48 protein-coding genes (1 of these 48 running past the window's edge) are annotated in these 57,671 nt (G+C 60.1%); 30 read left to right on the top strand and 18 right to left on the bottom strand.

The window, feature by feature from the left end; all coding sequences use genetic code 11:
• On the top strand, positions 1-272 hold the 3' end of the coding sequence (locus KGB21_RS25535; protein WP_034146849.1) for an MFS transporter. Its footprint begins 1,054 nt before the window's first position; 272 of the gene's 1,326 nt are visible here — the last part of the coding sequence; the start codon falls outside the window, past its left edge; it ends in the stop codon at positions 270-272.
• A 70-nt stretch (positions 273-342) separates the two neighbouring features.
• On the top strand, positions 343-1,734 hold the full coding sequence (locus tag KGB21_RS25530; protein WP_223507083.1) for an FAD-dependent oxidoreductase: 1,392 nt from the start codon (positions 343-345) through the stop codon (positions 1,732-1,734).
• On the opposite strand, the gene KGB21_RS25525 is transcribed toward KGB21_RS25530, so the two are convergent.
• Positions 1,731-3,146 (bottom strand): type VI secretion system Vgr family protein, encoded by a 1,416-nt coding sequence (locus tag KGB21_RS25525; protein WP_223507082.1) that lies wholly within the window; start codon positions 3,144-3,146, stop codon positions 1,731-1,733. The two genes, KGB21_RS25530 and KGB21_RS25525, sit on opposite strands and share 4 nt — an antisense overlap.
• Before the next feature lie 218 nt (positions 3,147-3,364).
• Between KGB21_RS25525 and KGB21_RS25520 the strand changes: the two genes are divergently transcribed.
• A complete protein-coding gene (locus tag KGB21_RS25520) occupies positions 3,365-4,069 on the top strand; it encodes a YebC/PmpR family DNA-binding transcriptional regulator (RefSeq protein ID WP_034146852.1) in 705 nt (234 codons plus the stop codon).
• Between the two features lie 122 nt (positions 4,070-4,191).
• Here the strand turns inward: KGB21_RS25520 and KGB21_RS25515 are convergent, their stop codons facing one another.
• Positions 4,192-5,508 carry a leucine-rich repeat-containing protein kinase family protein gene (locus tag KGB21_RS25515; RefSeq protein ID WP_223507081.1) on the bottom strand — a complete coding sequence of 439 codons (1,317 nt, stop codon included), beginning with the start codon at positions 5,506-5,508 and terminating at the stop codon, positions 4,192-4,194.
• 104 nt (positions 5,509-5,612) lie between these two features.
• Positions 5,613-6,734 carry a cell division protein ZapE gene (gene zapE, locus KGB21_RS25510; protein WP_223507080.1) on the bottom strand — a complete coding sequence of 374 codons (1,122 nt, stop codon included), beginning with the start codon at positions 6,732-6,734 and terminating at the stop codon, positions 5,613-5,615.
• A gap of 309 nt (positions 6,735-7,043) precedes the next feature.
• On the opposite strand from zapE, the gene KGB21_RS25505 reads away from it, so the two are divergent.
• The 7 genes from KGB21_RS25505 (at position 7,044) to KGB21_RS25475 (ending at position 13,594) form a co-directional block, all read left to right on the top strand.
• Entirely contained in the window at positions 7,044-7,544 is a 501-nt protein-coding gene (locus KGB21_RS25505; protein WP_263386330.1) for a spore coat U domain-containing protein, read from the top strand.
• Positions 7,545-7,650: 106 nt separating this feature from the next.
• A complete protein-coding gene (locus KGB21_RS25500) occupies positions 7,651-8,184 on the top strand; it encodes a spore coat U domain-containing protein (protein ID WP_223507078.1) in 534 nt (177 codons plus the stop codon).
• 20 nt (positions 8,185-8,204) lie between these two features.
• Positions 8,205-8,741 (top strand): spore coat U domain-containing protein, encoded by a 537-nt coding sequence (locus tag KGB21_RS25495; RefSeq protein ID WP_034146856.1) that lies wholly within the window; start codon positions 8,205-8,207, stop codon positions 8,739-8,741.
• 4 nt (positions 8,742-8,745) lie between these two features.
• Entirely contained in the window at positions 8,746-9,246 is a 501-nt protein-coding gene (locus KGB21_RS25490) for a spore coat U domain-containing protein (protein ID WP_223507077.1), read from the top strand.
• 30 nt (positions 9,247-9,276) lie between these two features.
• The gene (locus tag KGB21_RS25485; protein ID WP_223507076.1) at positions 9,277-10,059 is read left to right on the top strand and encodes a molecular chaperone; all 783 of its coding nucleotides are present in this window, start codon (positions 9,277-9,279) and stop codon (positions 10,057-10,059) included.
• Between the two features lie 209 nt (positions 10,060-10,268).
• Positions 10,269-12,626: a fimbria/pilus outer membrane usher protein gene (locus tag KGB21_RS25480; protein ID WP_223507075.1), complete on the top strand. Its 2,358-nt coding sequence runs from the start codon at positions 10,269-10,271 to the stop codon at positions 12,624-12,626.
• Positions 12,623-13,594 carry a spore coat protein U domain-containing protein gene (locus KGB21_RS25475; RefSeq protein ID WP_223507074.1) on the top strand — a complete coding sequence of 324 codons (972 nt, stop codon included), beginning with the start codon at positions 12,623-12,625 and terminating at the stop codon, positions 13,592-13,594. Before KGB21_RS25480 ends, KGB21_RS25475 begins: the two co-directional genes overlap by 4 nt.
• 138 nt (positions 13,595-13,732) lie before the next feature.
• Here the strand turns inward: KGB21_RS25475 and KGB21_RS25470 are convergent, their stop codons facing one another.
• Both KGB21_RS25470 and KGB21_RS25465 read right to left on the bottom strand, forming a co-directional pair.
• Complete coding sequence (locus KGB21_RS25470; RefSeq protein ID WP_223507073.1) at positions 13,733-14,485, bottom strand: anti-sigma factor family protein; 753 nt, start codon at positions 14,483-14,485, stop codon at positions 13,733-13,735.
• Positions 14,482-14,988 carry a sigma-70 family RNA polymerase sigma factor gene (locus KGB21_RS25465; protein ID WP_034146862.1) on the bottom strand — a complete coding sequence of 169 codons (507 nt, stop codon included), beginning with the start codon at positions 14,986-14,988 and terminating at the stop codon, positions 14,482-14,484. The genes KGB21_RS25470 and KGB21_RS25465 overlap by 4 nt, the downstream gene beginning before the upstream one ends.
• A gap of 158 nt (positions 14,989-15,146) precedes the next feature.
• On the opposite strand from KGB21_RS25465, the gene KGB21_RS25460 reads away from it, so the two are divergent.
• The 3 genes from KGB21_RS25460 to KGB21_RS25450 all read left to right on the top strand — a co-directional run bounded on the left by KGB21_RS25460 (position 15,147) and on the right by KGB21_RS25450 (position 18,522).
• Positions 15,147-16,232, top strand: a complete 1,086-nt coding sequence (locus KGB21_RS25460) for a catalase family peroxidase (RefSeq protein WP_223507072.1) — start codon at positions 15,147-15,149, stop codon at positions 16,230-16,232.
• Entirely contained in the window at positions 16,229-16,774 is a 546-nt protein-coding gene (locus tag KGB21_RS25455) for a cytochrome b (protein ID WP_223507071.1), read from the top strand. Before KGB21_RS25460 ends, KGB21_RS25455 begins: the two co-directional genes overlap by 4 nt.
• A gap of 242 nt (positions 16,775-17,016) precedes the next feature.
• Entirely contained in the window at positions 17,017-18,522 is a 1,506-nt protein-coding gene (locus KGB21_RS25450) for a hypothetical protein (RefSeq protein WP_223507070.1), read from the top strand.
• Between the two features lie 71 nt (positions 18,523-18,593).
• Here KGB21_RS25450 and KGB21_RS25445 read toward each other — a convergent pair whose 3' ends face one another.
• Positions 18,594-19,733 (bottom strand): M14-type cytosolic carboxypeptidase, encoded by a 1,140-nt coding sequence (locus tag KGB21_RS25445; protein WP_223507069.1) that lies wholly within the window; start codon positions 19,731-19,733, stop codon positions 18,594-18,596.
• A gap of 334 nt (positions 19,734-20,067) precedes the next feature.
• On the opposite strand from KGB21_RS25445, the gene KGB21_RS25440 reads away from it, so the two are divergent.
• The 5 genes from KGB21_RS25440 to KGB21_RS25420 all read left to right on the top strand — a co-directional run bounded on the left by KGB21_RS25440 (position 20,068) and on the right by KGB21_RS25420 (position 24,874).
• Positions 20,068-20,736, top strand: a complete 669-nt coding sequence (locus KGB21_RS25440; protein WP_223507068.1) for a GntR family transcriptional regulator — start codon at positions 20,068-20,070, stop codon at positions 20,734-20,736.
• A gap of 129 nt (positions 20,737-20,865) precedes the next feature.
• A complete protein-coding gene (locus KGB21_RS25435; RefSeq protein ID WP_223507067.1) occupies positions 20,866-21,672 on the top strand; it encodes an ABC transporter substrate-binding protein in 807 nt (268 codons plus the stop codon).
• An 11-nt stretch (positions 21,673-21,683) separates the two neighbouring features.
• Positions 21,684-22,451: an amino acid ABC transporter permease gene (locus tag KGB21_RS25430; protein ID WP_223507066.1), complete on the top strand. Its 768-nt coding sequence runs from the start codon at positions 21,684-21,686 to the stop codon at positions 22,449-22,451.
• A 1-nt stretch (position 22,452) separates the two neighbouring features.
• Entirely contained in the window at positions 22,453-23,232 is a 780-nt protein-coding gene (locus KGB21_RS25425; protein WP_223507065.1) for an amino acid ABC transporter ATP-binding protein, read from the top strand.
• A 31-nt stretch (positions 23,233-23,263) separates the two neighbouring features.
• On the top strand, positions 23,264-24,874 hold the full coding sequence (locus KGB21_RS25420) for a gamma-glutamyltransferase family protein (RefSeq protein ID WP_223507064.1): 1,611 nt from the start codon (positions 23,264-23,266) through the stop codon (positions 24,872-24,874).
• A 399-nt stretch (positions 24,875-25,273) separates the two neighbouring features.
• Here KGB21_RS25420 and KGB21_RS25415 read toward each other — a convergent pair whose 3' ends face one another.
• Positions 25,274-25,615, bottom strand: a complete 342-nt coding sequence (locus KGB21_RS25415; RefSeq protein ID WP_223507063.1) for a DUF6124 family protein — start codon at positions 25,613-25,615, stop codon at positions 25,274-25,276.
• A gap of 130 nt (positions 25,616-25,745) precedes the next feature.
• Here KGB21_RS25415 and KGB21_RS25410 point away from each other — a divergent pair, with 130 nt between their 5' ends.
• A complete protein-coding gene (locus KGB21_RS25410; protein ID WP_223507062.1) occupies positions 25,746-26,384 on the top strand; it encodes a LexA family protein in 639 nt (212 codons plus the stop codon).
• Between the two features lie 39 nt (positions 26,385-26,423).
• Here the strand turns inward: KGB21_RS25410 and KGB21_RS25405 are convergent, their stop codons facing one another.
• Genes KGB21_RS25405 through KGB21_RS25390 form a run of 4 tightly spaced genes read right to left on the bottom strand, consistent with a single transcriptional unit; the run spans position 26,424 to position 31,992 of the window.
• Positions 26,424-28,379 (bottom strand): acetyl/propionyl/methylcrotonyl-CoA carboxylase subunit alpha, encoded by a 1,956-nt coding sequence (locus KGB21_RS25405; protein ID WP_223507061.1) that lies wholly within the window; start codon positions 28,377-28,379, stop codon positions 26,424-26,426.
• Positions 28,379-29,194, bottom strand: coding sequence for a gamma-carboxygeranoyl-CoA hydratase (locus tag KGB21_RS25400; protein WP_034146874.1), 816 nt, complete (start codon positions 29,192-29,194; stop codon positions 28,379-28,381). Before KGB21_RS25400 ends, KGB21_RS25405 begins: the two co-directional genes overlap by 1 nt.
• Before the next feature lie 13 nt (positions 29,195-29,207).
• Complete coding sequence (locus KGB21_RS25395) at positions 29,208-30,815, bottom strand: carboxyl transferase domain-containing protein (protein ID WP_223507060.1); 1,608 nt, start codon at positions 30,813-30,815, stop codon at positions 29,208-29,210.
• A gap of 13 nt (positions 30,816-30,828) precedes the next feature.
• Positions 30,829-31,992, bottom strand: a complete 1,164-nt coding sequence (locus KGB21_RS25390) for an isovaleryl-CoA dehydrogenase (RefSeq protein WP_034146876.1) — start codon at positions 31,990-31,992, stop codon at positions 30,829-30,831.
• 330 nt (positions 31,993-32,322) lie between these two features.
• Between KGB21_RS25390 and KGB21_RS25385 the strand changes: the two genes are divergently transcribed.
• Positions 32,323-34,017 (top strand): AMP-binding protein, encoded by a 1,695-nt coding sequence (locus KGB21_RS25385; RefSeq protein ID WP_223507059.1) that lies wholly within the window; start codon positions 32,323-32,325, stop codon positions 34,015-34,017.
• A gap of 661 nt (positions 34,018-34,678) precedes the next feature.
• Here the strand turns inward: KGB21_RS25385 and KGB21_RS25380 are convergent.
• The 3 genes from KGB21_RS25380 to KGB21_RS25370 all read right to left on the bottom strand — a co-directional run bounded on the left by KGB21_RS25380 (position 34,679) and on the right by KGB21_RS25370 (position 37,240).
• Positions 34,679-35,578 (bottom strand): hydroxymethylglutaryl-CoA lyase, encoded by a 900-nt coding sequence (locus KGB21_RS25380; RefSeq protein WP_223507058.1) that lies wholly within the window; start codon positions 35,576-35,578, stop codon positions 34,679-34,681.
• Positions 35,579-35,724: 146 nt separating this feature from the next.
• Positions 35,725-36,126: a MerR family transcriptional regulator gene (locus KGB21_RS25375; protein WP_007980992.1), complete on the bottom strand. Its 402-nt coding sequence runs from the start codon at positions 36,124-36,126 to the stop codon at positions 35,725-35,727.
• A 184-nt stretch (positions 36,127-36,310) separates the two neighbouring features.
• Complete coding sequence (locus KGB21_RS25370) at positions 36,311-37,240, bottom strand: LysR family transcriptional regulator (RefSeq protein ID WP_223507057.1); 930 nt, start codon at positions 37,238-37,240, stop codon at positions 36,311-36,313.
• 165 nt (positions 37,241-37,405) lie between these two features.
• Here KGB21_RS25370 and KGB21_RS25365 point away from each other — a divergent pair, with 165 nt between their 5' ends.
• On the top strand, positions 37,406-38,635 hold the full coding sequence (locus KGB21_RS25365) for an acyl-CoA dehydrogenase (RefSeq protein WP_034146880.1): 1,230 nt from the start codon (positions 37,406-37,408) through the stop codon (positions 38,633-38,635).
• Between the two features lie 180 nt (positions 38,636-38,815).
• Here KGB21_RS25365 and KGB21_RS25360 read toward each other — a convergent pair whose 3' ends face one another.
• Both KGB21_RS25360 and xthA read right to left on the bottom strand, forming a co-directional pair.
• A complete protein-coding gene (locus KGB21_RS25360; protein WP_223507056.1) occupies positions 38,816-40,156 on the bottom strand; it encodes a substrate-binding domain-containing protein in 1,341 nt (446 codons plus the stop codon).
• Positions 40,157-40,309: 153 nt separating this feature from the next.
• The gene (xthA, locus tag KGB21_RS25355) at positions 40,310-41,122 is read right to left on the bottom strand and encodes an exodeoxyribonuclease III (RefSeq protein WP_223507055.1); all 813 of its coding nucleotides are present in this window, start codon (positions 41,120-41,122) and stop codon (positions 40,310-40,312) included.
• 316 nt (positions 41,123-41,438) lie between these two features.
• On the opposite strand from xthA, the gene KGB21_RS25350 reads away from it, so the two are divergent.
• From KGB21_RS25350 to KGB21_RS25320, 7 genes are all read left to right on the top strand, one after another.
• A complete protein-coding gene (locus KGB21_RS25350) occupies positions 41,439-42,089 on the top strand; it encodes a GNAT family N-acetyltransferase (RefSeq protein WP_034146983.1) in 651 nt (216 codons plus the stop codon).
• A 64-nt stretch (positions 42,090-42,153) separates the two neighbouring features.
• The gene (locus KGB21_RS25345; RefSeq protein WP_223507054.1) at positions 42,154-43,881 is read left to right on the top strand and encodes an autotransporter assembly complex protein TamA; all 1,728 of its coding nucleotides are present in this window, start codon (positions 42,154-42,156) and stop codon (positions 43,879-43,881) included.
• Positions 43,878-47,552: a translocation/assembly module TamB domain-containing protein gene (locus KGB21_RS25340; RefSeq protein ID WP_223507053.1), complete on the top strand. Its 3,675-nt coding sequence runs from the start codon at positions 43,878-43,880 to the stop codon at positions 47,550-47,552. The genes KGB21_RS25345 and KGB21_RS25340 overlap by 4 nt, the downstream gene beginning before the upstream one ends.
• 263 nt (positions 47,553-47,815) lie before the next feature.
• Positions 47,816-48,298, top strand: a complete 483-nt coding sequence (locus KGB21_RS25335) for a MarR family winged helix-turn-helix transcriptional regulator (RefSeq protein WP_034146885.1) — start codon at positions 47,816-47,818, stop codon at positions 48,296-48,298.
• A complete protein-coding gene (locus KGB21_RS25330) occupies positions 48,288-49,757 on the top strand; it encodes an efflux transporter outer membrane subunit (protein ID WP_223507052.1) in 1,470 nt (489 codons plus the stop codon). Before KGB21_RS25335 ends, KGB21_RS25330 begins: the two co-directional genes overlap by 11 nt.
• Before the next feature lie 15 nt (positions 49,758-49,772).
• Positions 49,773-50,975 carry an efflux RND transporter periplasmic adaptor subunit gene (locus KGB21_RS25325; protein WP_223507051.1) on the top strand — a complete coding sequence of 401 codons (1,203 nt, stop codon included), beginning with the start codon at positions 49,773-49,775 and terminating at the stop codon, positions 50,973-50,975.
• A 186-nt stretch (positions 50,976-51,161) separates the two neighbouring features.
• A complete protein-coding gene (locus tag KGB21_RS25320; protein WP_223507050.1) occupies positions 51,162-52,694 on the top strand; it encodes a DHA2 family efflux MFS transporter permease subunit in 1,533 nt (510 codons plus the stop codon).
• A 53-nt stretch (positions 52,695-52,747) separates the two neighbouring features.
• On the opposite strand, the gene lpxH is transcribed toward KGB21_RS25320, so the two are convergent.
• The gene (gene lpxH / locus KGB21_RS25315) at positions 52,748-53,500 is read right to left on the bottom strand and encodes a UDP-2,3-diacylglucosamine diphosphatase (protein WP_223507049.1); all 753 of its coding nucleotides are present in this window, start codon (positions 53,498-53,500) and stop codon (positions 52,748-52,750) included.
• On the bottom strand, positions 53,497-54,000 hold the full coding sequence (locus tag KGB21_RS25310) for a peptidylprolyl isomerase (RefSeq protein WP_034146890.1): 504 nt from the start codon (positions 53,998-54,000) through the stop codon (positions 53,497-53,499). The genes lpxH and KGB21_RS25310 overlap by 4 nt, the downstream gene beginning before the upstream one ends.
• A 266-nt stretch (positions 54,001-54,266) precedes the next feature.
• Here KGB21_RS25310 and KGB21_RS25305 point away from each other — a divergent pair, with 266 nt between their 5' ends.
• Both KGB21_RS25305 and cysS read left to right on the top strand, forming a co-directional pair.
• Entirely contained in the window at positions 54,267-55,964 is a 1,698-nt protein-coding gene (locus KGB21_RS25305) for a glutamine--tRNA ligase/YqeY domain fusion protein (protein ID WP_223507048.1), read from the top strand.
• Between the two features lie 14 nt (positions 55,965-55,978).
• Positions 55,979-57,361, top strand: a complete 1,383-nt coding sequence (cysS, locus tag KGB21_RS25300; protein ID WP_223507047.1) for a cysteine--tRNA ligase — start codon at positions 55,979-55,981, stop codon at positions 57,359-57,361.
• Positions 57,362-57,671 lie beyond the last annotated feature (310 nt).

The following is a 57,671-nucleotide window of genomic DNA, read 5'->3' as shown; positions in this document are numbered from 1 at the left end:
TCAGCGGCGCGGCGGCCATCGATTTCGGCACCGCCAAGGCCGGCGCAACGGCGGCCGGGTTCGTCAACGGTTGCGGTTCGGTCGGGGCGATTCTTGGCGGATTGCTGCCCGGTTATTTCGACACAGTGACGGTGTTCATCGTCTTCGCTGGCTGCGCGATGTTCTCCGCGCTGGTGTTGATCCCGTACTGGAACAGCCGCCCGGGAGGCCTGCGCGTCAACTATCCCTTTGTGCCTAACCGGCCGATGAGCATCAAACCCCTGCGTACCTGAACCCTGTCCCGCGCCGCCTGCTGCGCCCGCGGCAGGCGAGCGTGAGGATATCTGACCGGAGAAATGCCCCATGAGACCCTTTTGGCTGGACCAGGCCCTGAAGGCCGATACGTCCGAAACCTGCCCGCCACTGGAGGGCGACACCCGCGCCGACGTCTGCATCGTCGGCGGTGGTTACACCGGGTTGTGGACGGCGATCATGCTCAAGGAGCAGAACCCCGAACTGGATGTGCTGTTGATCGAGGCGGACATCTGCGGCGCCGGTGCCAGCGGTCGCAACGGAGGTTGTGCGTTGTCGTGGTCGGCCAAGTATTTCACCCTGGAGCGGCTGTTCGGCGTAGAAGAAGCCGTGCGCCTGGTCAAGGAATCCGAGAGCAGCATCCACGCCATCGGCGCCTTCTGCGACAAGTATGCGGTGGACGCCGATTACCGCCTCGACGGCACCCTCTACACCGCCACCAACCGCGCCCAGGTCGGCTCGACCGATGCAGTGATTGCGGCGCTGGAGCGCAACGGCATCAACTCGTTCACTCAACGGCCAGTGGCGGATGTGCAGCGCATGGCCGGTTCCAGCAAACACCTCGAAGGCTGGTTCTCCCCGGCCGCCGCCAGCGTGCAGCCGGGCAAACTGGTGCGTGGATTGCGCCGGGTCGCTTTGCAACTCGGCGTGCGGATTCATGAAAACACCGCCATGACCGGACTGGAGGAGGGCAAGCCTGCGGGTATTCAAACCGCGAACGGCACCGTGCGCGCCGATCGAGTGGTGTTGGCGATGAACGCCTGGATGGCTCGCGCGTTTCCGCAGTTCGAACGCAGCGTGGCGATCGTCTCCAGCGACATGCTGATCACCGAACCCCGTCCCGACCTGCTCAACGAAATCGGTTTGACCAGCGGCGTCACGGTGCTCGATTCGCGGATCTTCGTGCACTATTACCACAACACCCCCGACGGCCGGATCATGCTCGGCAAGGGGGGTAACACCTTTGCCTACGGCGGACGCATGCTGCCAGTATTCGATCAGCCTTCGCCCTATGCCGGCCTGTTGCAGAACAGGCTGGCGGATTTCTTCCCGGCTTTTGCCAACGTCAAGGTCGAAGCGACCTGGAATGGTCCGTCGGATCGCTCGGTGACAGGGTTGCCGTTCTTCGGGCAGATGAGTGCCAGCGGTAACGTGTTCTACGGTTTCGGCTATTCCGGCAGCGGCGTCGGGCCGTGCCACATGGGCGGGCAGATTCTCGCTTCGATGGTCCAGGGTCTCGACAACGCCTGGACCCGTTCGCCGCTGGTAAACGGGCCGCTGGGGTTCTTTCCGCCGGAGCCGATTCGTTACCTCGGCTCGTTGATGGTGCGCAATGCCATCCGCCGCAAAGAGCGCGCCGAGGATCACGGGCGGCGGCCACGGCACTTGGACGTGCGTCTGGCGAAATTCGCCGCGGCGGCCGGCAAGGCTGACAAGGGCTAATGATCCGCGGGATTGATCAGCCAGTCCAACAGCAGGCGGCTATCGCTGCGGGGCTCAGACTGGCGGGTCGGGCGGGGAGTATGGCGTTGCACGCTGCTGGCACAAAACACCGGGCGGTCGGGGTCGCTGTCGAGGAAACTGACCAACCCTTCGCTGCCCGCCAGAGGTAGCGCGGACGGATCGATCCGGGCGTCGGACGCAGCGACCGCGACCGGCATCCACAGACCCTCGGGATCAACATCCGCTGTGGGCCACACGTTCACCTGTATTCGACCTCGATCATCCAGCACGGCCGGTTGCCCGACGGGGCCAGACACGCGGGCCGGCTGGTAACCGGGGATGCTCGGCTTCGTCTGCTTCAGCGCCGGCCTGAATACGGTTGACCACGCAATGGCAGTGAACTGATTGTGGTAACGCTGGCGCCTGTCGGGGTTGTGCCCCGCCAGAAGCGACCCCTGTTTGCCCTGATGCACGACCTGGGTGACCAGCCATTGATCGTTGAACCCAGGCAATGGATGTTCCTCGACCTGGACGATGCCGGCGCTGCGCAATTGCCGTTGATTGCTTTGTCCATGGTTCTGCACCTGCTGGCAACGCAGTCGCTCCAGCTGCCGACGAGCCAATTGATCGTGATGGCGTTGCTCGTGGGCGGGACGGGGCATGGGCGTCGCGGGTCGGTTGAAAGAGTGGTTGGCCGCGCCGTTGTCGGTGTCCGGTGCGCCGCGATTTCTGGCGGCCAGTCTCGGCATCGACGACAGCGAATCATGGCGCTGGAATAACTCACTGATGACCGGTTCGCGCTTGGTGTCGGGTAGATCATTGCGAAAGGGCATCAACAGCGGCTCCTGCGGAAAACTCAGGCTGTCATCGGCGAACACCAGCACATGCCCGTCGCTGCGATGTTCGAAGTGGTAGTGAATGCCTTCTTCCTCACACAGCCGTTGCAGCAGGTCCAGGTCGGTTTCTTCGTACTGAATGCAAAACGGCCGCAGCGGGTAGTGCCCGTTCGCCAGTTCAAAGCGATAGCTGTCCTCGGGCAGCTCATGTTCCTCCAGTAACTGACGGAGAATCATCGGTACGCTGATGTGCTGAAAGATGCGTCGGTTTTTGCCTTGATCCAGCGTTTGCAGTGCAGGCATCAACACCAGTTTGTAGCCGACCCGGTTCGGTCCGCGATGTTCGTAACTGGCGCTGTGCAGCACACCGTGAAATCCCGGGCCGTCACCGAAGCAGAGCAGCGCCGGTTGCTGCAGCAAGTGATCAAGGTGCATGGCGGGCGTCAGGCCGATCACCTCGATATCGAATCGATAGAGTTGGTTGAGCGCCTCATGGCCGTTGAACTGGACCACCTGAAAACTCAAGTCATCGTCCAACAGGGTCAGGGTGAAGGGACTTTCCTTGTCGTTGTGCATCGAACGCGCTTCTGCCATGGAGTACGGGCACAGAGGGTACGAAACCACGGCCCTTGATGGACACGCCAAATCGTAGTTTCAGAATCGCCCTACAACCGTTGGTGAAGATGTCGATCAGCTGCGAGAATTTTTGGTCGATTGCCAACTTTAGGCCGTATAAACTTGGCGCCATGCGTCGGCCAATAGATGTCTCGGCGCCATAGACAAGAGAGTGAGTAATGGGCGCACAGTGGAAGGTTAAACACAAAGAAGCGGCAGCCAACGCCAAGGGCAAGATCTTCGGCAAACTGGTGAAAGAAATCACCATCGCTGCGCGCAACGGTGCCGATACCGCCACCAACGCACACCTGCGTCTGGTGGTTGAACAGGCCAAGAAAGCTTCGATGCCCAAGGAAACCCTGGATCGCGCCATCAAGAAGGGTGCGGGCCTGTTGGGCGAAACCGTGCAATACCATCGCGTGACCTACGAAGGCTTCGCGCCGCATCAGGTGCCGCTGATCGTTGAATGCGTGACCGACAACATCAACCGTACCGTGGCTGAAATCCGCGTTGCGTTCCGCAAGGGCCAACTGGGCGCTTCCGGTTCGGTGGCCTGGGACTTCAACCATGTGGGCATGATCGAAGCCTCGCCGGACAGCCCGGACGCCGATCCGGAGATGGCTGCAATCGAAGCGGGCGCTCAGGATTTTGAGCCAGGTGAAGACGGCGCAACCCTGTTCCTCACCGAACCGACAGACCTCGACGCGGTACAGAAAGCCCTGCCAGAGCAAGGTTTCACCGTGTTGTCGGCCAAGCTGGGCTACCAGCCGAAAAACCCGGTCAGCGGCCTGAGCGATGAGCAGATGGCTGAAGTCGAAGCCTTCCTCGAAGGCCTCGATAACCACGACGACGTGCAGGACATGTTTGTCGGCTTGGCGGGTTAAGCCGAACCGGTTTTGATCTGACCTGTGGCGAGGGAGCTTGCTCCCGCTGGACGGCGAAGCCGTCCCCAAAAGCGGCGGCTGCTTCGCAACCGATCGGGAGCAAGCTCCCTCGCCACAGAGTTCTAGCGGTTGGAGTCAAGCACTTCTAACGCCTGAACAACCTCACCAAACCCCGGTCGATTCAACACATCCGCCTGACAGCAGCGCTGCTGCAAATCTTCCAGTCGCATGCGCGCCTCATCACTCAACCCCGAATCGATCCGCTCCAGCAATTCCCCCAACAAAACCCCGAACGCCCGCACCTCAATGCGTTGCAAGGCACGGCTCTCCAGGTTGTCCGCCGTGGCATGGAAAGACGCCGCGCCAAAGTCGCCCAGCAGGCAATCGCCATGTTCGTGGAACAGAATATTGTGACCGTAGAGGTCACCGTGGGTGATGCCCTGGTTGTGCAGGTGCTCGGCCACCGAAGCGATGCCACGGGCGATGCGCAGGGCGGCTGCGGCACTGAACCGGGTGTCGTCGGCGTAGACGTCCCGGCTGCAGGACGCCAGGCTCGGCAGCCCGGCGAGGTTGCGATAGCTCGGCTCGATCAACTGCATCACCAGCCCGGCCGTTTGTTGCGGATGGTCGACAATCTGCCCTTCAACCCGGATCAGGTTAGGGTGAATGCCAGCGGTGATGCAGGCGTTCATTTCGTGCAGCGGCGAGCCATCGCTGGTCATTTCACCCTTGTAGAGCTTCACCGCGACCGGGGTGGTGGATTGGTCCGGTTTTGTCCATGTAGCCCGATGGATCACGCCCGAGGCGCCTTCACCCAGTTGCTGCTCCAGGTGCAGATCCGACCAGGGAATACTCGCCGTCGCTTGCAGGGCGGCTTCGGTTTCCAGCGGATTGCCGGCGTAGGCCAGCCAGGTCAGGCTCGGCAGGGTCAGCAGCCATTCCGGCAATTCGGTCAGTTGGTTGGCGGCGACGCGGATCAGCTCGAGTCGATGGCAGTCACGCAGACTCTCTGGCAAACGCTGCAACTGATTACCGGCGAGCATGAGTTTTTGCAGGTGCGGGCGTTCGCCCAGTTCGCTCGGCAGCTCACGCACGCAGTTGTCGGTCAGGATCAGCCAACGCAGCAACGGCGGCAGCGCCTCGCCCGGCACCTGTTCGATGCGGTTGGCCTTGAAGCCGACCATGGTCAATGTCGCGCATTGACCCAGGCAGACGGGCAGCTCGGTAAACCGATTGTCCGAGCAGAACAGCACGCGCAAACGGGTCAGACGGTGCAAGTCGTCGGGCAGGCTGCTCAAGGCGTTGCCACTGAGGTTGAGCACTTCCAGGGAATCGGCGAGGTCGAAGATTTCCTGGGGGAACTCTGTCAGGCCGTCGCTGAGGTCCAGGCGAGTGATGCCTGCCAGCGTGCCGGCGCGCAGTTGGGCTAGGGTGTGCATGAACGGGGTTCGCTATTGATCGAATGAATGGGCGGCATGATAGCCGAGTAAGGCCAAATCGCACCTGTAGGAGCTGCCGCAGGCTGCGATCTTTTGATCTATACCTATTCCTCCCGCACTTCCACCAACTGCCCCAACCGACTACGCGTACGCGCCAGGTCGATGGCATCGCCGCCCAGGCTTTCGCATAACGAGCGTTCCCCAAGCAGAATCAGATGCGTGTCCTGATCGTACAAAACATCGATCAGGTTGATGAAGCGCTGCTGGGCGGCAATCGTGCAGTCGGCCAGGTTCGGCAACTGGTCGATGATCCAATGATCGAAGCGCCGGCACAGTTCCAGATAATCCATGACCGCGGTCGGGTGGTCGCACAGATCGGCGAAGGTAAAGCCGATGGTGCGTCCTTCGCAGTAGCGGGCGGGTAAATGGCGAGTGCCGACGGGCAGCGCAATGGCCGGCGCATCGGCGGCTGGCAGGTTCGACGCCCGACGCTGCGACAGCGAACCAGGCCAGACGTATTGGCCCTGGGTAAACACTTGCTGCGCGTGGGTCCTGGCCTGACTGCGGTAATCGTGCGGTCCGCCGACTTCCATGACCTGCATGCGCGCGTTGATCAGGTCGATCACCGGTTTGAAGCGCGCGTGGTAGAGCGGGTTGGGCAGCAGGCCTTCCGGCGGGTAGTTGGAGGTGACCAGTAGCAATATGCCCCGGCGGAACAACGCTTTGAACAACCGCGTGATGAGCATCGCGTCGCCGATGTCATGGACGTGAAACTCGTCGAAACACAACACCCGACAATCGCGCAGCAGCTCATCCAGCGTGGTCGACAGTGCGTCCGGCTGGTCGCGATGGCTGAACATGCCCTGATGCAACCGGGCAAAAAACTCATGGAAGTGCAGGCGCTGTTTTTCCGCGAGGGGAATGGCCTGGAAAAAACCGTCGAGCAGCCAGCTTTTGCCACGACCGACGGCACCATGCAGGTAGAGTCCGGGCAGGGTTTTCGCGCCGGCACCCAGCAGCGTTGTTGCGTGTTGCGCCATGCAGTCGATCACGCGTTGTTGGCTGTGGCTGAGGGTGTAGCCCTGGGAATGGGCCTTGTGGTGAAAGTAGTCGTGGATGACCCGACCCGTCGCGACACCACTGGCGGGCGCAGCCTTGCCGAAGAGGCGGCGCAGTGACGGCCAGCGTGGTGTGAGACGCGAGCGGTTGGGCGGTCGAACGGTCACTGTAATGTCATCCCCATCTTCAGGCAGGCTCCCGACCTGCGGCGGCATAGTGTAACCAGAGGGGGGAATTCGCTTCCAGTTGTGTACGCGGGACTAAAGGCGTTTCTTGGACAAGATATTGCGGTGTGTACAGTTAATTTCGCGCTACTTCGCGGTGGATTTCAGTCGTGATCAGACAAAATCACTTCTCTTTAAAGCAACCGATTTCGCGACCCGACTGGCGAATTTCCGACGCATTGCTAACCTGTTTTTTACAGGACACCCCACAAAAGGAACGGGGCCGTGAATGGACGTTTGCTGTTGGCAGTCATGGGCGCAGTGCTCAGTGCGACGGTGTTGGCCGCCGATCTCCAGGTGCAGGTGCGGGTCGATGTGCAGCGCGGCTGCCAGTTGGTCGGGCAGCAACGCAACGCGGGCGTCGAGCAACTGGGTGTGCTCGATTTCGGCAGTACCGCGCGGTTGGATGATCCCGCCGGGCCGCTCGGCGCGGCACTAATGAACGAGCGCCTGCCACGGCTCGAATGCAACCCTGATACCCCTTATCAATTACGCGTCGATGGCGGCCTGCATGGCGGCGTTGGCGACGTGCGTTACATGGCGGGCAACGCCGAACACAGCAAACCCATTCCTTATCGGCTCTATCAGGACCCGGCGCGGCGCATTCCGCTGGCGGTGGATGTGCCGATCAGCGGCCGTGTGCCGGACACCGGCTCGGTGGATTTGCCCTTGTATGCCCGCATCGAACCCTTGGCGGAGATTCCCAGGGTCAGCCGTTATTCGGACCTGGTGAAGGTCACTGTCAGCTGGTAAGCGCATTCGCAGCAATCAGTCCGGCGCAGTCCGGGTTGTGCAGGGAAGGGGGCGTTCGCGGACGAACGACCGTTTTTTCAATCCTGGAGGCATTGGGATCGGCGTGATGACAAGCATGTTCTTGAGGGTTATCACCGCGAGCGCACTGGTCTTTCCGGCCGGTGTCGCGCAAGCGGCCGTCAGTGGGCAGATCCACGCGCGACTGACCATCACCGCCGGTTGCGAAGTGACCAATGGCGCCAGTTCCGATAGCCCGGTCAGCGACTTCGGCACCCTCGATTTCGGCGCGCAAGGACCGACCTGGGATAACCCGATCAAGGCCAGTCTCAGTGAAAGCGGCAGCGGCAAGCTGAACGTGGCCTGCAATCCGTCGGTCACCGGTTTCACCGTCACCATCGATGGCGGCACCCATGGCGACGGCACCATCCGGCGCTTGAGCAACGGTGCACGAACCATTCCCTATCAGTTGTTCCTCGATGCCTCCGGCAACCGGAGCTACAGCATCGGCCAACAACACAATTTCGCTGTCACCAGCGGGGCGCAGGTACCGATTCCGGTATTCGGCTCGGTGGTGGCGAATACCCGCGCGCTACCGGCCGGTGTCTATACCGACACCCTGACGGTGACGCTCGACTGGTAAACCTGTAGAGGACGGACACCATGCACACGTTTGTATCAAGGATAGGTTTGTCATTGCTTGGCCTGACGCTGGCGTCCGGCGTTCAGGCGGCCACTACGGTCACCGGCCAGATCACCTCCAGCCTGGTCCTGACCAGCAGTTGTCAGGTCAACGGTGCCAGCGGTTCCAGCAACCTGAATTTCGGTACGTTGAACTTCGGCAGCACCAACAGCCTGTTCACCACCAGCAACGCGCAAGTCCTGGGCGGTGGTGGCGGGGCACTGTCGATTCTCTGCTCCAGCGGCACCACGCCAACGGTCAAGGTGCGCGCCGGTGCCAACGACGGAAAATCTCCCGGCGGCACTCGCGCGTTGTTCGACGGCGTTGCCAATTACGTGCCTTACGACCTGTACACCGACGCCGGGCACTCGCAGCTGTTGGCGATTGACGGGGTGATCAACCTGGCTGCCAGCACCGGCGTGGCGCAGACCGTGAACATCTACGGTCAGGCGGTGGGCAAGGCCGGACTGCCGGCTGGCACTTACTCCGACACCATTTCCGTTGAACTGACGTTCTAGGGCGATGAATCGCCATGGCGGTGCCGCGCTGCTCTTGCTCTGCGCTGGCGCTGTGCCGTTGCCGCTGGCGGCGGTGACCAGTCAGAGCTTCCAGGTCAGCGCCACGGTGACGCCGGGTTGTCTGATCGTCGGCGGGGTTTCCAACTACGGCAGCCTGAATTTCGGCAACCAGTCCGCGCTGGCCACGGGCACGGTGCAGGTAGCGTTGACCGGCGCAGTGCAGTTGCAGTGCACGCCGGGCGTGACCCTGAACATGACGGTCGATGGCGGTCAGTACAACAGTGGCGGGCGGCACATGCAGCTTTCCACCGGCAATAACCGCGTGACCTATGCGTTGTTTCGCGACGCGGCGTACAGCCAGAGCCTGGGAATCGGCCAAAGCGTGGCGGTGGCTTACAGCGATGCCAACAACATCCGCCTGCCGATTTATGGTCAGGTGCAGTTACCGGGCAATCAGCCTGGGGGGACGTACAGCGATGTGCTGCAGGTGCAGCTGTCGTGGTAACGGGACGGTTTGATCATAAGGAGTTGACCTATGTATCCACCTTCGCAGCGACTGTCGGTCGTGTTTTTTACGGTGTTGGCGCTGCAGGGGGCGGCCAGGGTGCAGGCGGCCAGTTCGGTACTGATCTGGCCGATCGATCCGGTGCTGGAGGCTGATCAACAGGCCAGCGCCTTATGGCTGGAGAATCGCGGTAACGAGACGGCCAACCTGCAAATTCGCGTGTTTGCCTGGAGCCAGAGCGGCTTCAGCGATCAATACCAGAACCAGCGCGACGTCATCGGCAGCCCGCCGGTGGCGAAGATCGAGCCGGGCCAGAAGCAGTTGGTACGCCTGACTCGCACCCGGGAAATCCCGCCGGGGCAGGAACTGGCCTACCGCATCATCATCGACGAAATCCCATCGGCGAAACCGCTTGCCGCTGAAGACGGAAAAACCGCCGCAGCGATCCGTTTTCAGATGCGCTACTCGGTGCCGCTGTTTGCCTACGGCGCCGGCCTGTGGAGCAAGGAAGACACCACCCGCCAGCGTGATCCCAAAGGTGTGGGCCTGCCGGATTTGAGCTGGCGCACGGTCGCGGTGGACGGGCGCTCCTATGTGGAAGTGCGCAACCAGGGCGCGGTACATGCGCGCCTGACCGACGTGGCGCTCAAGCAGGGCGGCCAGTCCAGGCCTTTGGTGGACGGATTGCTCGGCTATGTGTTGCCCGGCGCGATCATGCGTTGGCCCGCGCCCGGCCCGATTGCCGGCGACCCGGCATTGCAGGTGCGGGTCAATGGCGCGCCGCAGGTTCAGAGTATTGCGCCGGCGCGGTGAAGCACCTGTTTGTTGTGGCGAGGGAGCTTGCTCCCGCTGGGCTGCGAAGCGGCCCTACTTACGAGCCGCAAGCGCTGCCTGATACACCGCGTTGAATGGATTGACGGCTGCTGCGCAACCGAGCGGGAGCAAGCTCCCTCGCCACAGGTGTAAGTGCAGTCAGGTGAGGTAGAAGGAGGACAAGGTCCAATGACGGACAGGCAGCGCTAATGGCCCACGCTTTGGCTCGCAGTCTACGGTGTCCGTTATGGGCCATGTGCTGTGGATGTTGCCTGGTGGTCAATCATCACGCAGAGGCCGGTGACCTGCCGCCTCCGCCCAGTGGCATGGAGGCTGTTGCCGATGCGCAGTTGTTTCTGGAACTGGTGGTCAACCAGATGAATACCGGCCGGGTTGTGGCGGTCGAGCAGCGCCACGGGCAGTTCTTCGTGCCGTCCAGCGCGTTGCAGGAGACAGGCATGAAATTGCCCGCCGACATCGGCGCCGAAGTCGGCCTCGACAGCCTGCCTGGCCTGCACAGCGAGTACGACAGCAATGGTCAGCGCCTGCTGATAGACGTACCGCCAGACTGGCTGCCGGAGCAGTTTATCGGCCGCCGCGAAGCCTACCCGCGCACCCCGGTCCTGAGCAGTTTTGGCGCCTTATCCAACTACGATCTGTACCTCAACGACACCGATGATGCCGGCACCTACCTGGCGGCGTGGAACGAAGTGCGGCTGTTCGACAGTTGGGGCACGTTGTCCAACACAGGGCAATACCGCCGCACAATGGCGGGTGATTCGCTCAACGCCCTGGACAATCGCTACCTGCGCTACGACACCACCTGGCGCTATTCCGATGACGAGCGCTTGTTGACCTACGAAGCCGGCGATCTGGTCAGCGGTGCATTGCCCTGGACCAGTTCGGTGCGCCTGGGCGGGGTGCAGTGGTCGAGGGATTTCGCGGTGCGTCCGGATCTGGTGACCTATCCCTTGCCGCAGTTCGCCGGGGAGGCCGCGGTGCCGTCGTCGGTGGATCTGTTCATCAATGGCTACAAATCCAGCAGCGCCGACCTGCAACCGGGCCCCTACACGCTGACCAATATTCCGTTCATCAACGGTGCCGGTGAAGCGGTGGTGGTCACCACCGATGCCTTGGGCCGACAGGTCTCCACCACCGTGCCGTTCTACGTCACCAGCACGTTGCTGCAAAAAGGCTTGAGCGATTTTTCCGTGGCCGCCGGCACCTTGCGTCAGGACTACGGTCTGCGCGATTTCAGTTACGGCCCCGGTGCCACATCCGGCAGCATGCGTTATGGCCTGAGCGACAACTTCACCGTGGAAAGCCACGCCGAAGCCTCGGACAGCCTGGCCCTTGGCGGCGTCGGCGGCAACGTACGCCTGGGCAATTTCGGCGTGCTCAACACCGCCATCAGCCAAAGCCGCTTCGAGGGTGACAGTGGCCAGCAACTGAGCCTCGGCTATCAGTACAGCAGTCAGCGCTACAGCTTTTCCTGGCAGCGCCTGCAACGTCGCGATCGATACGCCGACCTCACTCTGGTCGACAGCGCCTACACGACACTGAGCAAACGCAGTGAACAGGCGACCCTGAGCCTGAACCTGGACGATTGGGGCAGCCTGGGCGCCGGTTACTTCGACGTGCGCGCGGCGGATGATTCGCGCACTCGTTTGCTCAACCTGACCTGGAGCAAACCGTTGTGGCGCAGTACCAGTTTTTACCTTTCAGCCAACCGCGAAATCGGCGACAGCAATTGGGCGGTGCAGGCGCAACTGGTGATCCCGTTCGACCTGCGGGGCAGCCTGGCCATCAGCAGCGAACGCAGCAACACCGGACAAACCCAGCAGCGGGTCAATTACAGCCGCGCCGTGCCCACGGAAGGTGGGGTCGGTTTCAACCTGGGTTACGCCCAAGGTGATGGGCCAGCCTATCGTCAGGCCGACGTCACCTGGCGCCTGCAATCGGTGCAATTGCAGGCCGGCGTCTACGGCAACAGCGACGCCGAAACCCGTTGGGCCGATGCCAGTGGGGCGCTGGTCTGGATGGACCGCCAAGTGTTCGCCGCCAATCGTATCGACGACGCCTTTGTGGTGGTCAGCACTGATGGCTACGCGGACATCCCCGTGCGCTACGAAAACCAGCAGGTCGGCCAGACCGATCGCAACGGCCATTTGCTGGTGCCGTGGAGCAGCGCCTATTACCGCGGCAAATACGAAATCGATCCGCTGAACCTGCCGGCCAACGTGCGCAGTCCGAACGTCGAGCAACGCATCGCGGTGCGCCGTGGCAGCGGTTATCTGCTGGAGTTTCCACTGACCCGGGTGATTGCCGCGAGCATCGTGCTGGTGGACGCGCAGCAGCAGAACCTGCCCTTGGGCAGCGGCGTGGTGCACCTGCAAAGCGGCACGCAAACCGTGGTGGGTTGGGACGGTCTGGTGTACCTGGAAAACCTGCAGTCGCAGAACAGTTTGCAGGTGAGTCTGGCGGATGGGAAAACCTGTCAGGTGCAGTTCGCCGTCGACCCCAAACAGGATCAGATCCCTCTGATCGGGCCATTGGTGTGTCAATGAAAATCCTGAAATGGCTGATGCTGCTGACACTGTGGCTGCCGGGTTCGGCATGGGCCTTGTGCTCGGTGGTCGGTACCACACCGGCATCGTTTGGCTCGGTGAGTTCGATTGCTGTGCGCAACACTTCGCAGCCCAGTTCGACATTGAACGGTGGCTTGAGTTGCACGGGTTCACTGCTGTCATTGCTGACCAGCAGCGACCACTTCTGGGCCACCGTCACCTCGACCCAGAGCGGTTTGCGCGGGCCCACTGGCGATGTCATTGGCTACTCGATCTACGCCAACAACAGCACCGCTTTCCCAATAACGCGCGGCACGGCCTATGACTTTGCCCGCAACGGTATTATCGATGCCCTGGGATTGCTCGGCAGCGTGGTGCCGAAAACCGTCCCGCTTTACTTCGGTACGATCACTGGCAGCAACATTGCGGCTGGGGTTTATACGGAAACCCTGAGCATTTTCTGGAACTGGAATTACTGCTCGGGCATTGGCATTGGCAGCGTGTGCCTGGGCCGCGATGTCAATAACGGCACCACCACGCTGACAGTCAATTTGACGGTGACCAACGACTGCCTCATCACCGCGCCGAACATCAGTTTTGGCAGCGCGCCGGTGGTCAGCGCTTTCACGGCGGTCACCGGGCAGACCATCAACCTGAACTGCACCAAGGGCAGTGCCTACACCGTGGGCTTGAATGACGGGCAGAACGCAGCGAGTGTAGGCGGGCGCCGACGGATGATTTCGGGGAGCAATTACCTGGCGTATGACATCTTCAAAAGCGCCGGTTCGACCCGCTGGGGGAATGTGGCCGGGGCGCGTCGGGCCAGCTCGGATGCGGAGGTCAATCCGGGTAACGGGTTGGGTAATGGCAGCCAGATCTTCAATTACAACGCGAAGATTTATACCGATCAGAGCACGCCGCCGGCGGGGACTTATGTGGACAATGTGATTCTTGATGTGGGGTTTTAGGAAAAAGATCGCAGCCTACGGGGGGACGCGTACCTGTAGGAGCCGGCTTGCTGGCGATGGCGTTAGTTCAGGCGCTGCGATGTCCACTGAACGACCGCAATCGCCAGCAAGCCGGCTCCTGCAGGGAAACGGTGAAGATCAGAAATTCACCGTCTGCCTGAGCATCTGCGCCGCCGGCGTATCCGCCGGGCTGACCATCGCATAGTTATAACCACCCCCCGACCAGTACTCCGCCTGCAACCCGTCATCACGCCGACTCCCCCGCGGCAGCAGGAAGTTTTTCGGTCCCGGCGGGCGCACGTAGAAGCTGATCTTGTGCCCGCCTTGATCCTCGTAAACCACCATCGCCGCCGGTCCTTGCTCGGTGCTGAGCAAGCGCCCGCTGACCGGTTTGAACCCGGCACCGGCCAGGTCGGGCAAGCGATTGGCCTGGGTGAAATAGCGGTCAAGCCAACCCTGCATATCACCGTCGTCGCTAGCCTTGTAGTCCGCCGGAAGGAGGCCTTGCTGGGCAATCAATCGATAAGCCTGCAAGGCATCGGCCATCGGCAGCGGGGCACTGGCGAGCGTCATTTCCCGCGCCTGCCAGCCACTGAAACCGCCGACGCTGACGGCGATCAGCAACATCGCAGCACTCGCGAGGTGGCGACGGGATTGGCGTTTCAGGCGCTGGCGAATCAGCCCAGGGTCGAAGTCCGGGTTGGCAGGCTGCTTCAAGGCACCGCTCAGGGCTGCGCGCAGTTGCTGGGCATCCTGCTGCCAGGCGCGCACTTGTGCGGCAACGTGCGCGTTGTTCGCCAGAAAAGTTTCCACCAGCGCGCGGTCAGCGTCGTTGAGTTGGTGGTCGACGTAAGCGTGCAGGTCGCGCTCGCTCGGGGGCATGCTGATCATTTGAGTCTCCGCAGGGAAGGGCGGGTGATTTCGCCATCGCTGAGTTGGCGCAGAGCCTGACGGGCCCGGGACAGGCGGGACATCACGGTACCGGTGGGTACGTCGAGAATCTCCGCGACCTCTTTGTAACTCAGGCCTTCGACCGACACCCAAAGCAGCAGCGCGCGCTGTTCGGTGGGCAGTTGATCGAAGGCGTTGAGGGTCGATTGCGCAATAACGGTGCGCTCCACGGAAGGCTGCGCATCGTCGCGCCCGGTAAAGAATTCGAGCATCCGCGCATAACGCCGGGAGCGTCGGTGAGCGTCGAGAAACTGCCGATAGAGAATCGAAAACAGCCAGGCGCGCAGGTCGCCGTCAGGTCTTTTGTCGCCCCAACGCGACAACGCCCGCTCCAGGCACGACTGCACCAGATCGTCAGCGCTGCTGGGGTTGCGCGTCAGTGACACGGCAAACCGGCGCAGCCTGGGAATGATTTCTCTCAGTTGTTCGTCGATGTCATTCATGAAGTTCTGACTAGTCACTACGCTCTGGACTAGGAAGACGCCCGATAACGGAGGTTATTCCACGCCTGAAAAAATAAATACCGCACGATGGAATAAACCCTCGTGGGGTTCGTCTGCTTGGTTCTTCTCACTTGTGGCCGATGGCCCTGGAGCTCTTCATGGTAGATCGATCATCACCGCCCACCCGGCCACCCCTGAGTACCGCGAGTCTGATTTTTCGTCTGGCGGGCATCGCCGTGGTCGTCGCCGTCGTGGCCGGGGCGTTTGCCTACGTCAACGGCACGCTTGACCCACAGCGCCTGACGCCGAAAAAACTCATCAATGTGCTGGAAACCAACAACGGCGTGCATCCCGGATTCCGCCGTAATCATTCCAAGGGCGTGTGCGTGATCGGCCATTTCGAAAGCAGCGGCGAGGCGCGCAGCTTTTCCACCGCCCAGGTGTTCAACGAGGCGCGGACCCCGGTGGTGGGGCGTTTCGCTTTGCCGGCGGGTAATCCGTATGCGCCGGACAGCGCCGTGCCGATCCGCAGCCTGGCGTTGCGTTTCAATCAGGCCAACGGCCAGCAGTGGCGCACCGGGATGAACAGCATGCCGGTGTTCCCGGTGGGCACGCCCGAGGCGTTCTATCAATTGCAGCAAGCGCAATCGCCGCTTCCGAGCACTGGTAAACCGGACCCTGCGGCGGTGCCGGCGTTCTTTGGTTCGCACCCGGAAGCCGCGCCGTTCCTGGCCTGGATCAAGACCGCCAAACCGTCGGCCAGCTACGTGACGGAAACCTACAACAGCGTCAACGCGTTTTACCTGGTAAACGCCACCGGGCAACGCCAAGCAGTGCGCTGGAGCATGGTGCCCGTGGCTCAGGACGCACCGGGCGCCACGGCAGCGGAAGGCAGTGACTATCTGGAAAAAGACCTGGTTCAACGCATCGCCGCCGGGCCGTTGCGCTGGAATTTGAACATCACCCTGGCCAACCCCGGCGACCCGGTCAACGACGCGAGCAAGGCCTGGCCCGAAGGCCGAAAGGTGCTGAACGCCGGCACCCTGGTCCTTGAAAGCACCCAGCCACAACTCAATGGCGAGTGCCGTGACATCAACTACGACCCGCTGGTGTTGCCGGCCGGGATCGAAGGTTCCGACGACCCGCTGCTCACCGCGCGTTCCGCCGGTTACGCCACGTCCTACCTGCGTCGCACCAGCGAAGTCAGCCAGTTACCCGCCGCCAAACAGGAGGCCAAGCAATGAGCGCCCAACCGAACCACTTCGTTCCACTGGCGCGTCTGCTGCACTGGCTGATGGCGCTGATGATCATTGCCATGCTGTTTATTGGCGCGGGGATGGTGGCGTCCGTGTCAGAACGCCATGAGTGGCTGATCAATCTGCACAAGCCATTGGGCGTTGCGATTCTGTTGCTGGTGATCGTGCGTCTGGTTGTGCGGTTCTCCACTAAACAGCCTCCATTACCCGCGGACTTACCGAGTTGGCAAGCGCTGGCCGCCAAGGTATCCCATGTCTTGTTGTACGCCTTGATGTTGATTCTGCCGCTGTTGGGTTGGGCGATGATCTCCGCGTCGGGCGAACCGGTGATGCTCAGCAGTTCAGTGCAACTGCCATCGATCGTGTCTGCAAATGCGCAGGTGTTTGCGTTCCTGCGCAAAGCCCACGGATACCTGGCGTATTTGCTGTTTTTGACGGTGTTGCTGCATTTGGCGGCGGCGTTGTTTCACACCTGGGTTCGGCGTGATGATGTGCTGGACAGCATGTTGCGGGGTAAGGATCACCCCTGAACTGCGCGATACATACGGCCTATGCAGGAGCTGCCGAAGGCTGCGATCTTTTGATCTTGATCTTTAAAAGCAAAGTCAAAAGATCGCAGCCTGCGGCAGCTCCTACAGATTGATGTGTTCCCCTACCTGTCAATGTTGACAGTTTCGCCCTCTCGAAAAGACGCGTTCAATGCTCAAAGACTGCAGTGACCGGAATGAGGTCAGTCGAACAGCACTGATCTTGTTATTCAGGGAGATGAATCATGTTCAAAATTGCAGGTGCGCGTTGTATGCGGAGTGTTTTTTTCGCAGTTTCAATTGGGGCGTTGGCTGTTCTGCTAGGCGCCTGTGCACATTCACCGATGAGTGAGGAAAGTAAACAAAAAAGTTGGGTGGTCGAGCGTGTAAATGAAAAGAGTACAGCCGAGCTGTACGAGGATTTGATAGCGCCAGCGGTTTTCGAAAGATCAAGTTCAAAAGTGATTGATGGTTATACAGTAGAGAGCGGTAATTTACTGATGCCGGACAAGACAGTAGGGTCATTGGTTACGGTCAGGTCTGGTAGTGGGAGTTTGACTGCATTTATAGAGAGCTCCTCAAGAAAGGGAGTGCTCGTGATTAACAGTAAAGGTGAAAGTCGTTTTACGCCCTATACCTCTAAAGATTATTCAATACTCGACACAGTGCCAGGAGAGGCGTTGGAGAGAACTGTCGAACCAGCGAAAGCAGCAGATGAATACGCGATTGATATGTTGATTGGGTACTCGCGCGAAGCAGTATTAGTTGCTGGTGGTGATGCGACTTCCAATGCGTTGGCTCAGGTGGAAAGTGTGAATTTGGCATTGCGCAACTCGCTTGTTAATAATGTTTTTATGAGGTTGGCAGGGGTGCAAATAGTTAATACGAATTACTCAATGACAACCGAGACCCTAAGACAATTACCAGGAATACTTTCGGTCGGGACGCAAGCATTTAGACCGGATATGTTTTTTGGTGTTTTCGCTCCCCACCCAGATGATACCGCCGCTGGATGGGGAACTACTCCGGGCAGGGCGGCTATCGGTCATGTTAGTGACGGTTGGATATTTCGCCACGAGATTGGACATAACTTAGGTGGTGTTCACTGTCCTGAACTGTTCGGTGGTTATAAGTTTGGCTTCAAAAATGGTAAATCTGGAACTATTCAATGCGGAGAAGACAGTCCTTTCTATTCAACTCCGCAGGTGAAAGATGCGCATGGCCTGCCTCGAGGCAACGTAATTACTGCTGATATGTCCAGGATGTGGCGTGAATCTGGTCCGAGGTTATCTTACTATGCTCTACCTTTTGTAGGGGAGCGGTTTTCATTTCAAAGCCTGAACGGCTCTTCGGATTCGATTCTAGAAATCAGGATGCCTGCCAGGTACCAAGCTGGCGTTGTTGCCTTGAACAGCGCTGAAGGTCCAACCGAATTAGCACCCGCTCCAAAAGGATATGCGCGATTGACAGTGAAATTGAAAAATGATGCGGGTGACGAACGAGAGGTTAATTTACGGGCGGAGCGATTTATCGGCGGATGTGAGTGGTTTGCTATGAATGCATATGTAGCATGTCCTTTTTCAGGAAGTACTGCTAATAAGCTTTATTTAAAACTAAGCTATAACGTCGGTGATAATCCGACATTGCCAGCTTCAGTTTATAACGGGGTTTTGAGATTGGAAGCTCGGAATTTACTTGGCAGTTGGAGGGCGCCTGTTGTTGTACTTATGTCAATTGCTGGTGGTCGCTAAGGTACTTTTGGCGGGCCGCGAGGTATCAATTGGCCTGACCTTCAAGAAGGTCAGGCCTGAAAAACGTTAATTTACCGCAGCGTATCAACCATCTCCGCCACAGTCGTCAAAACATCCTTCCCCAACTGCTTCGACCGCTTCCCCGACCACCCCGTCAACGGATTCGGATGATCGTCGTGATCTTTGAACGGCATTTCCAGGGTCAGCGACAGGCAGTCGTACTTCTGGCCAACGCTGTTGCATGCCAGGGTCATGTTGGCTTTACCCGGTTCGTCGCGGGTGTAGCCGTGCTTGGTCTGGAAGTCTTTGGTGGTGCGCTTCAGGTGGCTACGGAAGTGCTCTTCGAGTTTTTCGATCCGTGGCGTGTAGCCTGGATTACCTTCGCACGCGGCCGTGAACACATGAGGGATTTCCTCGTCACCGTGTACGTCGATGAACAAATCGACGCCGTACTTTTCCATCTGCTGCTGTACGAAAAAGACTTCCGGGCTGATTTCCGGGCTGGCGTTCTGCCAGGCGCGGTTCAGGTCCTGGCCCATGGCGTTGGTGCGCAGGTGACCGTGGAAGGCACCGTCCGGGTTCATGTTCGGCACCAGGTACAGATCGGCGCTGGCCAGCAGTTTGTTCAGCACCGGGTCGTCGCGATGTTCCAGGCGTTCGATCACGCCTTCCATGAACCACTCGGCCATGTGTTCGCCGGGATGTTGCTGGGCGATGATCCATACCTTGCGCTGGCCATCGGCGCCGGTGCCTTTGCGCAGTAACTGAATGTCGCGACCTTCGATGCTCTTGCCGGTGGCCAGCAGTTCGGTGCCGGCCTTGGTCAGTGCCTGCTCGATCAGCCAGTCGTGACGACCCCGGCTGTAGGGTTCGAAATAGGCGAACCAGGCGTGGGTCTGGGTGGCTTCCAGGCAGAAGCGCAGGCAGTCGCCTTCGAAGATGGTCGGTACGCGGAACCAGTTAACGTGATCGTAAGAGGCGACGGCTTGATAACCGTCCCAGGCCTTGTTGTAGGAAGACTGACTGGCATTGTTCAGACGAAACCAGTGTTCCTGTCCGACGTGCAGGCCGCTGGCTTTGAAGTGGAACCATTGGAAGTGGTTGCTTTTGGTGTCGGGGCGGATGGCCAGCAGTGGCTTGAGCGGGTCGCTGAGGTCGATAACCTGGATGTTGCCGCTGTCGAAATTGGCACTGATGTCGAGTTTAGCCACGGTCGGGTTCCTGTTTGAGATTTTATGGCGGCTACTTTACACGCAAGACAAGGGGGTTAGCAGCGCGGGAAAAATCGATTCATCCTCGCCGTTAAGCGCTTCTTCAAGCGTAGCGATCATCCGTGTTACCACCAGCACCGTTTTGGGGCCGCCAGGTTACAGGATGGGGCGTTTCAACTCGATCCAGTCAGGCTTTCGTACTCTTGGCCGGCATCGTTCATACAAGATAAGTCAGCCCAATCAAACACATGCATTGCTTGGCCGGAATCTGGCACGTCCTGTGCTTTATTGGCTTTATGGATAATTGGATACAAAAATACAAAAGGTGCAGCCGATGAAATTCGCCCCTGTCTATTCCGAGCGCCAGCCCATCACCGCCGAGGAGGAGGCCTACAACTTTCTCCTGGAGGCGATATGCAAAGGGCGTTACCGCACCGGCGAACGGCTGATTGCCGAGGACATTGCCGGCGAAATCGGCATGAGCCGCATGCCGGTGCGCGAAGCGTTCCGGCGCCTGGATGCCGAGGGACTGGTGACGCTGCGGCCTAACCGTGGCGCCATCGTCCGTGGCTTGAACATCGATGAAATGCGTGAAGTGTTCGAGATGCGCAGCGCCTTTGAAGGCCTTGCCATCCGCGTGGCGGTGCCGAAGCTCAGCGAGCGCCATTTCAGTCATCTGGAGCGCTTGCTCGACGAAATGGACGACTACCGCGAAGACGGTGCCGAGTGGGTCAGCCGCCATCGCGCCTTTCACGAATACCTGTGCAGTTTGAGTGAGCGTCCGCGCCTGATGCGGCAGATATCCGCGTTGTATTCGGTGATCGAACCGCACATGCGCCTGTGGCTGCAACACGCCGACAAACCCCGCAGCGCCCGGGACGAGCACGCCTCGATTGTCGCCGCACTGCGTTCCGGCGACCCGGACAAGGCCGCGCAAGTCGTGTGCGAGCACATCGAGGGCACCATCCCGCGACTGATTCAATTTCTCGAAGCCCACCAATAAACCAATAACACCCCCCCTGTAGGAGCTGCCGAAGGCTGCGATCTTTTGACTTTAAAAAACAACATCAAAAGATCGCAGCCTTCGGCAGCTCCTACAGGGACATCCGTTGCAGCCAACTGGAGTCATGCCATGCACAAGCCTTGCGCGTTAGTTGCCGTGTTCACCTTGAGTCTGTGTTCGCAATGGGCGTTCGCCGCCCCCGAGTTACCCGAGCGCTTGAGCAAGAGCGAGAAGATCGTTTACTGCTCCGGCATGGACTCGCCACCGCTGGTGTCGTTTGACCTGAAGCAAAAACCGGTGGGGCTGCAGGTCGACATGGGCGAGGCGATTGCCCAGCGCCTGGGTGACAAGAAAGTCGAATGGCGAATCTCGCCCTTCGCCGGGCTGATCCCGGCGCTGCTGGCGCAACAGTGCGACATGATCGTCGACCAGTTGTTCGACAAGCCCGAGCGTCGCGAGGTGATCGACATCGTCAACTTCATGTATTCCAGCCAGTCCATCGTGGTGCCCAAGGGCAACCCGAAATCGGTGAACACGCTGGAGGATCTGTCCGGGCTCAAGGTCGCGGTCAGCAACGGTTCGACCATCCGCGTGCTGCTGGGCAAGGAAAACGAAAAACTCGAAGCGGCTGGAAAACCGCCGATGAAACTGGTGGTGTACAACGTCGACGCTGATGCTTTTCAGGCGCTGCGCATCAACCAGGTAGACGCTTTCGGCACCACGGTCGAGTCCGCCGGACACTATCAGCAATTGGCCCCGGACCTGTTTCAATCCGCAGTCCCGGCCTTCAACCGCATCCTCACCGGTTTCGGCGTGCGTAAAAGCGATCCACAGCTGACGGTCGCGTTGACCGAAGTCTTGCAAGGCATGCGCGCCGATGGCAGTTACAGCGCGCTCCTCAGTAAATGGCATGTCGACAGCGACAAACTGGACTGAGGGCGAACCTGATGAACTTCAATTGGGATGTGTTCTGGCAGTACCTGTTGCAGCCCAGCGATGTCTACCTGACCGGGCTGTGGCTGACCTGCGTGATCAGCGTTTCGGCGATGTTGCTCGGTTGTGTTTTGGGCCTGATCGCCGCGTTGATGAAGCTGTCGAGCAACCCGCTGTTGCAGTACCCGGTGCGTTTTTATGTGTGGCTGATGCGCGGCACGCCGTTGTTGGTGCAGATCGTTTTCCTGTACACGGCATTGGCGGCGGGGGGGATTTTCCGCTTTGAAGACTTGGACCTGGGCTGGTTCATTGTGCCGGGCAATATTCAGGCCGCGATCATCGCCCTGGGCCTCAATGAAGGCGCGTACATGGCCGAGATCATTCGGGCCGGCATCGGCGCGGTGGACAAGGGTCAGTACGAAGCCGGGCGTTCCCTGGGCATGACGTTTCCCAAGCTGATGCGGCGGATCGTCCTGCCGCAAGCGTTCCGGGTGATCGTGCCGCCGCTGGGTAACGAGTTCAACGTGATGCTGAAAAACACCACGCTGGTCAGCGTTATCGGCGTGCAGGAACTGCTGCTGAGTACGCAAATGGTGACGTCGGCGACCTTCCGTGTGTTCGAGTTATACCTGGTCGTGGCCATCTACTTCCTGGCCTTGACCACGCTCTGGGGCTTTTTCCAGCGCTGGCTCGAAGCGCGCTTCGGCCAGTCTGATCGTCCGGCACCGGCGGCGAGTCGCATGTTCGGCCGCAACACCATGAAACTGCTGAGAGGGCGTTGAGATGGCGCACATGAGTGAAGAACTGGTCATCGAAGCGCTGGATGTTCACAAGTCCTTTGGTGACCTGGAAATTCTCAAGGGCATTTCCCTGCAAGTGCGACGGGGCGAAGTGGTGGTGCTGATCGGCGCTTCCGGTTCCGGCAAAACCACCTTTATCCGCTGCATCAATTTGCTTGAAGACATTCAGTCAGGACAGATCCGCGTCGGCGGCCGGCCGATGGGTTACCGCACCCGCGCCGATGGCAGCCTGGCCCGTGACTCGGAACGCAACATCGCACGACAGCGCCGGGACATCGGCATGGTGTTCCAGCGCTTCAATTTGTTCCCGCACATGACCGCCCTGGAAAACATCATCGAAGCGCCGATCCAGGTGCTGGGCGTGGCGCGCGCGGCGGCGGTGGAACAGGCGCGGGCGTTGCTCAAGCGCGTCGGGTTGGCGGAGAAGGCTGATCACTATCCGTCGATGTTGTCCGGCGGCCAGCAGCAGCGGGTGGCGATCGCCCGGGCACTGGCGATGAAGCCGCAGGCGATGCTATTCGACGAACCCACCAGCGCCCTCGATCCCGAGACGGTGGGCGAAGTGCTGCAAGTGATGAAGGAGCTGGCCGAGGAGGGCATGACCATGGTCGTAGTCACCCACGAAATGGGCTTTGCCCGCGAAGTGGCCGACCGGGTGGTGGTGCTCGATCAAGGTGAACTGATCGAGCAGGGCTCGCCCGAGCAGATATTCAGCCAGCCCAAGCACGCCCGTACCCGCGCTTTTCTCAGCCGCGTGCTGTGAGTCCATCAAACAAATTTGTGTGAGTCCTGCCATGTTCAAATTTTCTGCCCACGAGTATCCCTACGCCTCACAACGTCAAAGTGTCTTCGCCAAGCGCGGCATGGTCGCCGCCTCACAACCGCTGGCCGCCGAGGCCGGGATTGAAATCATGCGTCGCGGTGGCAACGCCATTGATGCGGCCATTGCCACGGCAGCGGCGCTGACTGTGGTCGAGCCCACCGGTTGCGGCATCGGCGGTGACGCTTTTGCGCTGGTGTGGACGCAAAACAAACTGCACGGTTTGAACGCCAACGGCACGGCGCCGCAGGCCCTGAGCATCGAGGCGGTGAGAGCCGCCGGTCATGAAAAAATGCCATTGCATGGCTGGACGCCGGTGACGGTTCCGGGTTGTCCGTCGGCCTGGGCGGAGTTGTCGACGCGCTTCGGTCGTCTGCCTTTTGCCGACTTGCTGCAACCGGCCATCAGCCTGGCGCGGGATGGCTTTCCCGTGTCGCCGGTGGTTGCGTTGCAGTGGCAAACCGCGCTGGAGGATTTCACCCCCGACCGCAGCGACGTGCTTGAGAGCTGGTTCGAAACCTTTCTGATTGACGGCCGTGCACCTCGAGCCGGTGAACTGTTCCGCAACCCGGCCCAGGCGAAAACCCTGAGCGAGCTGGCCAACACCGGTTGCGAAAGCTTGTATCGCGGGGCGCTGGCGCAACGACTGGACGCACATTCGCGGGCCACGGGTGGTTATCTGCGCGCCAGTGATTTGCAGGATTACCGCGCAAACTGGGTTGAGCCGATCAAGGTCAATTATCGCGGTGTCGATGTCTGGGAAATTCCGCCGAGCGGGCAGGGGCTCGTGGCGTTGATGGCGTTGAAAATGCTCGAAGGTTTCGACTTCGATCACCGTGACAGTCAGCAAACCTGGCACCGTCAACTTGAAGCGATGAAGCTCGCCTACAGTGATGGTTTGCACTACATCACCGACCCGGAACACATGCGCGTTGCGGTGGCGGATTTGTTGAGCGACCACTACGCGGACCATCGTCGCGCGCAGATCGGTGAGCAGGCCGTGGCGCCGCAGCCGGGCGACCCTCACGCCAGCGGCACGGTCTACCTGGCGACCGCCGACGCGGAAGGCAACATGGTTTCGTTCATCCAGAGCAACTATCACGGTTTCGGCTCAGGCGTCGTGCTACCCGACAGTGGCATCGCCCTGCAAAATCGCGGAGAAGAATTCAGCCTCGATTCCGAACATGCGAACTGCCTGGCACCGGGCAAAAAGACTTTCCACACCATCATCCCGGGATTTCTCAGCAAGGACGGTGTGGCAATGGGGCCTTTTGGCGTGATGGGTGGCTACATGCAGCCGCAGGGGCATGTGCAGATGGTCATGAACCTGGTGGATTTCGGGCTCAATCCCCAGGCAGCCCTGGATGCCCCGCGATGGCAGTGGCTGGGCGGATTGAAGGTCGGTATCGAGCAGAACGCTTCACGGGATATGGCGGCAGCATTGGCGCGCCGTGGGCATGATGTGCAAGTGGTCTGCGACCTGACCAGTTATGGGCGAGGGCAGATCATTTTGCGTGATCCTGAAACCGGTGTGCTGTGTGGCGGTACTGAACCGCGAGCGGACTCACACATTGCGGTGTATTGAGGGGGGCGTCCTCCTTGACGCGGTCGCAGCTTAGAGGCTATGCGATTGATTCTCAAGTGCTATTTGTCATTAGTTTGGCCCAATGATGTCGGGCTTCCCTTGCCAACAAATATTCTTTTGATATCATCCGCGCCATCGAATTTGCGACACCCAAAGACTTCATTAGCCTGAAGCCATAAGCCAGAAAACTGGCAAAAAAAGACCCGGCAAAAAGCCGGGTCAAAAACCGTGATTAGCCTGATGAGGAGATAGTCCAAGAGGCCGACCTAAGGTCCCTTGGTCCATCGACTGATCTCGCGACCAGCTGATGCAATAATAATCATTCTCGTTTGCAAGTCAAATGATTTTATCTGCGCGATTGGAAAACTCTTTCCAGTCCTCCCCCTGATTGTGTTCGCTTCAACCGTTCTGATGTCCCTCCAGGGACCGGTCTACCATGGCTTTGGCCATGTCGATCATATGCACCGCCGAAAACGCCAGGTCCCGATTGGAACCCAGCAAGTGATTGGCTGACTCGTACGCCGTGGCTGCTGCGCAACGCAACAGATCCGACGCATGCACCAGCGCTTCTTCGCTGCTGATGTTGCGGTTCACGTCAAAGAAACGTTCGTCGGTCCCTTCCCCTGAAACAGCTGGTTTCAAGTAGTAGTCCAGTGCTCGCTGGGCTGCTGCAGAGCCCTGGGGTGAGGTAAGAGAGGTGTCGATTTGCAGGTCAGGCAGGTCGTTGGCGGGTTGGGTCATGGTGATGGCAAAGCTCCGTGATAGATTCTGATCCGTGAATTCATCCTAGTACGATCTGTATTTGTGACCATAATTTAAATACTACAATTTGTGTTTTGATGGCCGGAGACTGCCACGTATCGTGCCGCACATGGATAAATGGATTGAATTGGTCAAGGCCAAGATGAGTGAACTCAAAGTCACTCAGGAAATACTCGCCGAGCGCCTCGGGATGTCCCAGGGTGGGGTCGGCCATTGGCTGAACAAACGCCGTCAGCCCGGGCTCGATGACATGAATCGTGTCTTGCAGGCGCTGGGCCTGGAGTTTCTCGAAGTGGCGCTGGTGATCAGGGAGCCGGCTGACTCACAGGACGACGGCATTTGCCTGACACACAAGTACAACCCGTACTTCCGCTACCCGGTCAGCGACTGGCGCGAGACGGCTGAAGTGCGTGATGGAGACGCGGCGCAGTATCGTTTCGAATTATCGGACTACCACGCCCGAGGCGCGGCGTTCTGGTTGACGGTGGTGGGCGATGCGATGACCGCCCCCAGTGGCCTCAGCATTGGCGAGGGCATGTTGATTCTGGTGGATCCGGACGTGGAAGCGCTGCCAGGCAAACTGGTTATCGCGCAATGGCCAGACAGCAGCGAGGCGATCTTTCGCAAGCTGATCGAAGAGGGCGGGCAGCGTTACCTGGTTCCGCTCAATCCGACCTATCCGAAAGCTCTTTACACCCAAGAGTGCCGAATTATCGGCGTGGTGGTTCAGGCGACAGCCAAATTCTAATCAGATCGGTCCTCGCAACGCGTAGGACCGATCTTCATTTCATGCTTCTTCCAGCTCAACCAGCGCACTGCCTTCGCTGACCATCTCGCCTTCCTGGCAATACAGTGCCTTGATCACCCCAGCGTGTGGCGCACGAATGCTGTGTTCCATTTTCATCGCTTCCAGCACCACCAGTTGCGCCCCGGCTTCGACCGTTTGCCCGGCCTCAACCAGTACGCGCACGATGCTGCCGTTCATAGGCGCAGTCAGTCCGCCGTGATGGCTGTGACTGGCTTCAACGGCGCTGATCGGATCGTAGGACTCGATGCGGCGCAGTTCCCCGTCCCATTGCAAATACACAAAGTCGCCATGGCGGATCACCCGATGCTGACGACGAATGCCATCGTGCTCGATCAGCAAGTGCTCGCCTTTGAGTTGTGCCGTACCGGATTTAACGGCGCCCAACGTCAACGCGCGATCCTGGCCTTCGCAGCTCAAGTGCAAGGTGATTTCCGTCGGCAACCCTGCGCGGAAACCGTTGCTGTTGGCCCAGGGCGAACTCGGGTCATCGGCGCGCGGAGTACGAGATTGGCTCTGGGCAAACGCCTGGCCGGCGGCCTGCCAGAAATCATCGCTGAGCGCCGCTGCTTGCGGCAACAACTGGTCTTGATAACGCGGAATGAAGCCGGTATCCAGCTCCGCCGAAGCAAACGCCGGATGGCCGATGATCCGTCGCAGGAAGTTGATGTTGGTCTTGAGCCCGCCAATCGCGAATTCATCGAGCATGCTTAGCAAGCGCAAGCGTGCCTGTTCACGGTCCTCGCCCCAGGCAATCAACTTGCCGAGCATCGGGTCGTAGAACGGCGAGATTTCATCGCCTTCCTCAACGCCGCTGTCGACTCGACGCCCCGGACCTTCGGCCGATTCGCGATACAACTCCAGGCGCCCGGTAGCCGGCAGGAAATCATTGCCCGGGTCTTCGGCGTACAACCGCACTTCGATCGCGTGACCGTTCAGCGGAACCTGATCCTGAGTCATCGGCAACGCTTCACCACGCGCCACACGAATCTGCCAGGCCACCAGGTCGAGGCCGGTGATGGCTTCGGTGACTGGGTGCTCGACTTGCAGGCGCGTGTTCATCTCCATGAAGAAGAACTCGCCGCGCGCATCCAGCAGAAACTCTACGGTGCCGGCGCCGACGTAACCGATGGCTTGCGCCGAACGCACAGCGGCCTCACCCATGGCACGGCGCAGTTCCGCGCTCAGGCCCGGCGCAGGCGCTTCTTCAACGACTTTCTGGTGCCGACGCTGAATCGAGCAGTCCCGTTCGTTGAGGTACAGGCAGTTGCCATGCTGATCGGCGAACACTTGGATTTCCACGTGACGCGGTTTCAGCAGGTATTTCTCCACCAGCATCCGCGAATCGCCGAACGACGATTGCGCCTCACGCTGAGCCGAGGCCAGGGCTTCGGCCAGTTGGCTGACGTCCTCGACCACTTTCATGCCTTTACCGCCGCCACCCGCCGTGGCTTTGAGCAGCACCGGATAGCCGATGCGTTCGCAGGCATCGCGAAAGGTGTCGAGGTCTTGGGCCTCGCCGTGATAACCCGGCACCAGCGGCACACCGGCGGTTTCCATCAAGGCTTTAGCCGCGGATTTGCTGCCCATGGCATCAATGGCCGAGGCGGGTGGGCCGAGGAAAATCAGGCCGGCCGCTTCGATCGCGCGGGCGAACCCGGCGTTCTCCGACAAAAAGCCATAACCCGGATGAATCGCCTGGGCGCCGCTGGCCTTGGCGGCGGCGATCAATTTGTCGATTTGCAGATAACTGTCGGCGGCTTTGCTACCACCGAGGTCGACACGAATGTCGGCTTCGCGGCTGTGGCGGGCATCACGGTCGGTGGCGCTGTGCACGGCGACGGTGGTCAGCCCCAAGGCTTTCGCGGTACGCATCACCCGGCAGGCGATTTCGCCTCGGTTGGCCACCAGCAGGGACGTAATAACAGGTGCGCTCATCAACGCGGCTCCTTGGTGGTGGTTTCGGCTTGCCAGCTTGGTGGACGCTTTTGCAGGAAGGCGCGCAGGCCTTCCTGACCTTCGGGGCTGACGCGGATACGGGCGATGGCGTTTTCGGTGTAGCGGCGCAGCGCCGGGGTCAGTGAGCCGTCGCCGACTTCACGCAGCAAGTCTTTGCTGGCGCGCATGGCAGCGGGGCTGTTGAGCAGCAGGTTGTCGACCCATTGATCGACTTTCTGCTCCAGTTCGGCAATCGGATAGCTCTCCGACAGCAAACCGAGTTCCCGCGCCCGTTGCCCACCGAAGCGTTCAGCGGTCAAGGCGTAGCGCCGCGTGGCGCGTTCGCCGATGGCCTGCACCACGAACGGACTGATCACCGCCGGCGCCAGGCCGATACGCACTTCCGACAGGCAGAATTGCGCGTCATCGGCGCCGATCGCCATGTCACAGCAACTGATCAGGCCCAACGCGCCGCCAAAGGCTGCCCCTTGCACCACCGCCAGGGTCGGCACTTTCAGCTTGGCCAGGTTGTACATCAACTCCGCCAGTTCCCGGGCGTCGTCGAGGTTGGTGTGGTAATCAAGTTCGGCCGATTGCTGCATCCAGGCGAGGTCGGCGCCGGCGCTGAAATGCTTGCCGCGGCCACGCACGATCAGGAAGCGCAGGCTGGCATCGCTCGCGACTTTGTCCAAGGCGAGGATCAGTTCGCGGATCATTTCTGCGTTGAAGGCGTTGTTCTTTTCTTCGCGGCTGAGCCACAGCGTGGCGAAACCACGGGGGTCGGTCAGCAGTTCGAGGGTGTTGAAGTCGCTCATGTTTTTCTCCCGATCACATCCGGAACACGCCGAAGCGGCTCGGTTCGATTGGCGCATTCAACGACGCCGACAAGGCCAGGCCCAGGACATCGCGAGTCTGCGCCGGGTCGATGACACCGTCGTCCCACAAGCGAGCGCTGGAGTAGTAGGGGTGACCCTGTTCTTCGTATTGGTCGAGGATCGGTTGCTTGATCTCGGCTTCCTGCTCGGCGCTGAAGGCCTGACCACTGCGCTCGGCCTGTTCACGCTTGACCTGCACCAGCACGCCGGCCGCCTGTTCGGCGCCCATCACGCCGATGCGCGCATTCGGCCACATCCACAGGAAACGTGGATCGTAAGCGCGACCGCACATCCCATAGTTACCGGCGCCGAAACTGCCACCGATGATCACTGTGAATTTCGGCACCTTGGCGCAGGCCACCGCCGTCACCAGTTTTGCGCCGTGCTTGGCGATGCCGCCGGCCTCGTACTTCTGGCCAACCATGAAACCGGTGATGTTTTGCAGGAACAACAACGGAATGCCCCGCTGACAAGCCAGCTCGATAAAGTGCGCGCCTTTCTGCGCGGCTTCGGCGAAGAGGATGCCGTTGTTGGCCAGGATCGCGATCGGGTAGCCGTGCAGGTGCGCAAAACCGCACACCAGCGTCGTCCCGAACAGCGCCTTGAATTCGTCGAACACCGAACCGTCCACCAGCCGCGCAATCACTTCGCGCACGTCGAACGGCTGCTTGGCATCGGCCGACACCACGCCGTACAACTCGTCGCTGCTATAGAGCGGGGCGATCGGCCGGCGTTGCTGCACCTCGCCGAGCTTGCGCCAGTTGAGGTTCGCTACGCTGCGGCGGGCGATGGCCAAGGCGTGTTCATCGCTCTCGGCGTAATGGTCGGCCACCCCGGAAATCTTGCAGTGCACATCGGCCCCGCCAAGGTCTTCAGCGCTGACCACTTCACCGGTCGCGGCTTTCACCAGCGGCGGGCCGGCGAGGAAAATCGTCGCTTGCTCGCGCACCATGATCGCTTCGTCGGCCATGGCCGGCACGTAGGCGCCACCGGCCGTGCAGGAGCCCATGACCACGGCAATCTGCGGAATGCCCATGGCGCTCATGTTCGCCTGGTTGAAGAAGATCCGGCCGAAGTGCTCGCGGTCCGGGAACACTTCATCCTGACGCGGCAGGTTAGCGCCGCCGGAATCCACCAGATAGATACACGGCAGGCGATTCTGCTGGGCGATGGTCTGCGCGCGCAGGTGTTTTTTCACGGTCAGCGGGTAATAGGAACCACCTTTTACCGTGGCATCGTTGGCGACGATCATGCATTCGACGCCTTCGACACGGCCGATCCCGGCAATCACGCCAGCGGCGGGAACGTCTTCGCCGTACACCTCGTAGGCCGCCAGTTGGCTGATTTCCAGAAACGGCGAACCCGGATCGAGCAGACGATTGATGCGCTCGCGCGGCAGCAGTTTTCCGCGAGAGGTGTGGCGCTCTTGAGCCTTCGGCCCACCACCTTGCGCGACTTGGGCGAGCAGGGTGTGCAGCGCGTCGACCTGTTTGAGCATCGCCGCGCTATTGGCGGCGAACTCCGCCGAACGGGGGTTGAGCTGGGTATGCAGGATAGCCATGGGCAGCTCCGTTTTAGCGGGTTTCGTTGAACAGTTCACGACCGATCAGCATGCGACGGATCTCACTGGTGCCCGCGCCGATTTCGTACAGCTTGGCGTCACGCAACAGACGGCCCGCCGGAAATTCATTGATGTAGCCGTTGCCGCCGAGAATCTGGATCGCATCGAGGGCCATTTGCGTGGCGCGTTCGGCGCTGTAGAGGATCACGCCGGCGGCATCCTTGCGCGTGGTTTCGCCGCGCTCGCAAGCTTGGGCGACTGCGTACAGGTAGGCGCGGCTGGCGTTGAGTTGGGTGTACATGTCAGCGACCTTGCCTTGGATCAGCTGGAACTCGCCGATGCTTTGGCCGAACTGCTTGCGGTCGTGGATGTAGGGCACGATCAGGTCCATGCAGGCCTGCATGATCCCGGTCGGGCCACCCGACAGCACGACGCGCTCGTAGTCGAGGCCGCTCATCAGCACTTTCACGCCGCCGTTGAGCACGCCGAGGATGTTTTCTTCCGGCACTTCGACGTCATCGAAGAACAGCTCGCAGGTGTTGGAACCGCGCATGCCGAGCTTGTCGAACTTGTTGCTGCGGCTGAAGCCTTTCCAGTCACGCTCGACGATGAAGGCGGTGATGCCGTGGGGGCCTTTTTCCAGGTCGGTCTTGGCGTAGATAACGTAGGTGTTGGCGTCCGGGCCGTTGGTGATCCAGGTCTTGCTGCCGTTGAGCACGTACTTGTCGCCACGTTTGTCGGCGCGCAGTTTCATCGACACCACGTCGGAACCGGCATTCGGTTCGCTCATCGCCAGCGCGCCGATGTGCTCGCCGCTGATCAGCTTCGGCAGGTATTTGGATTTTTGTTCGTGATTGCCATTGCGGTTGATCTGGTTGACGCAGAGGTTGGAGTGCGCGCCGTAGGACAGGGCCACAGAGGCAGAGCCGCGGCTGATTTCTTCCATCGCTACCACGTGCGCCAGGTAACCCAGGCCGGCACCGCCGTACTCTTCCGACACGGTAATGCCCAGCAGGCCCATGTCGCCGAATTTGCGCCACAAGTCAGCGGGGAACAGGTTGTCGATGTCGATCTGAGCCGCGCGCGGGGCGATCTCTTTGGCGACGAAGGACTGAACCTGATCGCGCAGCATGTCGATGGTTTCACCGAGGGCAAAGTTCAGGGATGGGTAGCTCATGGGGCACCTTTTGGCTTTTTTGTAGGGTGGGGGGAGCAGTGATTCGGCTCTCACCTTTACGTTAACGTAAGCCTGTGACGAATGGCTGTCAATCACCCTTTACGTTAACGTCAACTTGAGCGAGAGTAGAGGCGTTCTTACAGACTAGCGTCGCACTCTGTGGCGAGGGAGCTTGCTCCCGCTCGAAGCGCGAAGCGGTCGCAAATCAGCACGCAAGGTGTGTCATCAGCACCGGATCGCAGATTTCACGACTGCTACGCAGCCGAGCGGGAGCAAGCTCCCTCGCCACAAAAAAGCCGCGCTCCGATAATAAAGACAATAGGGGTCGTCATGGATCAACCCAGTGCAAGCTCGCATCGCAGTTATACCCGCGGTTCCCAGGACAAAGCCTTGCTGGCGATGACCATCGGACAGGCGTTTGATAAAACTGCCGCGCAGTACCCGGACGGAGAGGCGCTGGTCGTGCGCCATCAACAGCTGCGCTACACCTGGCGGCAATTGGCGGAGGCGGCGAACGTGCAGGCCAGGGCACTGCTGGCGTTGGGCTTGCAGGCTGGTGACCGTCTCGGCATTTGGGCTCCAAATTGCGCACAGTGGTGCATTACACAGATTGCCACCGCGAAAATCGGTGTGATTCTGGTCAACATCAACCCCGCCTATCGCAGTTCCGAACTCGAATATGTGTTGAAGCAATCCGGCTGCCAGTGGCTGGTCTGCGCCGGGGCCTTCAAGACCTCTGATTATCACGCGATGCTGCAAAGCCTGGTGCCGGAACTGGCGGATCAATCTATCGGAAAGTTGCAGAGCGAACGCCTGCCGGAGTTGCGCGGCGTCATCAGTCTTGACGCGCAGCCACCCGTCGGTTTCCTGCCGTGGTCGCAACTGGCTGATCTGGCGGGTAGCGTGTCGGTCGAGCAATTGCGCGAGCGCCAGGACAGCCTGCATTTCGATCAAGCGGTGAACATTCAGTACACCTCCGGCACTACCGGTTTTCCCAAAGGCGCGACCCTCAGTCATTTCAATATTCTCAACAACGGCTACATGGTCGGCGAAAGCCTCGGCTTGACCGCCAAAGATCGCCTGGTGATACCAGTGCCGCTCTATCACTGCTTTGGCATGGTCATGGGTAACCTCGGCTGCATCACCCACGGCAGCACCATGATTTACCCCAACGATGCCTTCGATCCGTTGCTGACCCTGAGCACCGTCGCCGAAGAAAAGGCCACCGCGTTGTACGGTGTGCCGACCATGTTCATCGCCATGCTCGATCAGCCGCAGCGTGCCGAATTCGATCTGTCGAGCCTGCGCACCGGAATAATGGCGGGGGCGACGTGCCCTATCGAAGTGATGCGACGGGTCATCAGTGAAATGCACATGAGCGAAGTGCAGATTGCCTATGGCATGACGGAAACCAGCCCGGTGTCATTGCAGACCGGTCCGTCAGACGACCTGGAATTACGTGTTACCACGGTCGGCCGCACTCAGCCGCAACTGGAAAGCAAAATCATCGACGAGGCGGGCAATCTGGTGCTGCGCGGCACCATCGGCGAGCTGTGCACCCGTGGTTACAGTGTGATGCTGGGGTACTGGAACAATCCCGAAGGCACCGCGGAAGCCATCGACCAGGCGGGCTGGATGCACACCGGCGACCTGGCGAGTATGAATGACGAGGGTTACGTATGCATTGCCGGGCGTAACAAGGACATGATCATCCGTGGCGGCGAGAACGTTTATCCACGGGAGCTGGAAGAGTTCTTCTTTACCCATCCGGCGGTGGCTGATGTGCAAGTGATCGGGATTCCTTGCTCGCGCTATGGCGAAGAGATTGTTGCCTGGATCAAATTCCATCCGGGCCACAGCGCCACCGAGCAAGAACTGCAAGCCTGGTGCAAGGAGCGCATCGCGCACTTCAAGACGCCGCGTTACTTTAAGTTCGTTGATGAATTTCCGATGACCGTGACCGGCAAGATCCAGAAGTTCCGGATGCGTGAGATCAGCGTCGAGGAGCTCAAAGCGATACCGTAGGAGCCGGCTTGCTGGCGATGCAGGCGCCGCGGTCCATCAGGCAGACCGCGTCATCGTTCATCGCTAGCAGCCAGCTCCTACAGGGACAGGAATTCCAAATCGCAGACAGCACAAAGGGGAGCCGAAGCTCCCCTTTAATTTTCGTTGCGCGTGCTCTTTTTTTATTATTGAGGGGCGGTCTGTTTTTGTTTTTGGTGACCGTTGACCCTTTACCGCTGTTTTTGTCGATCCCCATCCGGGATCAAGAGCAAACGTATTTTTTTGAGCGCTGATCTACTTTCTCGCTGAGCGATCCAACCAGTTCGGGAGCTACCTGAAGGTAGTTTTATTATTCTCTGCCCGGTTGCGGGTAACTCCGAAAAGCACCCTGAAAAGCACATCTTCTCCAAAAAAATCTGTTAGCTGCGTCTCTGCCGTGTTGTTTTTGTTATGTCAGAGTCGTTACGTCTTGTTTTTATTAGGGTTGCCGCAATTTTTTTTATTCTTGTTGTGCGATAGATATAGCAGAAGCCGTGCCAACTTTTTAAAAGCCTTTAAAATCAACTGTTTGTGAATTTTTGGGATTTTTCCTTCAGTCAGAACCAGACAATTTGTTTCCGTGTTACTCGCTTTCGCCCCACATTCCGGATGTGGCGGTAACACCCGGACACATCCCCCCACTTCAGTGTGCGCTGCGTGCCTTGGCCACGCGGGAACCGGTCGGGCGCCCCAGCACGGCACAAATCTGCTGACCGGCCAGGATCAACGCATCCAGGTCGATTCCGGTTTCGATCCCGAGGCCATTGAGCAGGTAAACCACGTCCTCGGTGGCAACGTTACCGCTGGCGCCCTTGGCGTAAGGGCAGCCGCCGAGGCCGGCGATGGAGCTGTCGAACACCGAAATGCCTTCCAGCAGGCTGGCGTAAATGTTGGCCATGGCCTGGCCGTAGGTGTCGTGGAAGTGTCCGGCCAGTTTGTCCCGAGGTACGACGGCCGAGACCACCTCGAACATTTTGCGGGTCGCGCCAGCGGTCCCGGTGCCGATGGTGTCGCCCAGCGATACTTCGTAGCAGCCCATGGCGTATAGCTCGCGGGCAACATGGGCGACTTGCTCCGGTGCGACGTTACCTTCATAGGGGCAGCCCAGCACACAGGACACGTAACCGCGCACGCTGACGCCATGCTGTTTGGCGGCGTCCATGATCGGTACGAACCGTTCCAGGCTTTCGCTGATCGAGCAATTGATGTTGCGTTGGGAAAACGCTTCGGACGCAGCCGCGAACACTGCGACCTCTTTCACACCACTGGCCAAGGCATCTTCAAAACCGCGCAGGTTGGGGGCGAGGGCACCATAGGTAACGCCCGGTTTACGCTGGATCTGTGCGAAAACTTCGGCGGAACCGGCCATCTGTGGCACCCACTTGGGCGAAACGAAACTGCCGACTTCTATATAGCTGAGGCCCGCGGCCGTGAGGGCGTCCACCAGTTGCACCTTGTCGGTAACACTGATGGGCTGGGCTTCGTTTTGCAGACCGTCGCGCGGGCCGACTTCGACAAGGCGTACGTGGGAGGGAAGGGACATGGGATTCGACCTGTGCTGATTGTCTGAATGCTGAGAAAACCTGTGGGAGCGAGCTTGCTCGCGATGGCGGCGGGTCAGTCGCCATCAATGTTGAATGTCATGCCCTCATCGCGGGCAAGCCCGCTCCCACAGGGAATTGTGTGGGTCTACTGAATCGATTCCTGGCTCTTGAGTGTTTGTTCCAAGGCCTGTACACAGCGCTCTTCGGCGGTATCCAGTTCCAGCTTCATCTGTTCGATGTCCAGCAGCTGTTGTTCCAGCTGTTCCCGGCGCTCGCTGATTTTCGCCAGCATGCTGTGCAGTTGCTTGGTGTTACCGCTGGAAGGATCGTAAAGCTCGATCAGTTCGCGGCATTCAGCCAGGGAAAAGCCGATACGCTTGCCCCGCAGGATCAGCTTCAGGCTGACCTTGTCACGGGGAGAGTAGATGCGCTCCTGACCACGCCGTTCGGGGCTGAGCAAGCCTTGCTCTTCATAGAAGCGAATGGCCCGGGTGGTGATGTCGAGCTCGCGGGCGAGATCGGAAATGCTGTAGGTCTGGCTGCTCATGGAAGCGCTCGCAATAGGTCATGGCGCTAAGCTAATGGCAGGTTGACGTTTACGTCAAGGGGGCGTCGGTTGCATGAGCCATAGGATCCCCGTAGGAGCCGGCTTGCTGGCGATTGCGTTCGGTCAGGTGGCATCGATGTTGATTGATGCGCCGCCATCGCCAGGAGGCCGGCTCCTACAGGTCTTACGCCTTATCGAGCTTCTTTTCATGCGCCGTCACCTGCTGGCACAACTCGATCATCTGCTCGCGCATCCAGCGATTGGCCGGGTCCTGGTCGGTGCTTTCGTGCCAGTAGAGGTGGGTTTCCACCGGCGGCACGTCGTTGACCGGCAGGCTGAACGAATGCAGATCGTTACGGCGGGCGAAGCGTTCCGGCACGGTCATGACCATGTCGGTCTGCTGCAACACTTGCGACGCCATCAGGTAATGCTGCGAGCGCAGCGCGATCTTGCGCTGGATGCCCATCTTGCCCAGGGCCAGGTCGACATGACCCAAACCGCTGCGGCGGCTGGAGATATGAATGTGGGTCATGCCCAGGTAGTCATCGAGGGTGAGTTTTTCCTTGCCGGCCAGTGGATGACCTTTACGCATGGCGCAGACGTAGCGGTCTTCCATCAACTTGACGTGGCGCACCTGCGGGTCGGTGTTGAGCGGCGCGTCCACCGCGAAGTCGAGGCGACCGGCCGCCAGTTCCTTGGTGGTCTCGCGGCGCTTGGACAGGAAACTCTCGATGATCACCGTCGGCGCGAGGCGGCGCAGGCGCTGGAACAGCGGCGGCAAAATCACCGCTTCAGTGAGGTCGGTCATGCTGATGCGATACGTCTTGACCGCCTGCAGCGGGTTGAAAATGCGGCTTTCCTGCACGGATACGCGCAACAGCGAAAGCGCGTTACGTACCGGGCCGATGATGTTCTGGGCCATGGGCGTTGGCACCATGCCTTGGGCGGTGCGCACGAACAAAGGGTCGTTGAAAGTCTCGCGCAGGCGGGCCAGCGCATTCGATACCGCCGGTTGGGTGATGCCAACAATCTGCCCGGCGCGGGTCAGGTTGGCCTCGGTGTAGATCGCGTCGAAGACGATGAAAAGGTTGAGGTCGACCTTGCTCAGATTCATTGCGCTGCACTCTTGTTTTAGGTGGGCTCGATCAGTCGATCATATATCGGTGATGAATGTTAATACACGCCGAGAATAGGCTAGGTAAATTTTCGTAGCTGTTCTAGCATCGATTGCATGACCTGAACAACTCCTCTGAACCCCGTTAAAAAGGTAGAGCTGCCCATGGATTTCGCTTATTCGCCCAAGGTGCAAGAACTGCGTGAGCGCGTGACTGCGTTCATGGACACCTACGTTTATCCCGCTGAAGCCGTGTTCGAACGCCAGGTCGCCGAGGGTGATCGCTGGCAGCCGACCGCGATCATGGAAGAACTCAAACTCAAGGCCAAGGCCGAAGGCCTGTGGAATTTGTTTCTGCCTGAGTCCGAGCTCGGCGCCGGCCTGACCAACCTCGAATACGCGCCTCTTGCGGAAATCATGGGCCGCTCGCTGCTCGGCCCCGAGCCGTTCAACTGCTCGGCGCCCGACACTGGCAACATGGAAGTGCTGGTGCGCTACGCCAACGAAGAACAGAAACAACGCTGGCTCGAACCGCTGCTGCGCGGCGAGATCCGCTCGGCCTTCGCCATGACCGAGCCGGACGTTGCGTCCTCCGACGCCACCAACATGGCCGCCCGTGCGGTGCGCGATGGTGACGAGTGGGTGATCAACGGCAAGAAGTGGTGGACTTCAGGTGCTTGCGATCCGCGCTGCAAAATCCTGATCTTCATGGGTTTGAGCAACCCCGACGCGCCGCGCCACGCACAGCACTCGATGATCCTGGTGCCGGTCGATACCCCCGGTGTGAAGATCCTGCGTCCGCTGCCGGTGTTCGGTTACGACGACGCGCCACACGGTCATGCCGAAGTGCTGTTTGAAAACGTGCGGGTGCCGTACGAAAACGTCCTGCTGGGTGAAGGACGCGGCTTCGAAATCGCTCAAGGTCGCCTCGGCCCAGGCCGGATTCACCACTGCATGCGTTCGATCGGCATGGCCGAGCGTGCGCTGGAACTGATGTGCAAACGCTCGGTGAACCGCACGGCGTTCGGCAAACCCTTGGCGCGTTTGGGCGGCAACATCGACAAGATCGCCGACTCGCGGATGGAAATTGACATGGCGCGCCTGCTGACGTTGAAAGCGGCGTACATGATGGACACCGTCGGTAACAAAGTGGCGAAGAGCGAAATCGCGCAGATCAAGGTTGTGGCGCCGAACGTGGCGTTGCGAGTGATCGACCGGGCGATCCAGATGCACGGCGGGGCAGGGGTTTCCAACGATTTCCCGCTGGCCTATATGTACGCAATGCAGCGCACTCTGCGCCTCGCTGACGGCCCGGACGAAGTACACCGCGCGGCGATCGGCAAGTTCGAAATCGGCAAGTACGTGCCGAAAGAAATGATGCGTAGCGGGCAGTAAGGCCCCTGCATCTTTTTTGTTGAGTGAATACTTGTGGCGAGGGAGCTTGCTCCCGCTGGGTCGCGAAGCGGCCCCAGATTGGCAACCCGTTTGGTTCAGATGTACCGGGTTGTTTGATTTACGACTGCTGCGCAGCCGAGCGGGAGCAAGCTCCCTCGCCACATTGTTCAGTATTTCAATTCAATACACCCAAACCTCAACCCGCCGATTCTTGATCCGCCCCTCATCCGCGCTATTGGCCGCCACCGGCATCTCTGCGCCGAAGCCACGAACCTCGCGCAACACCACGCCGCTCTTCACCAATTCCCGCCGCACCGCCATGGCCCGCAGTTTCGACAGCAGATCCGCACGTGCGGGGTCGCTCTTGGCATCTCCGAATCCCACCAGTGTTACCTGCCGATCGCTTTTGTCGTTCTGCTTTATATAGTCGAGGACGCGTGACAGGTCCTGGCGAGCCTTGTTGTCCAGGCTGGCGCTGCCTTCTTCGAAGCGGAAATTCACCGACAAACGCTGGGCGTGGCGGCTGAGTCCCTGATAACCCTCGGGCATCAACGCATTCGGGGTGACGGCCATGGCCTGCACGGTCTGGGCGATAAATCCGTTGGCGGCCACAATCGCCTGGCCCTGGCGACTTTGGGCGAAGGCTACCAGCGCTTGGGCCCAGGGATTTTTCCCGTTAGGCGGCAAGTAAAAGAACAATCGCCGGGAAAGTGGGTAGTCTTCCGTGGCGATCAGGCTGTTGAGGGGCAGCATGGCTTGCGATTGACCGTCGACAATCGCCACGGCTTTGGCTGAACGCACGTAGGGCAGGCCAATGAAGCCGATACCTTGCGGGTCGCGGCTGACTGCGTCGGACAACTGTTCGCTGGACTCAAAGCGGCGCGTGGCACTGCTCAGACTTTTCCCACGGCCACTGAGGACCAATTCCTTGAACGTGTCGTACGTACCGGACTGATCATCCCGCGCATACAGATGAATCGTCCCACCGCTGCCGCCGAGTTCTTCCCAGGTTTTGACCTCGCCGCTGAAAATGCGCGCCAGTTGCACGGTGTCGAGTTGATGCAGCGGATTGTCCGGATGAAGGATGATCGCCAGTCCGTCGATGGCAATGACCTGTTCGGCGCCGGCGCTTTTCAAGTCGCCCAACGATTCGAGATCAACCAGCTCTTTGTCTTTGATCGGGCGCGACGAAGCGGCGAGATCAGCCGTGGCGGATTTCAGCGCAGTAAAACCGGTGCTGGAACCGTGGGCCGCGAGTTCCACCTCGATCCGGCGTCCCTGAACGGTTTCGCCGACGATCCGCAGTTCGTTGGCCTTGTCCGGTGCTTCGCTGTGCACCTTGATCAGGCCCTGTTCGCGCAACATCCCCTCGACCAGTGCCGGGCCGAGTGCCGCGCCGATGGTGTTGGAGCCCTGGATGCGCAGCACCGGGCCTCGTTCGGGCATCGGCAAGTCGCTGGCCGATGCCGTCAGTGGCAGCCAGTTGCACATCATTAACAGGAACAACACGCGCAGCGTCATGCCGGCACCTTAAATGGCTAAAAGAGGTGCCGGGAGATTAAGTCAGTAAGGTTTCCAAAAGATGACAGTCAAAAGATCGCAACCTACGGCAGCTCCTACAGTGGGAACGCCGTTTTCCTGTAGGAGCTGCCGTAGGCTGCGATCTTCTGCTTTTTAGCTCAATTCAAGCCAGATCGGCGCATGATCCGATGGTTTTTCCATCCCGCGCAGTTCGTAGTCGACGCCCGCCGCTTTAACCCGTGGCAACAAGCCGTGGGACGCCAGGATCACGTCGATGCGCAGCCCACGCTTGGGTGTGTCTTCAAAACCGCGACTGCGGTAGTCGAACCAGCTGAAGACATCCGCCACTTCCGGATTCAAGTGACGGAAGCTGTCCACCAGGCCCCAGTTTTTCAAGCGCGCCATCCACTCGCGCTCCTCCGGCAGGAAGCTGCATTTACCGGTTTTCAGCCAGCGCTTCATGTTGTCCGGGCCGATACCGATGTCGCAGTCTTCCGGGGAAATATTCACGTCACCCATGACGACAACGGGTTGATCATTTTTGAACTGGGTTTCCAGCAGTTGCTGCAAGTCGCTGTAGAAGCGTTGCTTGGCCGGGAACTTGGTCGGGTGGTCGCGGCTTTCGCCCTGTGGGAAGTAACCGTTCATGATCGTCACCGGCACGCCGTTGGCATCGGCGAATGTGCCCCAGATGAAGCGACGTTGCGCGTCTTCTTCATCGGTGGCGAAGCCTTTGTACAAGGCCAGCGGTTCCTGGCGCGAAAGCAGGGCGACGCCGTAGTGACCTTTTTGCCCGTGGAAATACACGTGGTAGCCCAGGGCCCTGACTTCGTCGAGCGGGAACTGGTCGTCGTGGACCTTGGTTTCCTGCAACCCGATCACGTCGGGCTGATGTTTTTCGATCAGCGCCGCCAGCTGATGGGGACGGGCGCGCAGCCCGTTGATGTTGAAGGAGACAATCTTCATGGTCGGCAGTCCTGGCAAAAGGGCGATGCTAGCTGACCTGTAGGAATCGGGCCAGTGTTGGGGTAGGGGAATTCACCGCAGCTTGCTGTTGACAGAACTGGCCCTATCGCGGGCAAGCCCGCTCCCACAGGTCTCGCGTTTGGCACATTTCCTGTAGGAGCGGGCTTGCCCGCGATGAGGCCAGTGCAGCCAACTTTTATATTGACTGACTGATCCGCGAGTCTGGTCTATACCTGTGGGGGAACTGTGTCGCCACCCAAAGGCTCGTACCAATAAGAGCGCAGCCATCCGAGCTGTGCCGGGGAGAATGACCGTCATGCCCGAAACGTCCACCGCCATCGCCGATATCCACATGCTCGACAGCGGCTATTCCCGCGAAGCGCGTTCGCTGTTGTATCAGGCTTACCGACATGAGCCGACATTCGGCTACCTGTTCGAAGCCGAACGTCCCGGCTATGAGCAGCGGGTCCGCGCCACGGTGCGGGAATTGGTCAAACAGCATTTTCTGCAGGACTTGCCGGCCATCGGCCTGCTGGTCAACGACCGCTTGATCGGCATCGCCCTGATCGCACCGCCGCAACGTCGACTGGGCATCACCGAAAGTTGGGCATGGCGCTTGCGGATGGTGCTCAGCACCGGGTTTCGCTGCACGCGTCGTTACCTCGAGTACCACGATGCGGTGGCGGCGTGCTCGCCGTCCGATGCGGTGCATGTGCTGCCGTTGCTGGGCATTCATCCGCAATTCCAGGGTAAACATTTCGGCGAGCAACTTCTTCAAGCGGTGCATAACTGGTGCGCGGTGGATGAAACCTCTCAAGGTGTGATCCTCGACACTGGCAATCCGCGTTACCTGGAGTTCTATAAGCGCCAGGGCTACGAGGAAATCGGCGAGGTCGCCGTAGGACCGATCCGCGAACATGTGTTTTTTCACGCCAATCCCCAGGTGCTGCAAACCGCATCGGCATAAAGGCCGAACTTTCCGGGCGCGCCATGCTCTATCACGCTCCCAGCTCGTGATAGCATCCGCGCCTATGAAGTTTCCAGGAAGAATTACCAGTGGCGTGCTGATGCTGATTTCCAGCTGCGCGGCGCTGGCGCAAAGTGAATTGGATGTGCGGATCAAACCGTCCAACGATGAACTGAAAGCCAATATAGAAGGCTATATCGGCAGTCTCGGCGATCGTGACGAAGAAGCCTTGCTGCGCTTCAGTCGCGGTGCCGAGGAGCAGGCGCGCAAGGCCGCCCAGGCCTTGGGTTACTACCAGCCACAAATCGACAGCGACGTGAAGGGCGGCAAGACGCCGCGCCTGATTCTGACCATCGACCCCGGCGAACCGGTGCATTTGCGCAACGTCACGATCCGCGTCGACGGTCCGGCAGCCTCGCTCAAATCCTTTCGTGTGCCTGACGACCCTGCGCTGAAAACCGGTGCGGTGCTCAACCATGGCCATTACGAAGACGCCAAACGTCTGATTCAGAACCAGGCTTCGCGCTACGGCTTTTTCAGTGGGCATTTTACCCGTTCGAAACTGTCGGTTGACCCGCGTGCTGGCGTCGCTGATATCGAACTGATCTACAACAGCGGCCCGCGTTATTCCTTGGGTAAAGTCAATTTTGAGGGCGACACGCCGTTCGACGAAGACCTGCTGCAACGCATGGTGCCGTTCAAGGCCGGTACGCCGTATGACTCCGAACTGATCGCCGAACTCAACCAGGCGCTGCAATCGAGTGGCTACTTCGAGGGCGTGCGGGTCGACGCGGCACCGACAGCCTCAAAAAACGATGTGATCCCGGTGGACGTCAAACTCGAAACCCGCAAGCCGCGGACCATGGGCCTCGGTCTCGGTTACTCCACCGACGTCGGTCCACGGGTCAAGGCCAACTGGACCCGGCACTGGGTCAACCCGCAAGGGCACAGCTATGGCTGGGAGACCGAAGTCTCGGCGCCACGGCAAAACGTCGGCGTGTTCTATGACATTCCGTTGGACCCGCCACTGACCGACAAACTGCGTTTCGCCGGTGGTTATCAAAAAGAAGAAATCGCCGACAAGGACAGCCTGAGCAAACTGCTCACCGTCGGCCCGGAGTGGCACAGCAAGTTGCCAAGCGGCTGGCAGCGAGTGGTTTCGCTGAAATGGCAGCGCGAGGAATATCGGCTCGGTGACGACTCCGGTCTCAGCACTTTGTTGATGCCGGGCGTGAGTTATTCGTACCTGAAAAGCGACAACCGCATCGACCCGCACAACGGTTATCGCCTGCAATTCGAAACCAAAGTGGCCAAGGAAGGTTTGGGCTCGGACAACAACTTGCTCTACGGCACGGCGTTGGTGAAAGGCCTGACCACGGTGTTCGACAAGCACCGCTTGCTCGGTCGGGTGCAGGTTGGCGGTAGCGCCACCAATGGCTACAAATCCATACCACCGTCACTGCGATTCTTTGCCGGTGGCGACCAGAGCGTGCGCGGTTACGACTACCAGAGCCTGTCCCCGGAAAACTCCCAGGGTGATCGCATCGGTGGTCGCTACATGGTCACCGCCAGCGCCGAATACCAATATTCCATCGCCGAAAAATGGCGGGTCGCAACGTTCATCGACCAGGGCAACTCGTTCAATTCACTCGAACTGCCGAACCTCAAGACCGGGGTCGGTATCGGCGTGCGCTGGGTCTCGCCGGTGGGGCCGATTCGCCTCGACCTGGCCCATGCGATGGACGACGATGGCGGCATTCGATTGCACTTTTCCATGGGGCCTGAGCTGTGAAGCGTGGTTTGAAAATAACGCTGCTGGCTATTCTGGCGCTGTTGATGCTGGTAGTCCTGACATTGACCACGGTGCTAGGCACGGCGACGGGCAGTCGCTGGGCGCTGGGGTTTGTGCCGGGCCTGACCCTCGATAATTTCCAGGGCCGCTTGGGCGGGCAGTGGAGCGCTGACCATGTGTTGTGGCAGCAGGACACCAGCAAGGTTGAACTGAGCAAAGTGATTTTCGCCTGGTCACCGCTGTGCCTGACGCGCATGAAACTGTGCATCAAACAATTGCAGGCCGATCAGGTCAGCCTGCAATTTCCGCCGGGCACCGACGAAGACAGCAGCGGCGCTATCGAGCTTCCTGACCTGGACTTGCCGTTGGCCATTGAGCTGGGTGACGTGAAGGTCGGTAGCCTGGTGTTCAACGGCAGCGAACAGCTCAAAGGCCTGCAACTGGCGGCGCACTGGACCGCAGAGGGTTTGCAGATCGATTCCGTTGCATTGCACCGGGATGAATTGAGTCTGAATCTGTCTGGTTTGCTGCAACCCCGTGGCAACTGGCCGCTCAATGTCGAAGGCAAACTGACCCTGCCGGCGCCAGGCACCGAGCCATGGGCGTTGGCCCTGAAGATCGACGGCGACCTGCTGAAAACCCTGAACTTGAAAGCTGACAGCAGCGGTTACCTCAACGGGCAACTGAGCGGCGAATTGCAACCTCTGGTGGAAAACCTGCCGGCCAAGGTGCGCATCACCGCTGACGGCTTCAAACCCAGCGCCGATCTGCCGGACACCCTGCAACTCAATCAACTGGAACTCACCGGCGCCGGCGATCTGAAAAACGGCTATGCACTGATCGGCAATGCCACGTTGCCCGCCGAGGAGGGGCCGGTGGCCCTGGCGCTGCAAGGCAAGGTCGACGCCAACGGCGCGCAAATCGATGCGTTGGACCTCACCGCCAACGACAAGCAAAACCTCAAGCTCACCGGACAACTCGACTGGAGCAAAGGTCTGAGCGCCGAGGCGAAAATCGACTGGCTGGACTTCCCGTGGCATCGGCTCTATCCGCTGATCGACGAACCGGAAGTGGCGCTGCGCAGCTTCAACGGCGAAGTCTCCTACACCGATGGCAAATACCTCGGCAACTTCAACGCCGCGCTGGACGGCCCGGCGGGGGCGTTCAGCCTGACCAGCCCGTTCGCTGGCGACCTGAGCAAAATCTACCTTCAACAAATTCAACTCACGGCGGGGCAGGGCAAGGCTGAAGGGCACTTGAACCTGCAATTTGCCGACGGCATTGCCTGGGACACCGCGCTGGACCTGTCGGCGATCAACCCGGCGTATTGGGTCGCGGAATTGCCGGGCACTCTCGCCGGACCGTTGCGCAGCAAAGGCGAGATGAAGAATGAAAAACTCAGCCTGTCCGCCGACCTCGATCTGAAGGGCAAGCTGCGTGGGCAACCGGCCGTCCTGCAAGCCAAGGCCGATGGCGGCGGCGAGGAATGGAACCTCAATGCGCTGCAAATCCGTTTGGGCGACAACAGCATCAGCGGCAAGGGCAGCCTGCAACAGAAACTCACCGGACAGATCGATATCAAGTTGCCGCGACTGGCGCAGCTCTGGCCGCAACTGCGTGGCCAAATCAATGGCCGGGTCGATGTGGCAGGTACGCTCAAGGCGCCGCAAGGCAAGCTCGGGTTGCAAGGCACGCAACTGGCGTTCGCCGACAATCGCCTGCAAAGCCTGAACCTGGACGCCACGCTCGACAGCGCGCAACGGGGGAAAATCGACCTCAAGGGCAGCGGTATCCAGACCGGCGATACCTCGCTCGGCACGTTGACCGCCAGTGGTCAGGGCGACATCAAGAATCAGAAGCTCGCTCTGGACCTGCAAGGGCCGAAGCTGAAGATGGCCCTCGGGCTGGACGGCGCGCTGGACAAAGGCAACTGGCGCGGGCGTCTGGCCACTGGCGACATCCAGGCCGGTGGCCAGGACTGGAAGCTGCAAGGCCCGGCGAAGCTCGAACGGTTGGCGGACGGCAAAATCAACTTCGGCGCCCATTGCTGGATGTCCGGCCCGGCCAGTCTGTGCGGTGAAGACCAACGGCTGATGCCAGAGCCGAAGCTGCGTTATCACCTCAAGCAATTCCCCATCGACAGCCTCGCGCAGTGGCTGCCGAAAGACTTCGCCTGGCAAGGCCGGCTCAATGCTGATGTGCAGCTGGATCTGCCAGCGAGCGGTCCGAATGGCCTGATCAGCATCGATGCCAGCGGTGGCACGTTGCGGGTGAAGGAAAAGGATCAGTGGCTGGACTTCCCGTACCAGACGCTGAAACTCACCAGCAAACTCACGCCAAAACGCATCGACACCGATCTCAATTTCGTCGGCGGCAAGCTTGGCGAATTGATGATTCAAGCACAGATCAACCCGTTGCCGAAGAATAAACCGGTGACCGGTTCGTTCCGCTTGAACGGTCTGGACTTGTCGGTGGCGCGGCCGTTTGTGCCCATGGTTGAGAAACTGACCGGACGCTTGAATGGCAGCGGGACGATTTCCGGTGGACTCTTGGCACCGCAGGTCAACGGCAACTTGCTGCTCAGTGACGGCGAAGTGTCCGGGCCTGAGTTGCCGATGGAACTGCGAGACTTGCAGCTTCGCGCGGTGATCGCCGGCGAAACCGTGCAGTTGAACGGCGGCTGGAAAAGCGGCAAGACCGGGCAGGGCAGTTTGACCGGCGATATCGCCTGGGGCCAGGCGCTGGTGGTGGATCTGGCGCTCAAGGGTTCGCAGTTGCCGGTCACCGTCGAGCCGTATGCCAAGCTTGAAGTGGCGCCGGACCTGAAGATCTCGATCAAGGACGACAAACTGGCGGTCGCCGGTAAAGTGCTGGTGCCCAAGGGCGACATCACCATTCGCGAGCTGCCGCCATCGACGGTCAAGGTCTCCGATGACACGGTGATCGTCGGCCAGCAGACTGAAGAGGGCAAACCGCCGATGGCCACGGTCATGGACATCGATGTGGTGGTCGGCCAGGACAAACTGAGCTTCGCCGGGTTTGGCCTGACGGCGAACCTGCAAGGTCATGTGCACATTGGTGACAACCTCGACACCCGTGGCGAACTCTGGCTCAACGATGGGCGTTACCGTGCCTACGGCCAGCGCTTGACGGTGCGTCGGGCGCGGTTGCTGTTTGCCGGGCCAATCGATCAGCCATACCTCGACATCGAAGCGATTCGCCAGACCGACGACGTGATTGCCGGCATCCGCCTGAGCGGCAGCGCCGAGCAGCCGACCACGCAGATTTTCTCCGAGCCGGCCATGAGTCAGGAGCAGGCGTTGTCCTATCTGGTGCTGGGTCGTCCACTGGCCAGCAACGGTGAAGACAACAACATGCTCGCCCAGGCCGCCCTCGGGTTGGGCTTGATGGGCAGTTCCAAGGTGACGGGCAGTTTGGCGAAGAACCTCGGCATCGAGGATTTCCAGCTCGACACCGAAGGCAGCGGCGATGCCACCAGCGTAGTCGCCAGCGGCAACCTCTCCGAGAAGCTCAGCCTGCGTTATGGCGTCGGCGTGTTTGAACCGGCCAACACCATTGCCCTGCGTTACAAGTTGAGCAAAAAGGTCTACCTCGAAGCCGCCGGCGGCGTGGCCAGTTCGCTGGACATCTTCTACAAGCGGGACTTCTAAGCCCTGCAAATCACCTGTGGCGAGGGAGCTTGCTCCCGCTGGGCCGCGTAGCGGCCCCCCGAAGAAGTCACCCACAAATCCCTCCAATTGGGGCTGCTCCGCAGCCCAGCGGGAGCAAGCGCCCTCGCCACAAAGTTTGTGGCAATACCCGACACCATTGGTCAACTAAATACAAAGCAACCTAACTATTACGTTGACATTGGCTGCCTAGGCAGTAACATCTCGACATACATTCACTGCCTAGGCAGCTAATTGGTGGTCAGATGAAGCATTTCACCCCAGACAACTTCCACAATTGCCATCTCGGTCTCTTGCTCGGGCGCGCCGCGCTGCTCAAGGACCGGATCATCGACACGCACATGGAACCCCACGGCATCACCGCCGCGCAGTTCAAAGTGCTGATCATCATGGCCCAGTTCGGCGTCGATACGCCGGGCGAGCTGTGCCGGCATTTGTCCCTCGACAGCGGTTCGATGACCCGCATGCTCGATCGTCTGGAACAGAAAGGTTTCCTTGCCCGCCAACGCTCTGAAGCGGATCGCCGTCAGGTGCAACTGGTGCTGACCGCAGAGGGCCAGACGCTGGCCGATCGCCTGCCGCACATCGGTGCCGAGGCGATGAACGAGCTGGTCGAAGTCGTCACGCCGCAAGAACTGGAAACCCTGGAAAAGATCCTGAAGAAAATTTTGGTAGCAGCGGGTGACTCGATCACTTTGCTGCGAGTAGGTGGTAACGATGAACAGTAAAACCTTGCGCAGCGGCCTGAGCGTGGTGCTGTTGGCCATGAGCCTGGCCGGTTGCGCCAGTTACAGCGGCCTGAACACCGACGGTGTCAGCCTCGATGCGAAGAACCTCAAGGCCGGGCAGTCCCTCAGCGGTGTGACACTGTCGCCCGCGGCCTGGCCGAAAAGCGATTGGTGGAAAAGCCTCGGCGACCCTCAGCTCGACGGTCTGATCCGCGAAGCCCTGCACGACAGCCCGGACATGCAGATCGCCGACGCCCGCGCCCATCAGGCCAGCGCCGCCGCGTATGCCGCCGACGCTGCGCGGATGCCGACCGTGGATGCCAGCGCCGGTGTCAGCCGTTCGCGTCTGGCCCGCGATCAAGACCCGCTCGGTCAGGGCGACGCGTATTCCACGGTGCGTAACATCAGCGCCAGCTTCAATTACAACTTCGACCTCTGGGGCGGTCAGCGTGACGCCTGGGAAGCGGCTTTGGGCCAGGCCCGCGCCGCCGAAGTCGATCAGCAGGCAGCGCAGTTGACCTTGTCTGCCGACGTTGCCCGTGCCTATAGCGATCTGGGGCAGGCGCACATCGTCTATGACCTGTCCGCCGAAGACCTCAAGCGCACCAAGCAAATGCTCGACCTGAGCCAGCGTCGCTTGAGTTCCGGTATTGACAGCCAGTACCAGTTCCAGCAGACCGAAAGCCTGGCAGCCACGTCCGAAGCCAATCTGATCGACGCCGAAAAACGTCTGCAAAGCGCGAAAATCGCCTTGGCTGTTTTGCTGGGTAAAGGCCCGGACCGCGGCAATGAAATTGCCCGACCGAAAATCCTTCAGGCCAGCGCCGTGGCGTTGCCGTCGGTACTGCCGGCCGAGCTGCTTGGTCGTCGTCCGGACCTGGTGGCCGCGCGCTGGCGCGTCGAGGCGGCGAGCAAGAATATCGACGCCGGAAAAACCCGGTTCTATCCAAACTTGAACCTCAGCGCGGCGGCGGGTGCCGAATCGTTGCTGGGCGATGCGATGTTCGGTTCGGCCAGTCGTTTCTTCAATGTCGCGCCGACGATTTCCGTGCCGATTTTCGACGGCGGTCGCTTGCGCGCCGACCTCGATTCCCGCGACGCCGACTACGACCTCGCGGTGGCGCAATACAACAAAAGCCTGGTGAGAGCGCTGGGGGATGTCAGTGACAGCATCAACCAGTTGCGCGATATCGGCCGGCAAATCGTGGCCCAGCAGCACGCCACTGACATCGCCCAGGATTCTTACAACACCGTGGTCCAGCGCTACGGTTCCGGCATCGGTAACTACCTGGACGTGCTCAGCATCGAGCAGCAATTGCTCCAGGCCCAGCGTCAGCTGGCCAATCTGAATGCCGAGCAGATCGACCTGTCGATCCAACTGATGCAAGCGCTGGGCGGCGGCTATCAGCCTGAGGCCATTGCCTCGGCCAACGCCACGCCCGCCTCGCTGACTCACTAATTCAAGGGACTTGTCATGGCTACTGCCGATACAACTCAATCCGCTGAAAATGCTCCGGCAAACCCGAATGCCGGCAAACGCAAAATCATGTTGCTGGCGCTCGCCGTGGTGGTTGCGCTGGGTGGCGCGGGCGTCTGGGCTTATCACGAGTTCTACGGTCGCTGGAGTGAAAGCACCGACGATGCTTATGTGAACGGCAACGTGGTGGAAATCACGCCGCTGGTCACCGGCACCGTGGTCAGCATCGGTGCCGACGATGGTGATCTGGTCCACGAAGGCCAAGTGCTGGTGAACTTCGACCCGAACGACGCCGAAATCGGTTTGCAAAGCGCCCAGGCCAATCTGGCCCGCACCGTGCGTCAGGTGCGTGGCTTGTACAGCAACGTCGATGGCCAGAAAGCTCAGGTCAATGCGCAACAGGCTGAAGTACAGAAAGCCCAGGACAACTTCAATCGCCGCAAAAACCTCGCCGCTGGCGGGGCGATTTCCCAGGAAGAACTGTCCCACGCCCGCGACGACCTGACCTCGGCGCAAAACGCCCTGGCCGACGCCAAACAGCGTCTCAAAACCACCAGTGCCTTGGTGGATGACACGGTTGTTTCGTCGCATCCGGATGTGATGGCCGCCGCCGCGCAATTGCGTCAGGCGTACCTGAACAATGCCCGCAGCACCTTGATCGCGCCGGTCACCGGTTACGTGGCCAAACGTACCGTGCAACTCGGCCAACGGGTACAGCCGGGCGAGGCGCTGATGGCGGTGATCCCGCTGGATCAGCTGTGGATCGACGCCAACTTCAAGGAAACCCAACTGCGTGACATGCGTATCGGCCAACCGGTGGAAATCGAAACCGACCTCTACGGTAGCGACGTGACCTACAGCGGCACCGTCGACAGCCTCGGCGCCGGGACCGGCAGCGCGTTCGCCTTGCTGCCGGCGCAAAACGCCACGGGCAACTGGATCAAGATCGTGCAGCGGGTGCCCGTGCGGATTCACGTCAACGCTGAAGAACTGGCCAAGCACCCGTTGCGGGTAGGTCTCTCGACGGTGGTCGATGTCAACCTGCGCGACCAGAGCGGCCCGGTGCTGGCGCAACAGCCACCGCAAAAGGCCTCGTTCAGCACCAGCATTTATGACCGTCAGTTGGCCGAGGCTGACGCGATGATCACTCAACTGATTCACGACAACAGCGCCGCGGCCAGCAAGACCGCGCAACGCTGATTCGCCCCTGTGGGAGCGAGCCTGTGTGGCGAGGGAGCTTGCTCCCGCTGGGTCGCGAAGCGGCCCCAAAAGCTTTACGACTGCTTCGCAGCCGAGCGGGAGCAAGCTCCCTCGCCAAACAGGCTCCCACACGGTCAGCTGCGCCTGTAACAGGCGTAGCGCCAATCAGGTTTCAAAGGATTTGCGATGAGCAATAACGCCTCTTTCACGCCACCCAGCCTGTTGCTCAGCACCATCGGGCTGTCGCTGGCGACCTTCATGCAAGTGCTCGACACCACGATCGCCAACGTGGCGCTGCCGACGATTTCCGGCAACCTCGGGGTGAGCTCTGAGCAGGGCACCTGGGTGATCACTTCGTTTGCGGTCAGCAACGCCATTGCGCTGCCACTGACCGGCTGGCTCAGCCGCCGCTTCGGCGAGGTGAAGCTGTTCGTCTGGGCGACGCTGTTGTTCGTGCTGGCTTCGTTTCTGTGCGGTATTTCCACGTCGATGCCGGAACTGGTGGGCTTCCGCGTCTTGCAAGGCGTGGTGGCAGGGCCGTTGTACCCGATGACCCAGACCCTGCTGATTGCGGTGTACCCCCCGGCAAAACGGGGGCTGGCGCTGGCGCTACTGGCGATGGTCACGGTCGTCGCGCCGATAGCCGGGCCAATCCTTGGTGGCTGGATTACTGACAGCTACAGCTGGCCGTGGATTTTCTTCATCAACGTACCGATCGGTTTGTTCGCCGCGTGGGTTGTCACGCAACAGATGAAGAAGCGTCCGGTGGTCACCAGTCGCCAACCCATGGATTACGTTGGTCTCATCGCGTTGATCATCGGCGTCGGTGCGCTGCAAATTGTCCTCGACAAAGGTAACGATGCCGACTGGTTCGAATCGAGTTTCATCATTGTCGGTTCGGTGATTTCGGTGGTGGCCCTGGTGTTCTTTGTGATCTGGGAAATGACCGACGAACATCCGGTGGTCAACCTGCGGCTGTTCGCTCACCGCAACTTCCGCTACGGCACCATCGTGTTAATTCTGGGTTATGCCGGGTTTTTCGGGATCAACCTGATCCTGCCGCAATGGCTGCAAACACGACTGGGCTACACCGCGACCTGGGCCGGTTTTGCCGTGGCCCCGCTGGGGATACTGCCGGTCCTGCTGGCGCCATTTGTCGGTAAGTACGCACCGAAGTTCGACATGCGCCTGCTGGCGGGCGGGGCGTTCCTGGCGATCGGCCTGAGCTGTTTCATGCGCGCCGGCTTCACCAATGAAGTGGACTTCCAGCACATCGCCATGGTGCAACTGTTTATGGGTATCGGCGTGGCACTGTTCTTCATGCCGACCCTGACCATCCTGCTCTCGGACCTGCCACCGAACCAGATTGCCGACGGTTCGGGCCTGGCCACGTTCCTGCGGACCTTGGGCGGTAGTTTTGCCGCGTCATTGACCACCTGGATCTGGATCCGCCGCGCTGATCAACACCATGCCTACCTGACCGAAAGTATCACCCAGTTCGATCCCGCGACCCGCGAGGCGTTGACCCAATTGGGTGGGGCAGGGGCCAAGGCGTATACCCAGCTGGATCAGATGGTGATCAGCCAGGCGTACATCATGTCCACGGTGGACTACTTCACCTTGTTGGGTTGGATGTTCATAGGCTTGATATTGATTGTGTGGCTGGCCAAACCACCGTTTACGGCGAAGGCCGGGCCGGCCGCTTCCGCGGGGCATTGAACCAAACGCGATCAATGTAGGAGCCAGCAAGCCGGCTCCTACAAAGGGGGGCGTTAGATTGTGGGGGCGGCAAGCTGCGGTGGCGGGGCGAAGTCGAACGGCGCCAGCGCAAACCCTTGCTCATCCACCTGCAACGCCCAACCCTGACGATCCCAATCCCCCAGCACAATGCGCCGCGCCGCCTGTTCACCCAATTGCAACTTGTGAATGGCGGGGCGGTGGGTGTGGCCGTGGATCAGGGTTTTCACGCCGTACTGCTGCATGATCCGCGGAATCTCTTCGGGCGTGACATCGACAATGTCATTGGCCTTCATCCGCGTCTGCGCACGGCTTTCACTGCGCAGTTTGCGCGCCAGTTTATGCCGGGTGCTTAACGGCAGGTGCCGCAGGATGAACAGGGTGATCGGGTTACGCAGGTAGCGACGCAGCTTCATATAGGCTTCGTCGCGGGTGCAGAGGCTGTCGCCGTGCATCAGCAGCACCGGTTCGCCGTTGAACTGCACGACACTCGGGTCTTTCAGCAAAGTGCAGCCGGCCTGTTTGCAAAAGGCCTGGCCGAGCATGAAATCGCGATTGCCATGCATCAGGAAAATGGCCGTGCCGCTGTCGCTCAATTCGCGCAGGGCCTGGCAGATGGAACGCTGGAAAGGGGTCATGGCGTCGTCGCCAATCCACGCTTCGAAAAAGTCGCCCAGAATGTACAACGCACTCGCCGAGCGGGCGCGTCCGGCGAGCAAATCCAGAAACGCCCGGGTAATGTCCGGGCGCTCCTCTTCCAGATGTAAATCTGAAATCAGCAATATCACTCAATGATCTCGGCTTTCTCGATGATCACGTCGTCTGCTGGTACGTCCTGGTGGCCGGACTTGGAAGTGGTGGCCACGCCTTTGATCTTGTCGACAACGTCGGTGCCGGCGGTCACTTTGCCGAATACCGCGTAGCCCCAGCCTTGAACGTTCTTGCCGCTGTGGTTCAGGAAGCTGTTGTCAGCCACGTTGATGAAGAACTGTGCGGAAGCCGAATGCGGCTCCATGGTGCGGGCCATGGCGACGGTGTACTTATCGTTGGAAAGACCGTTGTCAGCTTCGTTCTGGATGCTTGGGCGCTTGTCTTTCTTTTCTTTCATGCCTGGCTCGAAACCGCCGCCCTGGATCATGAAGTTACCGATCACACGGTGGAAAACGGTGTTTTCGTAGTGACCGGCTTTCACGTACTCGACGAAGTTGGCCACGGTGATCGGGGCTTTCTCGGCGTTCAGTTCCAGGACGATGTCGCCATGGTTGGTGGTCAGTTTGACTTGGGTCATGATCGGGCACTCTTTTTAAACAGCAGTTTTATAAGGAATTCGTGGTTTTGGGACATTTCGTCCGCACACCGGTTCAGCCTGTCTGGGCCAAGGTGCGCAGTTTAGCGTGACAGACGCGAATTTCGAGGCTGTTTTTCATTTACGGCCTATTAAATGCGACCGTTTGCAGGTGCGCTCTGTCAGGTGCTTGACGGCATCGGCTATGATAGCGGCTTTGTTTTGTCCGGCCTTCATAACGGCCACGCACTTGTACGTTCAAGGATCCTATGAGCAAGCCCACTGTCGACCCTACCTCGAATGCCAAGACCGGCCCAGCCGTGCCGGTCAACTTCCTGCGGCCGATCATCCAGGCAGACCTGGACTCGGGCAAGCACACGCAGATCGTCACCCGTTTCCCGCCTGAGCCCAACGGCTACCTGCACATCGGCCACGCCAAGTCGATCTGCGTGAACTTCGGCCTGGCCCAGGAGTTCGGCGGCGTCACGCACCTGCGTTTCGACGACACCAACCCGGCCAAGGAAGACCAGGAATACATCGACGCAATCGAAAGCGACGTCAAATGGCTGGGCTTCGAATGGTCCGGCGAAGTGCGCTACGCCTCGCAGTATTTCGACCAATTGCACGACTGGGCGGTAGAGCTGATCAAGTCCGGCAAGGCCTACGTCGACGACCTGACCCCTGAGCAAGCCAAGGAATACCGTGGCAGCCTGACCGAACCGGGCAAGAACAGCCCGTTCCGCGACCGTAGCGTCGAAGAAAACCTGGACCTGTTCGCCCGCATGAAGGCCGGCGAATTCCAGGACGGCGCACGCGTGCTGCGGGCCAAGATCGACATGGCCTCGCCGAACATGAACCTGCGTGATCCGATCATGTATCGCATCCGTCACGCGCATCACCACCAGACCGGTGACAAGTGGTGCATCTACCCGAACTACGACTTCACCCACGGTCAGTCGGACGCCATCGAAGGCATCACCCACTCGATCTGCACCCTGGAGTTCGAAAGCCATCGTCCGCTGTACGAGTGGTTCCTCGAGCACCTGCCAGTGCCGGCCAACCCGCGCCAGTACGAGTTCAGCCGCCTGAACCTGAACTACACCATCACCAGCAAGCGCAAGCTCAAGCAACTGGTCGATGAAAAGCACGTCAATGGCTGGGATGACCCGCGCATGTCCACGCTGTCGGGTTTCCGCCGCCGTGGCTACACGCCGAAATCGATCCGCAACTTCTGCGAAATGATCGGCACCAACCGTTCCGACGGCGTGGTTGATTTCGGCATGCTCGAATTCAGCATCCGCGACGACCTCGACCAGAGCGCCCCGCGCGCCATGTGCGTACTGCGTCCGCTGAAAGTCGTGATCACCAACTACCCGGAAGGCCAGGTCGAGAACCTCGAACTGCCGCGTCATCCGAAGGAAGACATGGGCGTGCGCGCCTTGCCGTTCGCCCGCGAAATCTACATCGACCGTGAAGACTTCATGGAAGAGCCGCCGAAGGGCTACAAGCGCCTGGAGCCGACCGGCGAAGTGCGTCTGCGTGGCAGCTACGTGATCCGCGCCGACGAAGCGATCAAGGACGCCGATGGCAACATCGTCGAACTGCGTTGCTCGTACGACCCGGAAACCCTGGGCAAGAATCCTGAAGGCCGCAAGGTCAAAGGCGTGATCCACTGGGTGCCGGCGGCTGCCAGCGTCGAGTGCGAAGTGCGTCTGTACGATCGTCTGTTCCGTTCTCCAAACCCGGAGAAGGCCGAAGACAGCGCCAGTTTCCTGGACAACATCAACCCTGACTCGCTGCAGGTACTCACCGGTTGTCGTGCTGAACCCTCGCTGGGCAATGCACAGCCGGAAGACCGTTTCCAGTTCGAGCGCGAAGGTTACTTCGTCGCGGATATCAAGGACTCGAAACCGGGCGCTCCGGTATTCAACCGTACCGTGACCCTGCGTGACTCCTGGGGCCAGTGATTCAAGGAACTAACGTGCTAACGATCTACAACACGCTCACCAAGAGCAAAGAAGTCTTCAAGCCGCTCGATGGCAACAAGGTGCGCATGTACGTGTGCGGCATGACCGTGTACGACTACTGCCACCTGGGCCACGGCCGCAGCATGGTCGCGTTTGACCTGGTGACGCGCTGGTTGCGCTTCAGCGGCTACGACCTGACCTACGTGCGCAACATCACCGACATCGACGACAAGATCATCAACCGGGCCAACGAGAACGGTGAATCGTTCGAAGCGTTGACCGAGCGCATGATCGCGGCGATGCACGAAGACGAAGCGCGCCTGAACATCAAGAAGCCGGATATGGAACCGCGCGCCACGGATCACATCCCTGGCATGCACGCGATGATCCAGACCCTGATCGACAAGGGTTACGCCTACGCCCCGGGCAATGGCGATGTGTACTACCGCGTCGGCAAGTTCATGGGCTACGGCAAGCTGTCGCGCAAGAAGATCGAAGACCTGCGCATCGGCGCGCGGATCGAAGTCGACGAGTCCAAGCAGGACCCGCTGGACTTCGTGCTGTGGAAAGCCGCCAAGCCGGGCGAGCCGAGCTGGGAATCACCGTGGGGCGCCGGGCGTCCGGGCTGGCACATCGAGTGCTCGGTGATGTCGACCTGCTGCCTCGGTGAGACCTTCGACATTCATGGCGGCGGCAGCGACCTCGAATTCCCGCACCACGAAAACGAAATCGCCCAGAGCGAAGCGGCCACCGGCAAGACCTACGCCAACGCGTGGATGCATTGCGGCATGATCCGCATCAATGGCGAGAAGATGTCCAAGTCCTTGAACAACTTCTTCACCATTCGCGACGTGCTCGACAAGTACCACCCGGAAGTCGTGCGTTACCTGCTGGTGTCGAGCCACTACCGCAGCGCGATCAACTACTCGGAAGACAACCTCAAGGACGCCAAGGGCGCACTCGAGCGTTTCTACCACGCGTTGAAAGGCCTGCCGAGCGTTGCCCCGGCTGGCGGCGAAACGTTCGTCGAGCGTTTCACCCAGGTGATGAACGACGACTTCGGCACGCCGGAAGCCTGCGCGGTGCTATTCGAGATGGTTCGCGAGATCAACCGCCTGCGCGAGAGCGATCTCAATGCAGCGGCCGGTCTGGCGGCGCGCTTGAAAGAACTGGCCAGCGTGCTGGGTGTGTTGCAGCTCGAAGCCGACGACTTCCTGCAAGCCGGTGCCGAAGGGCGCGTGGATGCAGCTGAAGTTGAAGCGCTGATCGCTGCGCGTCTGGCGGCACGTGCCGGTAAAGACTGGGCGGAATCCGACCGCATCCGCGACCAGCTCACCGCCATGGGTGTGGTGCTGGAAGATGGAAAGGGCGGCACCACTTGGCGTCTGGCTGACTGATTGCTTCGTTACAGACAAAACCCGCCTTGTGCGGGTTTTTTTGTTGCTTAACTTATTGTTTTATATGAATAATATCTATGTGTGTGGGGGCGGCCCCACACTGAGCCCCACACGGATTGCTTGCGTGAAGGGCTGATGGTTTGCCAAGCAGGGAGCAGTGCGCACCTAACCGGCGCCAGCACCAAGCTACACCGTGCAACTGCCCCGCAGGCACACTGTAGGGGCCATATTTGCAGCGCAGGTGGCTGGCCCCTACCTTTTTGCGGCGCTTAGGGCCCTAGCCCCACGCGGCCACCCATAGCCCCAAGTG

Source organism: Pseudomonas sp. GL-RE-29, from assembly GCF_019947275.1.
Taxonomy (GTDB): domain Bacteria; phylum Pseudomonadota; class Gammaproteobacteria; order Pseudomonadales; family Pseudomonadaceae; genus Aquipseudomonas; species Aquipseudomonas fluorescens_A.
Note: the sequence above shows the minus strand (reverse complement) of the source record. Positions and strands in the feature narration are given on the sequence as shown.

Excerpts from the sequence above, each read along its gene's own strand:
- KGB21_RS25530 (WP_223507083.1), top strand. The coding sequence starts at position 343 with ATGAGACCCTTTTGGCTGGACCAGGCCCTGAAGGCCGATACGTCCGAA.
- KGB21_RS25525 (WP_223507082.1), bottom strand. The coding sequence starts at position 3,146 with ATGCACAACGACAAGGAAAGTCCCTTCACCCTGACCCTGTTGGACGAT.
- KGB21_RS25520 (WP_034146852.1), top strand. The coding sequence starts at position 3,365 with ATGGGCGCACAGTGGAAGGTTAAACACAAAGAAGCGGCAGCCAACGCC.
- KGB21_RS25515 (WP_223507081.1), bottom strand. The coding sequence starts at position 5,508 with ATGCACACCCTAGCCCAACTGCGCGCCGGCACGCTGGCAGGCATCACT.
- KGB21_RS25505 (WP_263386330.1), top strand. The coding sequence starts at position 7,044 with ATGGGCGCAGTGCTCAGTGCGACGGTGTTGGCCGCCGATCTCCAGGTG.
- KGB21_RS25500 (WP_223507078.1), top strand. The coding sequence starts at position 7,651 with ATGACAAGCATGTTCTTGAGGGTTATCACCGCGAGCGCACTGGTCTTT.
- KGB21_RS25495 (WP_034146856.1), top strand. The coding sequence starts at position 8,205 with ATGCACACGTTTGTATCAAGGATAGGTTTGTCATTGCTTGGCCTGACG.
- KGB21_RS25490 (WP_223507077.1), top strand. The coding sequence starts at position 8,746 with ATGAATCGCCATGGCGGTGCCGCGCTGCTCTTGCTCTGCGCTGGCGCT.
- KGB21_RS25485 (WP_223507076.1), top strand. The coding sequence starts at position 9,277 with ATGTATCCACCTTCGCAGCGACTGTCGGTCGTGTTTTTTACGGTGTTG.
- KGB21_RS25480 (WP_223507075.1), top strand. The coding sequence starts at position 10,269 with ATGGCCCACGCTTTGGCTCGCAGTCTACGGTGTCCGTTATGGGCCATG.
- KGB21_RS25475 (WP_223507074.1), top strand. The coding sequence starts at position 12,623 with ATGAAAATCCTGAAATGGCTGATGCTGCTGACACTGTGGCTGCCGGGT.
- KGB21_RS25470 (WP_223507073.1), bottom strand. The coding sequence starts at position 14,485 with ATGATCAGCATGCCCCCGAGCGAGCGCGACCTGCACGCTTACGTCGAC.
- KGB21_RS25465 (WP_034146862.1), bottom strand. The coding sequence starts at position 14,988 with ATGAATGACATCGACGAACAACTGAGAGAAATCATTCCCAGGCTGCGC.
- KGB21_RS25460 (WP_223507072.1), top strand. The coding sequence starts at position 15,147 with ATGGTAGATCGATCATCACCGCCCACCCGGCCACCCCTGAGTACCGCG.
- KGB21_RS25455 (WP_223507071.1), top strand. The coding sequence starts at position 16,229 with ATGAGCGCCCAACCGAACCACTTCGTTCCACTGGCGCGTCTGCTGCAC.
- KGB21_RS25450 (WP_223507070.1), top strand. The coding sequence starts at position 17,017 with ATGTTCAAAATTGCAGGTGCGCGTTGTATGCGGAGTGTTTTTTTCGCA.
- KGB21_RS25440 (WP_223507068.1), top strand. The coding sequence starts at position 20,068 with ATGAAATTCGCCCCTGTCTATTCCGAGCGCCAGCCCATCACCGCCGAG.
- KGB21_RS25435 (WP_223507067.1), top strand. The coding sequence starts at position 20,866 with ATGCACAAGCCTTGCGCGTTAGTTGCCGTGTTCACCTTGAGTCTGTGT.
- KGB21_RS25430 (WP_223507066.1), top strand. The coding sequence starts at position 21,684 with ATGAACTTCAATTGGGATGTGTTCTGGCAGTACCTGTTGCAGCCCAGC.
- KGB21_RS25425 (WP_223507065.1), top strand. The coding sequence starts at position 22,453 with ATGGCGCACATGAGTGAAGAACTGGTCATCGAAGCGCTGGATGTTCAC.
- KGB21_RS25420 (WP_223507064.1), top strand. The coding sequence starts at position 23,264 with ATGTTCAAATTTTCTGCCCACGAGTATCCCTACGCCTCACAACGTCAA.
- KGB21_RS25415 (WP_223507063.1), bottom strand. The coding sequence starts at position 25,615 with ATGACCCAACCCGCCAACGACCTGCCTGACCTGCAAATCGACACCTCT.
- KGB21_RS25410 (WP_223507062.1), top strand. The coding sequence starts at position 25,746 with ATGGATAAATGGATTGAATTGGTCAAGGCCAAGATGAGTGAACTCAAA.
- KGB21_RS25405 (WP_223507061.1), bottom strand. The coding sequence starts at position 28,379 with ATGAGCGCACCTGTTATTACGTCCCTGCTGGTGGCCAACCGAGGCGAA.
- KGB21_RS25400 (WP_034146874.1), bottom strand. The coding sequence starts at position 29,194 with ATGAGCGACTTCAACACCCTCGAACTGCTGACCGACCCCCGTGGTTTC.
- KGB21_RS25395 (WP_223507060.1), bottom strand. The coding sequence starts at position 30,815 with ATGGCTATCCTGCATACCCAGCTCAACCCCCGTTCGGCGGAGTTCGCC.
- KGB21_RS25390 (WP_034146876.1), bottom strand. The coding sequence starts at position 31,992 with ATGAGCTACCCATCCCTGAACTTTGCCCTCGGTGAAACCATCGACATG.
- KGB21_RS25385 (WP_223507059.1), top strand. The coding sequence starts at position 32,323 with ATGGATCAACCCAGTGCAAGCTCGCATCGCAGTTATACCCGCGGTTCC.
- KGB21_RS25380 (WP_223507058.1), bottom strand. The coding sequence starts at position 35,578 with ATGTCCCTTCCCTCCCACGTACGCCTTGTCGAAGTCGGCCCGCGCGAC.
- KGB21_RS25375 (WP_007980992.1), bottom strand. The coding sequence starts at position 36,126 with ATGAGCAGCCAGACCTACAGCATTTCCGATCTCGCCCGCGAGCTCGAC.
- KGB21_RS25370 (WP_223507057.1), bottom strand. The coding sequence starts at position 37,240 with ATGAATCTGAGCAAGGTCGACCTCAACCTTTTCATCGTCTTCGACGCG.
- KGB21_RS25365 (WP_034146880.1), top strand. The coding sequence starts at position 37,406 with ATGGATTTCGCTTATTCGCCCAAGGTGCAAGAACTGCGTGAGCGCGTG.
- KGB21_RS25360 (WP_223507056.1), bottom strand. The coding sequence starts at position 40,156 with ATGACGCTGCGCGTGTTGTTCCTGTTAATGATGTGCAACTGGCTGCCA.
- xthA (WP_223507055.1), bottom strand. The coding sequence starts at position 41,122 with ATGAAGATTGTCTCCTTCAACATCAACGGGCTGCGCGCCCGTCCCCAT.
- KGB21_RS25350 (WP_034146983.1), top strand. The coding sequence starts at position 41,439 with ATGCCCGAAACGTCCACCGCCATCGCCGATATCCACATGCTCGACAGC.
- KGB21_RS25345 (WP_223507054.1), top strand. The coding sequence starts at position 42,154 with ATGAAGTTTCCAGGAAGAATTACCAGTGGCGTGCTGATGCTGATTTCC.
- KGB21_RS25335 (WP_034146885.1), top strand. The coding sequence starts at position 47,816 with ATGAAGCATTTCACCCCAGACAACTTCCACAATTGCCATCTCGGTCTC.
- KGB21_RS25330 (WP_223507052.1), top strand. The coding sequence starts at position 48,288 with ATGAACAGTAAAACCTTGCGCAGCGGCCTGAGCGTGGTGCTGTTGGCC.
- KGB21_RS25325 (WP_223507051.1), top strand. The coding sequence starts at position 49,773 with ATGGCTACTGCCGATACAACTCAATCCGCTGAAAATGCTCCGGCAAAC.
- KGB21_RS25320 (WP_223507050.1), top strand. The coding sequence starts at position 51,162 with ATGAGCAATAACGCCTCTTTCACGCCACCCAGCCTGTTGCTCAGCACC.
- KGB21_RS25310 (WP_034146890.1), bottom strand. The coding sequence starts at position 54,000 with ATGACCCAAGTCAAACTGACCACCAACCATGGCGACATCGTCCTGGAA.
- KGB21_RS25305 (WP_223507048.1), top strand. The coding sequence starts at position 54,267 with ATGAGCAAGCCCACTGTCGACCCTACCTCGAATGCCAAGACCGGCCCA.